At 71.7% G+C, this 56379-nt stretch carries 52 protein-coding genes (2 of these 52 only partly in view); 30 read left to right on the top strand and 22 right to left on the bottom strand.

The window, feature by feature from the left end; genetic code table 11:
• The 3 genes from AB0J57_RS10775 to AB0J57_RS10765 all read left to right on the top strand — a co-directional run.
• A protein-coding gene (locus AB0J57_RS10775) for an Imm52 family immunity protein (protein ID WP_366127691.1) crosses the window boundary here: on the top strand, nucleotides 1-655 show its 3' portion. 29 nt of this gene lie to the left of the window's left edge; the window shows 655 of its 684 coding nt (coding positions 30-684); the start codon falls outside the window, past its left edge; the stop codon is at nucleotides 653-655.
• Nucleotides 652-1176 (top strand): hypothetical protein, encoded by a 525-nt coding sequence (locus tag AB0J57_RS10770; protein WP_366127690.1) that lies wholly within the window; start codon nucleotides 652-654, stop codon nucleotides 1174-1176. Before AB0J57_RS10775 ends, AB0J57_RS10770 begins: the two co-directional genes overlap by 4 nt.
• Before the next feature lie 69 nt (nucleotides 1177-1245).
• Nucleotides 1246-2361: a hypothetical protein gene (locus AB0J57_RS10765; RefSeq protein WP_366127689.1), complete on the top strand. Its 1116-nt coding sequence runs from the start codon at nucleotides 1246-1248 to the stop codon at nucleotides 2359-2361.
• Here AB0J57_RS10765 and AB0J57_RS10760 read toward each other — a convergent pair.
• Entirely contained in the window at nucleotides 2333-2710 is a 378-nt protein-coding gene (locus AB0J57_RS10760; RefSeq protein WP_366127688.1) for a DUF192 domain-containing protein, read from the bottom strand. The genes AB0J57_RS10765 and AB0J57_RS10760 overlap by 29 nt on opposite strands.
• An 89-nt stretch (nucleotides 2711-2799) precedes the next feature.
• Between AB0J57_RS10760 and AB0J57_RS10755 the strand changes: the two genes are divergently transcribed.
• Genes AB0J57_RS10755 through AB0J57_RS10745 form a run of 3 tightly spaced genes read left to right on the top strand, consistent with a single transcriptional unit; the run spans nucleotide 2800 to nucleotide 5619 of the window.
• Nucleotides 2800-3588: an A24 family peptidase gene (locus AB0J57_RS10755; RefSeq protein ID WP_366127687.1), complete on the top strand. Its 789-nt coding sequence runs from the start codon at nucleotides 2800-2802 to the stop codon at nucleotides 3586-3588.
• 56 nt (nucleotides 3589-3644) lie between these two features.
• On the top strand, nucleotides 3645-4043 hold the full coding sequence (locus AB0J57_RS10750; RefSeq protein ID WP_366127686.1) for a cupin domain-containing protein: 399 nt from the start codon (nucleotides 3645-3647) through the stop codon (nucleotides 4041-4043).
• A 31-nt stretch (nucleotides 4044-4074) separates the two neighbouring features.
• Nucleotides 4075-5619: a DUF2079 domain-containing protein gene (locus AB0J57_RS10745; protein WP_366127685.1), complete on the top strand. Its 1545-nt coding sequence runs from the start codon at nucleotides 4075-4077 to the stop codon at nucleotides 5617-5619.
• Between the two features lie 379 nt (nucleotides 5620-5998).
• Here AB0J57_RS10745 and mgrA read toward each other — a convergent pair whose 3' ends face one another.
• Entirely contained in the window at nucleotides 5999-7036 is a 1038-nt protein-coding gene (gene mgrA, locus AB0J57_RS10740) for an L-glyceraldehyde 3-phosphate reductase (RefSeq protein WP_366127684.1), read from the bottom strand.
• Between the two features lie 158 nt (nucleotides 7037-7194).
• Between mgrA and AB0J57_RS10735 the strand changes: the two genes are divergently transcribed.
• The 5 genes from AB0J57_RS10735 (at nucleotide 7195) to AB0J57_RS10715 (ending at nucleotide 12857) form a co-directional block, all read left to right on the top strand.
• The gene (locus AB0J57_RS10735) at nucleotides 7195-7956 is read left to right on the top strand and encodes an isoprenyl transferase (protein WP_126883717.1); all 762 of its coding nucleotides are present in this window, start codon (nucleotides 7195-7197) and stop codon (nucleotides 7954-7956) included.
• A gap of 299 nt (nucleotides 7957-8255) precedes the next feature.
• Nucleotides 8256-9578 (top strand): PhoH family protein, encoded by a 1323-nt coding sequence (locus AB0J57_RS10730; protein ID WP_366127683.1) that lies wholly within the window; start codon nucleotides 8256-8258, stop codon nucleotides 9576-9578.
• Nucleotides 9579-9971: 393 nt separating this feature from the next.
• A complete protein-coding gene (locus AB0J57_RS10725; RefSeq protein WP_366127682.1) occupies nucleotides 9972-10688 on the top strand; it encodes a transglycosylase SLT domain-containing protein in 717 nt (238 codons plus the stop codon).
• Nucleotides 10689-10809: 121 nt separating this feature from the next.
• Nucleotides 10810-12120, top strand: coding sequence for an AI-2E family transporter (locus AB0J57_RS10720; protein ID WP_366127681.1), 1311 nt, complete (start codon nucleotides 10810-10812; stop codon nucleotides 12118-12120).
• Entirely contained in the window at nucleotides 12117-12857 is a 741-nt protein-coding gene (locus AB0J57_RS10715; RefSeq protein WP_366127680.1) for a hypothetical protein, read from the top strand. Before AB0J57_RS10720 ends, AB0J57_RS10715 begins: the two co-directional genes overlap by 4 nt.
• Before the next feature lie 68 nt (nucleotides 12858-12925).
• Here AB0J57_RS10715 and AB0J57_RS10710 read toward each other — a convergent pair whose 3' ends face one another.
• A complete protein-coding gene (locus tag AB0J57_RS10710) occupies nucleotides 12926-13459 on the bottom strand; it encodes an alkyl hydroperoxide reductase (protein ID WP_366127679.1) in 534 nt (177 codons plus the stop codon).
• Nucleotides 13460-13462: 3 nt separating this feature from the next.
• The gene (locus AB0J57_RS10705; RefSeq protein WP_366127678.1) at nucleotides 13463-14017 is read right to left on the bottom strand and encodes a peroxiredoxin; all 555 of its coding nucleotides are present in this window, start codon (nucleotides 14015-14017) and stop codon (nucleotides 13463-13465) included.
• A 131-nt stretch (nucleotides 14018-14148) separates the two neighbouring features.
• On the opposite strand from AB0J57_RS10705, the gene AB0J57_RS10700 reads away from it, so the two are divergent.
• Nucleotides 14149-15102, top strand: coding sequence for a hydrogen peroxide-inducible genes activator (locus tag AB0J57_RS10700; RefSeq protein WP_366127677.1), 954 nt, complete (start codon nucleotides 14149-14151; stop codon nucleotides 15100-15102).
• A 115-nt stretch (nucleotides 15103-15217) separates the two neighbouring features.
• Here the strand turns inward: AB0J57_RS10700 and AB0J57_RS10695 are convergent, their stop codons facing one another.
• From AB0J57_RS10695 to AB0J57_RS10675, 5 genes are all read right to left on the bottom strand, one after another.
• Nucleotides 15218-17539, bottom strand: a complete 2322-nt coding sequence (locus tag AB0J57_RS10695; protein WP_366127676.1) for an FtsX-like permease family protein — start codon at nucleotides 17537-17539, stop codon at nucleotides 15218-15220.
• Complete coding sequence (locus tag AB0J57_RS10690) at nucleotides 17536-18213, bottom strand: ABC transporter ATP-binding protein (RefSeq protein ID WP_366127675.1); 678 nt, start codon at nucleotides 18211-18213, stop codon at nucleotides 17536-17538. Before AB0J57_RS10690 ends, AB0J57_RS10695 begins: the two co-directional genes overlap by 4 nt.
• Nucleotides 18210-18743: a PadR family transcriptional regulator gene (locus AB0J57_RS10685; RefSeq protein WP_366127673.1), complete on the bottom strand. Its 534-nt coding sequence runs from the start codon at nucleotides 18741-18743 to the stop codon at nucleotides 18210-18212. Before AB0J57_RS10685 ends, AB0J57_RS10690 begins: the two co-directional genes overlap by 4 nt.
• 79 nt (nucleotides 18744-18822) lie before the next feature.
• Nucleotides 18823-19062 (bottom strand): hypothetical protein, encoded by a 240-nt coding sequence (locus AB0J57_RS10680; RefSeq protein WP_366127672.1) that lies wholly within the window; start codon nucleotides 19060-19062, stop codon nucleotides 18823-18825.
• Nucleotides 19059-20006 (bottom strand): SPFH domain-containing protein, encoded by a 948-nt coding sequence (locus AB0J57_RS10675; protein WP_366127671.1) that lies wholly within the window; start codon nucleotides 20004-20006, stop codon nucleotides 19059-19061. The genes AB0J57_RS10680 and AB0J57_RS10675 overlap by 4 nt, the downstream gene beginning before the upstream one ends.
• Nucleotides 20007-20228: 222 nt before the next feature.
• Here AB0J57_RS10675 and AB0J57_RS10670 point away from each other — a divergent pair, with 222 nt between their 5' ends.
• Complete coding sequence (locus AB0J57_RS10670; RefSeq protein ID WP_366127670.1) at nucleotides 20229-22514, top strand: transglycosylase domain-containing protein; 2286 nt, start codon at nucleotides 20229-20231, stop codon at nucleotides 22512-22514.
• A gap of 112 nt (nucleotides 22515-22626) precedes the next feature.
• Here the strand turns inward: AB0J57_RS10670 and AB0J57_RS10665 are convergent, their stop codons facing one another.
• From AB0J57_RS10665 to AB0J57_RS10655, 3 genes are all read right to left on the bottom strand, one after another.
• Nucleotides 22627-24978, bottom strand: coding sequence for a SpoIIE family protein phosphatase (locus AB0J57_RS10665; protein WP_366127669.1), 2352 nt, complete (start codon nucleotides 24976-24978; stop codon nucleotides 22627-22629).
• A gap of 234 nt (nucleotides 24979-25212) precedes the next feature.
• Nucleotides 25213-25902, bottom strand: a complete 690-nt coding sequence (locus tag AB0J57_RS10660; RefSeq protein WP_366127668.1) for a DUF402 domain-containing protein — start codon at nucleotides 25900-25902, stop codon at nucleotides 25213-25215.
• An 82-nt stretch (nucleotides 25903-25984) separates the two neighbouring features.
• On the bottom strand, nucleotides 25985-27415 hold the full coding sequence (locus AB0J57_RS10655; RefSeq protein ID WP_366127667.1) for a class II fumarate hydratase: 1431 nt from the start codon (nucleotides 27413-27415) through the stop codon (nucleotides 25985-25987).
• Between the two features lie 102 nt (nucleotides 27416-27517).
• On the opposite strand from AB0J57_RS10655, the gene AB0J57_RS10650 reads away from it, so the two are divergent.
• On the top strand, nucleotides 27518-29065 hold the full coding sequence (locus AB0J57_RS10650; protein ID WP_366127666.1) for a ricin-type beta-trefoil lectin domain protein: 1548 nt from the start codon (nucleotides 27518-27520) through the stop codon (nucleotides 29063-29065).
• Between the two features lie 63 nt (nucleotides 29066-29128).
• Here AB0J57_RS10650 and AB0J57_RS10645 read toward each other — a convergent pair whose 3' ends face one another.
• Entirely contained in the window at nucleotides 29129-30796 is a 1668-nt protein-coding gene (locus AB0J57_RS10645) for a fumarate hydratase (protein WP_366127665.1), read from the bottom strand.
• A 205-nt stretch (nucleotides 30797-31001) separates the two neighbouring features.
• On the opposite strand from AB0J57_RS10645, the gene AB0J57_RS10640 reads away from it, so the two are divergent.
• Nucleotides 31002-31667: a DUF1707 domain-containing protein gene (locus tag AB0J57_RS10640; RefSeq protein ID WP_366127664.1), complete on the top strand. Its 666-nt coding sequence runs from the start codon at nucleotides 31002-31004 to the stop codon at nucleotides 31665-31667.
• A 135-nt stretch (nucleotides 31668-31802) separates the two neighbouring features.
• Nucleotides 31803-32180, top strand: coding sequence for a WhiB family transcriptional regulator (locus tag AB0J57_RS10635; RefSeq protein WP_126883698.1), 378 nt, complete (start codon nucleotides 31803-31805; stop codon nucleotides 32178-32180).
• A gap of 308 nt (nucleotides 32181-32488) precedes the next feature.
• Here the strand turns inward: AB0J57_RS10635 and glpX are convergent, their stop codons facing one another.
• Complete coding sequence (gene glpX, locus AB0J57_RS10630; RefSeq protein WP_031078366.1) at nucleotides 32489-33520, bottom strand: class II fructose-bisphosphatase; 1032 nt, start codon at nucleotides 33518-33520, stop codon at nucleotides 32489-32491.
• Between the two features lie 136 nt (nucleotides 33521-33656).
• On the opposite strand from glpX, the gene AB0J57_RS10625 reads away from it, so the two are divergent.
• Nucleotides 33657-34175 (top strand): DUF4245 domain-containing protein, encoded by a 519-nt coding sequence (locus AB0J57_RS10625; RefSeq protein ID WP_366127828.1) that lies wholly within the window; start codon nucleotides 33657-33659, stop codon nucleotides 34173-34175.
• A 112-nt stretch (nucleotides 34176-34287) separates the two neighbouring features.
• On the opposite strand, the gene AB0J57_RS10620 is transcribed toward AB0J57_RS10625, so the two are convergent.
• The 4 genes from AB0J57_RS10620 to AB0J57_RS10605 form a co-directional block, all read right to left on the bottom strand.
• Nucleotides 34288-34878 carry a malonic semialdehyde reductase gene (locus tag AB0J57_RS10620; protein WP_366127663.1) on the bottom strand — a complete coding sequence of 197 codons (591 nt, stop codon included), beginning with the start codon at nucleotides 34876-34878 and terminating at the stop codon, nucleotides 34288-34290.
• A 123-nt stretch (nucleotides 34879-35001) separates the two neighbouring features.
• Nucleotides 35002-35238, bottom strand: coding sequence for an exodeoxyribonuclease VII small subunit (locus AB0J57_RS10615; RefSeq protein ID WP_366127662.1), 237 nt, complete (start codon nucleotides 35236-35238; stop codon nucleotides 35002-35004).
• A 10-nt stretch (nucleotides 35239-35248) separates the two neighbouring features.
• The gene (xseA, locus tag AB0J57_RS10610) at nucleotides 35249-36478 is read right to left on the bottom strand and encodes an exodeoxyribonuclease VII large subunit (protein ID WP_366127661.1); all 1230 of its coding nucleotides are present in this window, start codon (nucleotides 36476-36478) and stop codon (nucleotides 35249-35251) included.
• Between the two features lie 51 nt (nucleotides 36479-36529).
• On the bottom strand, nucleotides 36530-37903 hold the full coding sequence (locus AB0J57_RS10605; protein ID WP_366127660.1) for an APC family permease: 1374 nt from the start codon (nucleotides 37901-37903) through the stop codon (nucleotides 36530-36532).
• 64 nt (nucleotides 37904-37967) lie between these two features.
• Here AB0J57_RS10605 and AB0J57_RS10600 point away from each other — a divergent pair, with 64 nt between their 5' ends.
• The gene (locus AB0J57_RS10600) at nucleotides 37968-38966 is read left to right on the top strand and encodes a 4-hydroxy-3-methylbut-2-enyl diphosphate reductase (RefSeq protein WP_366127659.1); all 999 of its coding nucleotides are present in this window, start codon (nucleotides 37968-37970) and stop codon (nucleotides 38964-38966) included.
• A 44-nt stretch (nucleotides 38967-39010) separates the two neighbouring features.
• On the top strand, nucleotides 39011-39751 hold the full coding sequence (gene ppgK / locus AB0J57_RS10595; RefSeq protein WP_366127658.1) for a polyphosphate--glucose phosphotransferase: 741 nt from the start codon (nucleotides 39011-39013) through the stop codon (nucleotides 39749-39751).
• Between the two features lie 21 nt (nucleotides 39752-39772).
• On the opposite strand, the gene AB0J57_RS10590 is transcribed toward ppgK, so the two are convergent.
• Nucleotides 39773-40213, bottom strand: a complete 441-nt coding sequence (locus tag AB0J57_RS10590; RefSeq protein WP_366127827.1) for a DUF6542 domain-containing protein — start codon at nucleotides 40211-40213, stop codon at nucleotides 39773-39775.
• A 503-nt stretch (nucleotides 40214-40716) separates the two neighbouring features.
• Here AB0J57_RS10590 and ychF point away from each other — a divergent pair.
• Complete coding sequence (ychF, locus tag AB0J57_RS10585; RefSeq protein WP_366127657.1) at nucleotides 40717-41805, top strand: redox-regulated ATPase YchF; 1089 nt, start codon at nucleotides 40717-40719, stop codon at nucleotides 41803-41805.
• Nucleotides 41806-41918: 113 nt separating this feature from the next.
• Here the strand turns inward: ychF and AB0J57_RS10580 are convergent, their stop codons facing one another.
• A complete protein-coding gene (locus AB0J57_RS10580; RefSeq protein ID WP_366127656.1) occupies nucleotides 41919-43547 on the bottom strand; it encodes a PucR family transcriptional regulator in 1629 nt (542 codons plus the stop codon).
• A 258-nt stretch (nucleotides 43548-43805) separates the two neighbouring features.
• Between AB0J57_RS10580 and AB0J57_RS10575 the strand changes: the two genes are divergently transcribed.
• The 3 genes from AB0J57_RS10575 to AB0J57_RS10565 are packed head-to-tail and all read left to right on the top strand — an operon-like array spanning nucleotide 43806 to nucleotide 47649.
• On the top strand, nucleotides 43806-44699 hold the full coding sequence (locus AB0J57_RS10575) for a xanthine dehydrogenase family protein subunit M (RefSeq protein ID WP_366127655.1): 894 nt from the start codon (nucleotides 43806-43808) through the stop codon (nucleotides 44697-44699).
• A 2-nt stretch (nucleotides 44700-44701) separates the two neighbouring features.
• Nucleotides 44702-45259 (top strand): (2Fe-2S)-binding protein, encoded by a 558-nt coding sequence (locus AB0J57_RS10570; RefSeq protein ID WP_366127654.1) that lies wholly within the window; start codon nucleotides 44702-44704, stop codon nucleotides 45257-45259.
• Between the two features lie 2 nt (nucleotides 45260-45261).
• Nucleotides 45262-47649 (top strand): molybdopterin cofactor-binding domain-containing protein, encoded by a 2388-nt coding sequence (locus tag AB0J57_RS10565; RefSeq protein ID WP_366127653.1) that lies wholly within the window; start codon nucleotides 45262-45264, stop codon nucleotides 47647-47649.
• Nucleotides 47650-47832: 183 nt separating this feature from the next.
• Here AB0J57_RS10565 and AB0J57_RS10560 read toward each other — a convergent pair whose 3' ends face one another.
• Both AB0J57_RS10560 and AB0J57_RS10555 read right to left on the bottom strand, forming a co-directional pair.
• A complete protein-coding gene (locus AB0J57_RS10560; RefSeq protein WP_366127652.1) occupies nucleotides 47833-48081 on the bottom strand; it encodes an SCO4226 family nickel-binding protein in 249 nt (82 codons plus the stop codon).
• 70 nt (nucleotides 48082-48151) lie between these two features.
• A complete protein-coding gene (locus AB0J57_RS10555; protein WP_366127650.1) occupies nucleotides 48152-49267 on the bottom strand; it encodes a threonine synthase in 1116 nt (371 codons plus the stop codon).
• A gap of 180 nt (nucleotides 49268-49447) precedes the next feature.
• On the opposite strand from AB0J57_RS10555, the gene AB0J57_RS10550 reads away from it, so the two are divergent.
• The 7 genes from AB0J57_RS10550 to AB0J57_RS10520 form a co-directional block, all read left to right on the top strand.
• Nucleotides 49448-51025, top strand: coding sequence for a S8 family peptidase (locus AB0J57_RS10550; protein ID WP_366127649.1), 1578 nt, complete (start codon nucleotides 49448-49450; stop codon nucleotides 51023-51025).
• Nucleotides 51026-51222: 197 nt separating this feature from the next.
• Complete coding sequence (locus AB0J57_RS10545) at nucleotides 51223-52392, top strand: DUF4190 domain-containing protein (protein ID WP_366127648.1); 1170 nt, start codon at nucleotides 51223-51225, stop codon at nucleotides 52390-52392.
• Between the two features lie 143 nt (nucleotides 52393-52535).
• Nucleotides 52536-53288 carry a GntR family transcriptional regulator gene (locus AB0J57_RS10540; protein ID WP_366127647.1) on the top strand — a complete coding sequence of 251 codons (753 nt, stop codon included), beginning with the start codon at nucleotides 52536-52538 and terminating at the stop codon, nucleotides 53286-53288.
• Between the two features lie 264 nt (nucleotides 53289-53552).
• Nucleotides 53553-53732, top strand: coding sequence for an SPOR domain-containing protein (locus AB0J57_RS10535; protein ID WP_366127646.1), 180 nt, complete (start codon nucleotides 53553-53555; stop codon nucleotides 53730-53732).
• A gap of 44 nt (nucleotides 53733-53776) precedes the next feature.
• Nucleotides 53777-54190, top strand: a complete 414-nt coding sequence (locus tag AB0J57_RS10530; protein WP_366127645.1) for a (deoxy)nucleoside triphosphate pyrophosphohydrolase — start codon at nucleotides 53777-53779, stop codon at nucleotides 54188-54190.
• A 259-nt stretch (nucleotides 54191-54449) separates the two neighbouring features.
• Nucleotides 54450-54878 (top strand): ATP-binding protein, encoded by a 429-nt coding sequence (locus tag AB0J57_RS10525; RefSeq protein WP_366127644.1) that lies wholly within the window; start codon nucleotides 54450-54452, stop codon nucleotides 54876-54878.
• Between the two features lie 181 nt (nucleotides 54879-55059).
• Nucleotides 55060-56379 carry the 5' portion of a SpoIIE family protein phosphatase gene (locus AB0J57_RS10520; protein WP_366127826.1) on the top strand. The gene runs 1188 nt beyond the window's last position, so the window shows 1320 of its 2508 coding nt (coding positions 1-1320); it begins with the start codon at nucleotides 55060-55062; the stop codon falls past the right edge of the window.

Raw genomic sequence — 56379 nt, 5'->3', positions numbered from 1 at the left:
GCCCAGGCCCGAATCGGAACAGGAGCTGGCCGTCCGCTGGAGCACGTTCCTCACCCGGCTTCGGGAGATCGACCCGGCGGTCTTCGGCGCCTGGGTGCCGGTCGACGACGTACAGGACCCCGACGCCATCGCCGCGCACCTGCGCGAGAACAACGCGGGCGACGACTGGTCGGACCGCAAGGGGTACGCCATGGCGCTGGCGACGCCCACCGCGAGCCCGGTCAAGGTGGCCGTCAGCGGTACCGGGGGAGGGGTGTCCGATCACCTCGCCATGAGCGTGGTGGTGACCGTCACCGCCCCGGACGACGGCCCGTCCCTCCCGTACGCCGATGTCCTCCGCGCCCTCGCCGAGACGTGGGACGTCGACTGGGGCGAGGTGACGGAGACGGAGCTCCAGCTCGCCCTGGAGGACGACGGCCGCGAGCCCGGCCAGGCGTGCGTCGGCTGGGCGGGCTACCTGTCGGAGCGGCGCGCCGCGCTCATCGGCGACCAGGAGCTGCCCGGCAAGAGCGAGCCGACCGAGCAGGGCGGGCTGCTGCTGGACCTCTCCGATACGGAAAGCGGCATCGACGACCTCGTCGCCGTCAACCGCGCCCTCCGCGCCACCGGTGCCCTGGAGGCGCTGCCCCGCCCCATGGAGAGGGCCAAGCTGTGAAGGCCACGGGCACCCCGTTCGACGTCGGCCAGGCCGTCGCCGCCGTGGACGCCCTGCTCGCCGAACCACTCCCGGCGAGCGGCCCCACCCAGTGGGAGCCGTCCAAGGAGGAGGGCTGGAGCGGCAGCTATGGCGCCGGTTTCCGGTTGAAACTCCTGTGGGAGAGCCGTTTCTACTTCGGTGTCCCGGGCCCGGAGTGGGACGCCGCGCAGGCGGAGGCCGACGAGTACCTCACCGCCCTGACGCGCGCCTTGGAGGAGCGGTGGGGCCCGCACCGGGTGGTGAGCATGCGGGCGTTCCTCATGGGGGAGGTCGACGACGAGTCGGTGCTGCCGCTCTTCGCGGAGCTGCGCGCCTTCGACCTGTACGGCGAGCTGATGGTGTGGGGCCCGGTCGCGTCCCCGCGCGGCCCACGCTGGGCGGCGGTGAGCCTCTCCCAGTGCGACGAGGACGCACCGCACATGATGGTCGCGGGCGTCACCGACGTACCGATCGAGGAGGTCGACGAGCCCGGCGACTGACTGCCGGCGCCGGCTGCCGGCGCCGGCTGCCGGTGCCGGCTGTCAGTGGCGGCCGCGATAATCGAGCGCATGTCCCGGCTCCATGACCGCTCCGCCTCCGCCGCGCCCGCCCTGTGGGGCTACGCGGCGGTGCGCGCGGTGGGGCTGGTGGTCCTCGCGGTCGCCGCCGCCGTGGCCGGTGAGGACGCTCTGCACCGGCTGAATGGCCGCTGGGACTCCGTCTGGTACGTGCGGATCGCCGAGCACGGGTACGGCCACGAGGTCACGCTCCCCGATGGCAGCGTCCACTCCGACCTGGCGTTCTTCCCGCTGCTGCCCGCCCTGGAGCGGGGTCTGGCCGCCCTCCTGCCGGTCGACGCCGCGACCGCCGGGCTGGTCGTGTCGTGGGCGGCGTCGCTCGCCGCCGCGTGGGGGATATACGCGGTCGGGGCCCAGGTCGCCGGGCGGCGCGGCGGGGTGGTGCTGGCGGTGCTGTGGGGCGTGTACCCGACGGCGTTCGTGCAGTCGATGGCGTACACGGAGACGCTGTTCACCGCGCTCGCCGCCTGGTCGCTGTACGCGGTGCTGCGCGGCCGGTGGATCTGGGCGGGCGCGCTGTGCGTGGGCGCGGGGCTGACCCGGCCGTCGGCGGCGGCGCTCGTCGCGGCGCTCGGCATCACGGCGATCGTGACGGTGGTGAAGGAGCGCCGGGTGACCGCCCGGATGGCCGCCGGGGTGCTGCTCGCGCCGCTGGGCTGGCTCGGGTACGTCGTCTTCGTCGCCGTACGGGAGGGCAGCCCGACCGCGTACTTCGAGGTGCAGTCCGCGTGGGGTAACAGCATCGACGGGGGCGTGGCGCTGGCCCGGTTCGTGTGGGAGAACCTGACCGGTCCGGTGCCGCTCGCCGGGGTGGGGCTGTGCGCGGCGCTCGCGCTGGTCGGCTGGGTGGTGTGGCTGTGCGTCCGGCAGCGGCAGCCGTTGCCGGTGCTGGTGTACGGCATCGGGATCGTCGTCATCTCGTTGGTCGGCGCCGCTTACTTCGGCTCCCGGCCGCGCCTGATGATGCCCGCGTTCCCGCTGCTGCTCCCGGCGGCGGTGGCCCTGGCGCGGCTGCGGGACCGGACGGTGGTGATCGTGCTGGCGGGGCTGGCGCTGGCGTCGGGGGCGTACGGGGCGTTCACCCTGCTGGGGCCGGGTCCGCCGTGATGTCCAGGACGGCGCCCGGCCGGATGCCCCAGCGTTCCATCGCCCCGGCCTCGGCCTCCAGGACGTGGCGGGCGCGCGGGCGGGGAAGGCCGAGGCGGCCGGGCGCCATGGTGACCAGGTCGACGACCCGCAAGTCGCGGTCCAGGTACGCCACGTCGATGGCGAACCGCATCCGGAACGTGTGGACGCTGTTGCAGGGGCTGAGCAGCAGCGCGCCCGTGATGCCGTCCCGGCCCAGCAGACCGCGCCTCCGGGTGCCGTAGGAGGCGGCGAGCTCGACGGGGACGGTGCCGTCCCGCAGCCTCAACTGACCGGTGCCGTTGCGCCACTTCTTCCGCGGGGTCGCCATGGGCCCCGACCGTAGCGTGGGCCCGGCCGTGACGGCAGTGGGCCCGTGGGCCCATGACGGGGTGGCCGCCCCGCCCTAGGGTCGGGTGCGTGTACGCCACGCTGATCGCCGTCGCCGCCCTGTGGGGCGCCGTCACCGGCCTGCTCGTGCCGCGCCCGGCGTACCGCCTGTCCGTCGAGCCCGACGAGCCGTGGCGGGACGCCTGCCCCGCCGGCCATCCGTTCACGGGCCCCGCGCGCGGCTGGCTCGGCGCGCCGCGCTGCACGGCGTGCGCGGTGGCCGTACCGGTGGGGAGCGCCCGGCCGGCCACCACGGACACGGGTGCGCCCGACCGTACCGCCACCGTCCCGGTCGTCACCGCCCTCGTCTGCGCGGCGCTCGCCGCCGCGACCGGGCCCCGTCCCGAACTGGTGGTGTGGCTGCTCGCCGCGCCGGTCGCGGTGCTGCTCGCCCTGGTCGACCGGGCCGTGCACCGCCTTCCGGACCGGCTGACCCTCCCGCTCGCCGCCGGAACGGCCGCCCTGCTGGGCGTGGCCGCGCTGCTGCCCTGGCACGCCGGGTCGTGGCCGACCGCGCTGCTCGGCGGCCTCGCGCTGGGCACGGGCTACTTCGTGCTGTTCCTGGTGAATCCGAGCGGCATGGGCTTCGGCGACGTGAAGCTCGCCCTCGCGCTGGGCGTGGTCCTCGGCTGGTACGGCTGGGGCGTCCTGTTCGTGGGCGCGTTCGCCGGGTTCCTGTTCGGCGCGGTGTACGGGTTCGCGCTGGTGGCGCTGCGGCGCGCGAGCCGCAAGAGCGCGATCCCGTTCGGGCCGTTCATGATCGGCGGGGCGCTGGTGGGCGTGCTGCTGGGCGCGTTCGCGGCGGTCCCGGCCGCCTGACCGGCTGCGCACCCGCGTACAAGACACCGGGCGGGAAGCGGCGCAGTATCGGGTCCATGGATACGAAGCCGGTCAACCTCACCGAAGCCCTCGCCACCTTCGACGACGTCTACAGCCCCCGCATCGTGGCCCGCATGAACGACTACGACGTACGGATCGCCCACGCCGCCGGCGACCACGTCTGGCACGTCCACGCCGACACGGACGAGTTCTTCCTGGTCCTGGACGGGCGGTTCGACATCGCGCTGCGCGCCGCCGACGGCACCGAGCGGACGGTCGAGCTGCGGCGCGGCGACACCTTCGTCGTACCGAAGGGCACCGAGCACAAGCCGTCCGCGCCGAACGGGGCGTCGATTCTGATGTTCGAGCCGTCCGGCACGCTGTCGACGGGTGACCGCCATGAGGGGGAGATTCCGCACCACGTCGACAGCACCACGGGCCACGACCTGACCTGAGCCGCCCGCCCGCGTCCTAGCATGCGGCCACATGCGGACATCCCCTGACAATACGTCCCGACCCGGCCGTGAGGACCAGCAGGTCGCCATCCCCACGACCACCAGGGCCCCCGCCGGCACGGCGGGGGTACCCTCCCGCCTGCCCGCGGCCCTGCTCCCCTGGGGCTGGGCCGCGGCGCTGTTCGCGCTCTACGCGACCGTCGCCGTGCGCCGTCACCTCCTCCTCCGGACCACCGGCTACGACCTCGGCATCTTCGAGCAGGCGGTACGCGCCTACGCCGAACTCCGCGCCCCCGTCGTCCCGTTGCGCGGCGAGGGGTTCAACCTCCTCGGCGACCACTTCCACCCGCTCCTCGCCGCCCTGGCCCCGCTCTACCGGCTCTGGCCCTCCCCGCTGTGCCTGCTCGCCGCCCAGTCCGCGCTGCTCGCCCTCGCCGTCGTACCGCTCGCCCGCTGGGCGGCCCGTGCGCTCGGCCGCCGGGCGGCCCACGCCATCGCCGCCGCGTACGGGCTGAGCTGGGGCATCGCGTCGGCCGCCGCATTCGACTTCCACGAGGTCGCGCTCGCCGTACCGCTCCTCGCCTGCTGCCTGGAAGCCCTGGCCCGGCAGCGCTGGCGGCCGGCCGTCGCCTGGGCGGCGCCCCTGCTCCTGGTCAAGGAGGACCTGGGCCTCACCCTCGCCGCCGTCGGCGCCTACATCGCCTTCCGGGGCCCCCGCACACTGGGCCTCGTCACCGCCGCCGCCGGGCTCATCGGCTCGCTCGTCGAGGTCAAGCTGCTGATGCCCGCCTTCCATCCCGCCGGGGGGTACGCGCACGGCGGCAACCTCGCCGAGGGGTACGGCTCGCTGCTCAGCACCCTCGCCCACGCCCCGCTCGACGTGCTGCGCCCCGACATCAAGGCCATGACCCTGGTGCTGGTCTTCGCCCCGTCCGCACTGCTCGCGCTGCGCTCGCCGCTCTCGCTGATCGCCGTGCCGACGCTCGCCTGGCGGATGATGTCGGACAACGGCTTCCACTGGGGCACGGCGTTCCACTACAGCGCCGTGCTGATGCCGGTCGTCTTCGCCGGGCTGATCGACGCGCTGACCGTCTGGCGCCGCACCGACCACCCGCTCGCCGCCCGCCACGTCCGCGCCTCGCTCGCCACCGTCCTGGCCGTGACGGTGGTGATGCTGCCGTCCTTCCCGCTCGCCCAGCTCCTCCAGCGCGCCACCTGGCGCACCACCGAGCACGTCGAGGCGGCCCGCGCCCTGCTCGCGAGGATCCCGGACGGTGCGACCGTCGCCGCCTCCAACCGGCTGGTCCCGCAGCTCACTTCGCGCTGCACGGTCGTCGTCTTCCCGACGTTCCCGGTGGAGGGGAAGCTGTACGAGTACGACAGGAAGCGCCTCCCGCCGCCCACCGCCGAGTGGATCGTCCACGACCGGCGGGCCCCGGAGGCCTGGCCGTACAAGACGGGCCACTGGCCCTACCCCATCGAGCAGCAGGAGGCCGAGCTGGCCGCCGCGCAGAAGCGGCACGGCTACCGGAAGGTCGCCGCGCGCGACGGCATCACCCTGCTGCGCCGGTCATGACCGGCGTACCGACGATCGGGCATGAGCGAGCATGAGCGTTTCTGCGCAGTCCGCGGAGCCCGTCCCGGGCCGTCAACCCGGCGCCTTTGCGACAGGGTCCCCCTTGGGGAGGACGGGAAATCGGCTGAATCCCGTGCTCCCGGCGCCGTCCCGCATTTTCGGAGCGTAGTTGCGGCCTGTCGTGGCGCCCAGCACCACTTACGAAGGGTTATGGTGGAAACCCCCCCTCGGGCCGGTCCGTATCCCCCCCACGGACCGGCCCGTTTTTTCTCCCGCGTCAAGAGCGGCCCCTCGGCCGCCGCGAAACCGCCCGCCGGTCCCGGCCCCGCCCGATCCCGGCCCCGCCCGGCCACGGAGCCGCAGCCGTCAGCCGCAGACGTCAGCCGCGTGCCGCCCAGATGTTGGTGCCAGCGGTGTCGACCGCGTACGAGTCGATCTCCTTCAGCTCCTCGTCGGTCAGCGGCGCCCCGCCCAGCGCGGCGATGTTCTCCTCCAACTGCGTCACGCTCGACACGCCGATCAGCGCCGACGTCATCCGCTCGTCGCGCAGCACCCACGTCAGCGCGAGCTGCGCCAGCGACTGGCCGCGGCGGCGGGCGATCTCGTCGAGGCCCTGGAGCCGGCGGAGGACCTCCTCGGAGAGCAGGTTCGGGTCCAGGGACTTGCCCTGGGTGGCCCGCGAGCCCTCCGGGATGCCCTTGAGGTACTTGTTGGTGAGCAGGCCCTGGGCGAGCGGCGCGAAGGCGATGCAGCCCATGCCGGCCTCCTCCAGGGTGTCGAGGAGCGCGTCGTCCTCGGTCCAGCGGTTGATCATCGAGTACGAGGGCTGGTGGATCAGGGCCGGGACGCCCATCTCCCGCAGCAGCCCGGCGGCCTCGGCGGTCTGCTCGCTGCTGTAGGAGGAGACGCCGACGTACAGCGCCTTGCCCTGCTGGACGGCGGAGGCGAGGGCGCCCATCGTCTCCTCCAGCGGGGTGTCCTTGTCGAAGCGGTGCGAGTAGAAGATGTCGACGTAGTCGAGGCCCATCCGCTTCAGCGAGGCGTCGAGTGAGGACAGCAGGTACTTGCGGGAGCCCCACTCGCCGTACGGGCCGGGGTGCATGAGGTAGCCCGCTTTGGTGGAAATGACCAGCTCGTCCCGGTATCGGGCGAAGTCCTGGGCGAAGATCTTGCCGAAGTTCGACTCGGCGGACCCGGGCGGCGGTCCGTAGTTGTTCGCCAGGTCGAAGTGCGTCACGCCCAGGTCGAAGGCGCGGCGGAGGATCGCGCGCTGCGAGGCGAGCGTGCGGTCGTCGCCGAAGTTGTGCCAGAGGCCGAGCGAGATGGCGGGAAGCTTGAGCCCGCTGCGGCCGGTGCGGCGGTACTCCATGGAGCCGTAGCGGTCGTCGGCAGGGCGGTATGCGGGGGTATCAGTCACGCCTCTCTCCTTATCACGGACTTGTGACAGACCGGGTTGGGCCGCCGTGACCCCCGCGCAGTAATGTGGCGGCTTCGGGGACAGCCGCGGTGATGCCGGATTCGATCCCCCTGGGCCGACGCCGTGGCGGGCCCGTACGCAATCGAGAGGTGAGATCGGTGAACTTGCGCGACCTGGTGTACAGGCTCTACGCACGCCGGGTGGAGGGCCGCCTCGACCACGCCCAGGTGCCCAAGCACATCGGCGTCATCCTCGACGGCAACCGCCGCTGGGCGAAGGCGTCCGGCGGCACTCCCGAGCAGGGTCACAAGGCGGGCGCGAGCAAGATCCAGGAACTGCTGGGCTGGTGCGACGAGACGGACGTCGAGGTCGTCACGCTCTGGATGCTGTCCACCGACAACCTCAACCGGCCCGAGGAGCAGTTGGTGCCGCTCCTCGGCATCATCGAGAACGCGGTCCGCGACCTCGCCGCCGACGGCCGCTGGCGCGTCCACCACGTGGGCACCCTGGACCTGCTGCCCGCCCGTACGCAGGCGGTGCTGAAGGAGGCCGAGGAGGCCACCCGCGACCGCACCGGAATACTCGTGAACGTCGCCGTGGGCTACGGCGGCCGCCAGGAGATCGCGGACGCGGTCCGCTCGCTGCTGCTGGAGCACGCCGAGAAGGGCACGAGCTTCGAGGAGCTCGCCGAGATCGTGGACGTCGAGCACATCTCGGAGCACCTCTACACGCGCGGCCAGCCCGACCCCGACCTGGTGATCCGCACGAGCGGCGAGCAGCGCCTGTCGGGCTTCATGCTCTGGCAGAGCGCCCACTCGGAGTACTACTTCTGCGAGGTCCACTGGCCGGCCTTCCGGAAGGTCGACTTCCTCCGCGCGCTGCGTGACTACGCGGCCCGCCACCGCCGCTACGGCACCTGACGGAACGTTCCCCGAGGGACCACGGGGACCTGAGGGGGCCCGTCACCACCTGTTCACCGACGCGTCGTCATATGCCATGGCATGGCGCCGGGCGTTCGAGGGAATACCCCCTCCAGTGTGAGCGGCACGCCAGCCCGCTCACCCGGGAGGCCCTTTGCACCAGGACGACCGTGCAGGACGTGTACGGACGACGCGGAGGGCCGGAGCTCGGCCCGCGCATCGTGGCCAGAGCCCGGCCCCATCCCCCCGCGACGCCGTCGCAGTCGCACCCGACCTCACCTGAGGGGGTAGGTCCTTCCGTGGTGAACAGCACAAAGCGCCGCCTCAACGACAGGCGCACCTACGTTCTCGACACCAGCGTCCTGCTGGCCGATCCCGGCGCCATGGCCCGCTTCGAGGAGCACGAGGTCGTGCTCCCGATCGTGGTGGTCACGGAACTGGAGGCCAAGAGGCACCACCCGGAGCTCGGGTACTTCGCCCGGCAGGCCCTGCGCCTGCTGGACGACTTCCGGGTCCGGTACGGCCGCCTCGACGCCCCGCTCCCGATCGGGGAGTTCGGCGGGACCCTGCGCGTGGAGCTCAACCACTCGGATCCCGGCGTCCTCCCGGCCGGCTACCGCCTCGGCGACAACGACTCCCGGATCCTGGCCGTCGCGCGCAACCTCCAGGCCGAGGGGTACGACGTCACCGTCGTGTCCAAGGACCTTCCGCTGCGCATCAAGGCGTCGTCCGTCGGCCTCCTCGCCGAGGAGTACCGGGCGGAGCTCGCCATCACGGACTCCGGCTGGACCGGAATGTCCGAACTGACCCTCAGTGCCGAGCAGGTCGACCTGCTGTACGCCGAGGAGAAGCTGTACGTCCCCGAGGCCGCCGAGCTGCCCGTGCACACCGGCCTTGTCCTCCAGTCCGAGCGCGGCAAGGCGCTCGGCCGGGTCACCGCCGAGGGGAACGTACGCCTGGTCAGGGGCGACCGGGAGGCGTTCGGCATCCGGGGCCGCAGCGCCGAGCAGCGCATCGCGCTCGACCTGCTCCTGGACCCGGACGTCGGCATCGTCTCGATGGGCGGCCGGGCGGGCACCGGCAAGTCGGCGCTCGCGCTGTGTGCGGGGCTGGAGGCGGTCCTGGAGCGCCGGCAGCACCAGAAGGTGATGGTCTTCCGGCCGCTGTACGCGGTCGGCGGCCAGGACCTCGGCTATCTCCCCGGCACCGAGGCCGAGAAGATGAGCCCGTGGGCGCAGGCGGTCTTCGACACGCTGTCGGCGGTGGCGGGGCGCGAGGTCATCGAGGAGGTGCTGAGCCGGGGCATGCTGGAGGTGCTGCCGCTCACGCACATCCGGGGCCGTTCGCTGCACGACGCGTTCGTCATCGTGGACGAGGCCCAGTCCCTCGAACGCAACGTCCTGCTGACCGTGTTGTCCCGTATCGGGGCCAATTCCCGAGTCGTCCTGACCCACGACGTGGCCCAGCGCGACAACCTCCGGGTCGGCCGGTACGACGGAGTCGTCGCCGTGGTCGAGAAACTGAAGGGCCATCCGCTGTTCGCGCACGTCACCCTGACCCGCTCGGAGCGTTCGCAGATCGCCGCGCTCGTGACCGAAATGCTGGAGGACGGGCAGATTTAATCCGGTCTAATCCTGCAAATCCGACATGGAGTTGGCGCCGCCCGGCAAAGCGCGAGAGCTTAGCCGGGCGGCGTCATGCTGGGCGACGGAATGCGCAAAACTCCTGGGGCCACTGGGGTGTGAGCTTTCACACGCAACGAAGAATTGCCTTGCGGCATCGGCTTCGGGCAGAGTCTTGCTTCCGTCAGGCCCCGCATACGGCACCCCTGTCACCACGTGACACAACTCAAAAGCCGTTCGCCGTATGCCGCCCGCAGCACCACGCGGCTCTCCCGCAAGGGAGTTGCCCACCGGGCCCGTGTCCCCCGTGACCCAGCAGTGGGGGGACCAGCGTCAGGGGCAAGATTTTCGCCCGCGAGGTCACCTAAGCGGACGATGCTGGAAGGAAACCGTGTGAGCCGGATCTCGGTCCGGGGATTCGCGGTGGCTTCGGCCACTGCGGTCACCACTGTCGGCGCCGTCGTGGGCGTTGCCTCGGGCAACACCCAGCCCTCGAACGACAACTTCGAGGCGGCCGCCGCCAACACGACGCTCCTGGCCGACATCCCTGTCGGCGAGCAGGCCCAGGTACAGGTCTCGTCGCTGACGCAGCAGGCGGAGGCCCAGGCCGCCGCCGCCGACTCGGCCGCGCAGAAGTCCGCCGAGGAAGCCGCGCGCATCCAGGCCGCCAAGGACGCCGAGGCCAAGAAGGCCGCCGCCGACGCGGAGGCCGAGAAGGCCAAGAAGGCGGAGGAGGAGCGCAAGGAGCGCGAGGCCGCCGAGCGCGCCAGCCGCGACGAGGTCCGCAGCGCCTCCAGCTTCGCCACGCAGTCGTCCTACAGCGTCGCCGAGGTCCAGGCGATGGCCCGCCAGATGGTCCCGGGCGACCAGTTCCAGTGCTTCAGCAACATCGTGGACCACGAGTCGAGCTGGAACTACCGCGCGCAGAACCCGTCCTCCGGCGCGTACGGCCTGGTCCAGGCGCTCCCGGGGTCCAAGATGGCCTCCGCCGGTGCCGACTGGCAGACCAACCCGGCCACCCAGATCAAGTGGGGCCTCAACTACATGAACGAGCGCTACGGCAGCCCCTGCGGCGCGTGGAGCTTCTGGCAGGCCAACAACTGGTACTAGGCGGCCCCGCCTCCCGGCTCAACTTTCCGGAGCCCCTCACCGTCCTACGGTGAGGGGCTCCGTGCGTGTACCGTCGGGGCCGTAACTCCCGGGGGGAGTGGTGGGGGGAAGAGAGAAGATCATGTCGAAAGTGCCAGGGTGGCTCGGCAAACTCGGAGCCGGCCTGACCCGGATGGGCCAGCGGCTCGGCGAGCGCCGGGCCGAGGACGAGCCGGGCGAGGAGCCCGTGCCCGTACCGGACAGCGTGCCCCCGCCGCCCGCGTACGCCCCCGCCGTCGCCGCACGTCCCGATCCCGTGGCGGCCATCCCCTGGGGAATCCGCGTCGCGGCCGAGGCGGGCTGGCGGCTGCTGGTCCTCGCGGGCACCCTGTGGGTGCTGATGAAGGCCATCAGCGAAGTGCAGCTCGTGGTCCTCGCCTTCGTGGCCGCGCTGCTGATCACCGCCCTGCTCCAGCCCACCGTGGGCCGGCTGAGGAAGTGGGGCCTGCCGCGCGGGCTCGCCACCGCCGTCACCGCCATCACCGGCTTCGTCATCATGGGGCTGGTCGGCTGGTTCGTCGTCTGGCAGGTGATGGACAACCTCGGGGACATCTCCGACCGGGTCAGGGACGGCATCGACGAGCTGAAGCGCTGGCTGCTGGACAGCCCGTTCCACGTCACCGAGCAGCAGATCAACGACATCGCCAAGAACCTCAGCGACACGATCGGGACGAACACGGAGGAGATCACCTCCGCCGGTCTCCAGGGTGTGACGGTGATGGTGGAGATCCTCACCGGCATCCTGCTGACGATGTTCTCCACCCTCTTCCTGCTGTACGACGGCAGGAAGGTGTGGAACTGGTGGCTGAAGCTGGTCCCGGCCCAGGCCCGCCCCGGAGTCGCCGGTGCGGGCCCGCGCGCCTGGCGCACCCTGACCGCCTATGTGCGCGGCACGGTCGTCGTCGCGCTGATCGACGCCATCTTCATCGGCCTCGGCATCTACTTCCTCGACGTGCCGCTCGCCGTGCCGCTGGGTGTGTTCATCTTCCTGTTCTCCTTCATCCCGCTGGTCGGCGCGGTCGTCTCGGGCGCGCTGGCGGTCATCGTCGCCCTCGTCACGCAGGGCGTCTTCACCGCCCTGATGGTGCTGCTGGTGGTGCTCGCCGTGCAGCAGATCGAGGGACACGTGCTCCAGCCGTTCATCCTGGGGCGCGCGGTGCGGGTCCATCCGCTCGCGGTGGTCCTCGCGGTCGCGTCGGGCGGTCTGATCGCCGGGATCGGCGGCGCGGTGGTGGCGGTTCCGCTGGTCGCGGTCACCAACACGGTCGTCGGCTATCTGCGGGCGTACAGCCAGGAGCAGGCTCTGCGCACCACGCCGCCGCCGCACGGGGCGACGGCCCACGGCACGGCGCCGACGCCGCCGCCGGGCACCCCGCCGAAGGAGGGCGAGTGATATCCGAACCCGAACTCGTGGGCGGTGACGGGGAGGGGCCGATACCCCCGTCGCACGGTTCACCGCCGGGCCCGGTGCCGGTTCCCGCGCCGGCGGGCGAGCCCGGCACCATGGAGCAGCTCCCGGACGGTGAGCGGCGGGCGCGGCGGCCGTGGCTGTGGGCGCTCGGCGGTGCGCTGGTGGCGTCCGCGCTCTGGGCGGGCGGGCTGTACGCGTACCGGGCGATGGGTCCGGACCTGGGCGGTTACCGCGCGACCGAGGACCTGTGCGGTGAGGCGCAACTGACCGCCCTGAGCCTGGCGTACGGCAAACGGAACGGCGGACCGGCGGAGGGCCCGCACAGCAAGCACGAGGCGCTGGACCGGGCGGAGTGCTCGGTGACGTTCGGCACCGGCGAGCCGTCCTACGGCGCCGACTTCACCTACGTACTGCACAAGAAGACGGACCCGGGGCCGGAGTTCGAGCCCCTGGAGATCTCCGACATCTACAGCGACTACGACTGGCAGCCCGTCGCGGGGCTGGGGGAGCGGGCGTTCTACTCCGAGGACGCGGAAGGTTTCGCCGCGTTGAAGGTGCTGGACGGGCAGGCGGTGCTGACGCTCTTCGTCACCGTCCAGATGGACTACGACCCGGATTCGGGTGAGGCGCCGCCGGAGCCCGACAGCTCGGCCCTGTCCGGCGTCAAGGACCTCATGGTCGAGGACATGAGGTCGCTGATGGCCGAGCTCAAGAGCTGAGGGACGACGAAAGGGGCCCACCGGCACGGATGGCGGTGGGCCCCTTCGTACGCCTTACGCGTGGATGATCACTCGGCGAGGACGGCCTCGGCGTCGAGCGTCGCCCCGACCGCCTGGATCACCGAGGCGATCTTGAACGCCTCCTGGATCGTCTCGCGGTCCACGCCGGCCTTGCGCAGCACCTGCTCGTGCGAGTCGAGGCACATGCCGCAGCCGTTGATCGCGGAGACGGCGAGCGACCACAGCTCGAAGTCGACCTTCTCCACGCCCGGGTTGCCGATGACGTTCATCCGCAGACCGGCGCGCATCGTGCCGTACTCCGGGTCGGAGAGCAGGTGACGCGTGCGGTAGAAGACGTTGTTCATCGCCATGATGGCGGCGGCGGACTTGGCCGCCTGGTACGCCTCGGGCGAGAGGTTCGCCTTGGCCTCCGGCTCCAGCTCACGCAGGACCTTGGGCGAGCGCGAGGCGATCGCGCAGGCCAGGACCGTGCCCCAGAGCTGCTGCTGGGGAAGCTCGCTGTTGCCGATGACCGAACCGAGGTTCAGCTTCAGGTCCTTGGCGTAGTCCGGTATGGCGGACTTCAGCTCGTCGAGGGCCATGGGTCACTCACCGGCCAGCAGCTTGACCGGGTCCAGGGTGTCCTCGCCCTTGGTCCAGTTGCACGGGCACAGCTCGTCGGTCTGCAGGGCGTCCAGCACCCGCAGGACCTCCTTGGGGTTACGGCCGACGGAGCCGGCGGTCACCATGCAGAACTGGATCTCGTTGTTCGGGTCGACGATGAAGACGGCGCGCTGCGCGAAGCCGTCCTCGCCCTCGACGCCGCAGTCGCGCATCAGCTCGTGCTTCGAGTCCGCGAGCATCGGGAAGGGCAGGTCACGCAGGTCGGCGTGGTCCTTGCGCCAGGCGTGGTGCACGAACTCGGAGTCGCCGGAGACGCCGAGGATCTGGGCGTCGCGGTCCGCGAACTCGTCGTTCAGCTTGCCGAAGGCGGCGATCTCGGTGGGGCAGACGAAGGTGAAGTCCTTCGGCCAGAAGAACACCACGCGCCACTTGCCCTCGTAGGACTTGTGGTCGATCTGCGCGAACTCCTTGCCGCTCTCCAGCGACACACAGGCGGTCAGGTCGTACGTGGGGAACTGGTCACCGACAGTGAGCACACGCTCTCCTTGCAACTGGGAAGTCCCTTTTGGGGCCTTCCGAGGGGGTTGGACGGAGCCCCAGCATGGCACGGCGTGCATTGATCAGTGAAATAGCTAGACTGGGTCGGGTTGATCGAAGGTGGTTATCAGTGGTGTCCGTATATAAGGGCAAGCAGCCCAGTCTCGCCCAGCTCAGAGCGTTCGCGGCGGTGGCCGAGCACCTGCACTTCCGGGACGCGGCCGCCGCGATCGGAATGAGCCAGCCCGCCCTTTCGGGCGCGGTTTCGGCACTCGAAGAGGCACTCGGTGTCCAACTGCTGGAGCGTACGACACGCAAGGTGCTCCTCTCGCCGGCCGGTGAGCGGCTGGCGGCGCGGGCGAAGGCCGTACTGGACGCGGTGGCCGAGCTGATGGAGGAGGCGGAGGCGGCGCACGCGCCGTTCACCGGCGTGCTGCGGCTCGGCGTGATCCCGACCGTGGCGCCCTACCTGCTGCCGACCGTCCTGCGCCTGGTCCACGAGCGGTACCCCGAGCTGGACCTCCAGGTCCACGAGGAGCAGACCTCGTCCCTGCTGGAGGGGCTGGCCGCCGGACGGCTGGACCTGCTGCTGCTCGCCGTCCCGCTGGGCGTGCCGGGCGTCACCGAACTGCCCCTGTTCGACGAGGACTTCGTGCTCGTCACGCCCGAGGACCACTGGCTGGGCGGCCGTACCGACATCCCGCGCGACGCGCTGCGCGAGCTGCGGCTGCTGCTCCTGGACGAGGGTCACTGCCTGCGCGACCAGGCGCTCGACATCTGTCGCGAGGCGGGGCGCGAGGACGGCGCCGCGGTCACCACCACCGCGGCCGGCCTGTCCACGCTGGTCCAGCTCGTCGCGGGCGGCCTCGGGGTGACCCTGCTGCCGCGCACCGCCGTCACGGTCGAGACCGGGCGCAACGCCCGCCTGGTGACGGGCTGGTTCGCCGACCCGGCCCCCTCCCGGCGCATCGCGCTCGCCATGCGCACCGGCGCGGCGCGCCAGGCCGAGTTCGAGGAGCTCGCCCACTCCCTGCGCGAGGCCATGACCGCCCTCCCGGTCCGGGTCATCGGACCGGAAGGCTGAGCCGCGAAGGGCCCGGGCGCGGCGGTCACGCGAGGGGCGGTGCTCGCGCGGGCCGCGGTGCTTACGCGGGGCGCGGCGCTCACCCGGGGCGTGGTGCTCACGCGGGGCACGGCGCTCACTCCGTACGCAGGCCGTCCGGGCGCATCAGGCGCCACAGGGCCGGCAGGCTCAGCAGCGTCACGCCCAGGACCAGCGCCGCGCCGACCCCGGTGACCGGCCAGAACACCCACCAGTCCGACACGCTCTTGCCGATCATCCGTAGCAGCAGCGTGCCGAGGCCCAGCCCGCCGGCGACCGCCAGGGCCATGCCCAGCACGACCGGTACGGCGGTCTGCCACAGCACCGACCAGGCCAGTGTCGAGCGGCGCGTACCGAAGGCCACCAGCGCCGACAACAGCCGCTTGCGGTCCCGCAGTTGCTCCACCATCGACACCAGCAGCGAGACGGCGACCAGCGCCATGGTGAGCGTCGCGGCGGCGAACACACCGCGGCGGACACTGGTGAACTGCTGGTCCCTCTCCATGTTCTGAATCGTGTCCACCCGCATGAGCGGGCTGAACCGGGCGGCGGCGTTACGGGCGTGCTCGGCGGCGTCCGGCACGGCCGGGTCCAGGACGGCCCAGGCGGTGAGGACGGGGTTGTCGAGCTTCGCGGCGTCGATCGCCGACGGGGTGGCGTAGACGCCGAACGACGTCCACCCCATCGGGTCCCGCCGCGCCTCCACGGTGCGGGCGTCGGCGGGGATGCGCCACAGCAGCGGCGGCGCGTCCTCGTCGCGCAGGTTGACCAGGGCGCCGGGCCGGGCCGTCTCGGCCAGGTAGGCGTCGTCGGGGCCGTCCCCGCCGTGCGTGCGCGCGATGAACACGTCGCCGTCCGCGCACGAGGGCAGCCGGCCCAGCTCGCGCAGCGAAGGGCAGTCGGCGACCGTGATGGCGGTGCTCGGGACGAAACTCTCACCCGCGCGGCGCGGCCCCGGCCGCTGCACGGAGGCGCTCAGCGTCGCGCTCACCCCGGTGACGCCCTTCGCCGCCGACATCTCGCGGATCAGCTCGCGCGGCCCGTCCGGACCGGTGGCGTCGGCCCGCAGGCTGAGCTGGGCACGCGCCTCGTCCATGTTCGTGGGCCGCATGAAGTCGCTCTGTATGGCCCCGAACAGCATCTGGAGCGCGATCGCCCCGGCGGCCGCCACCACGATGCCGCTGACCGCCCTCGCCGCCGTACCGCTGCTCAACTGGAGCCTGCGCACGGCGAGCTGCCACGGCAGCGGGCCGCCTCGCAGCCGCCGCACCAGCGTCTCGGTCAGCCACGGAAGCAGCGTCGTCACACCGGTCAGGGTGAGCAGCGCGCCCGCCGCGACCGGTGCGGCGTCCAGGGTGGTCTCCGCCAGGGCGACCGGTCCGGCCGTCAGGAGCACCGCGATCCCGGCGGCGACCAGCAGCAGCCGCCACCACACCCGGCGCCGGCGGGGCGCCGTCCCACGGGCCACGCCCAGCGGCTCGATCGCCACGCCGCGCAGCGCCAGCAGCGTCACCACCACGGCGCACAGCGGCACCAGCACCGCCACCAGCACGGCCAGCGCGGGTACGGGCGTGACGTCGGCCGGGAAGGCGTTCACGTCCCACACCGTCACCCGGCCCGCGAACTGCCGCCCCAGGGCGAAGAGTCCGGCACCGACCAGGAGCCCCAGCAGCGCGCCGGCCAGCGACTCGCCGGCGGCGATCCGGCGCGTCATGGCGATGTCCGCGCCGACGAGCCGCAGCGCGGCCAGCCTGCGGTCGCGCTGCTCGCCGCCGAAGCGGGCGGCGGTGGCGACGAAGACGAGCACCGGCAGCAGCAGCACCACGCACGCGACCACGATCAGCAGCAGGAGGAAGGCGCTGGAGGGCCGGTCGACCCCGACGTTGTGGCCGAAGCCTTCGGCGCGGCCGTCGGCGGCCGTGTCGGTGAGGCCCGGGCTGTGGGCGTAGTAGACCAGTTCGGCGGGGCCGACCAGGCCGGCGTCACCGATCCGGCCGGTGACCTGGTACGGCAGGCGCCCCTTCAGCAGCGCGCCCTCGGGCGAGGCGAGCAGGCGGCCGAGGGCCGGCGAGACCACCATCCCGCCCGGCTCCGGTACCTCGGCCACCCCGGGAGGAGCCGGGGCGTGCGTGCCGTCGGGCCGCAGGAGCATGCCGCGCACGGGCTTGTCGTGGAAGAGCGTGGAGGTGGCCGCGTACAGGAAGGAACGGTCGGAGCGGGGCGCGTCGGACTCGCCGGCCGTGAGGTCGCGGCTCTGGTGACGGGTGTCGCGCCCGTCGAGGACGCTCGGCACGGACGCGGCGAGCAGCAGCAGCGCCACGCCGGCGCCCACGCCGAGGGCGGTCAGCAGCGTGCGCACCCAGCCGGAGCGGCCGCCGGTGACGGCGAACCGGGCACCGAGGAGCAGGTCGCGGATCATATGGCGCCCATCAGGCCGCGCACCCGCCCGTCCCGTACGACGACCTCGCGGTCCGAGTAGGCGGCGACGCGGGCTTCGTGGGTGACCAGGACCACCGCGGCTCCGGTGTCCCGGGCGGCGTCGCCGAGCAGCCGCATCACGCGCTCGCCGTTGAGCGAGTCCAGGGCGCCGGTCGGCTCGTCGGCGAAGATCACGCGAGGCGCGGTGACCAGCGCCCGGGCCACGGCGACGCGCTGCGCCTGGCCGCCGGAGATCTCGCCGGGGCGCTTCTCGCCGGCGCCGTCCGCCTCCAGGCGCTCCAGCCACTCGCGCGCCTTGCGCTCGGCCGGCTTGCGGCGCTCGCCGCCCAGGCGCAGCGGCAGGGCGACGTTCTCGACACAGGTCAGCTCCGGGACGAGCTGCCCGAACTGGAAGACGAACCCGAAGTCGCCCCGGCGCAGCGCGCTGCGCCCGGCGTCGGACATGGCGGTCAGCTCACGGCCGTCGTACGTGATGGTCCCGGCGTCCGGCCGGACGATGCCCGCCAGGCAGTGCAGCAGGGTCGACTTGCCGGACCCGGAGGGGCCCATGACGGCGACGACCTCGCCGGGGCGGATGCCGAACTCGACGTCCACCAGCGCCGGGGTCGGCCCGTACGCCTTGGTGACCCCCGTGGCGTGCAGCAGGGTGGTCACCGGGCGGTCCCCCCGACGGCCTCGGCGAGCTGGCCGAGCCGGGCGGCGGTCAGCTCCAGCCAGCGGAGGTCGGCCTCCAGGTGGAACAGGGCGTGGTCGCAGATGAGCTGGTCGGCGAGGTCGCCGTCCTGCTTGCGCCGGGTCAGCTCGCGCATCAGCCGCAGGTGCTCGGCGCGCTGCGTGTCGAGCAGCTCGGCGGCGCTGCGCCCGGTGAGCAGGGCGAGGACGACCTTGGTGTAGAGGGTCGACTGGAGGTACGGCTCGGGCTTCTCGGCCTGGGTGAGCCACCGCTCGACGTCGGTGACGCCCGCCTCGGTGATCGCGTACCGCTTCCGCTCGGGCCCCTCGCCGGGCTCGATGCCCTCGACCTCGACGAGCCCGTTCTTCAGCAGCCGGGACATGGTCGAGTAGACCTGCCCGTAGTGCAGCGGGCGGTCGTGCCCGAACTTCTCGTCGAAGGCCCGCTTGAGGTCGTAACCGTGCCGGGGGCCGGACTCCAGGAGCCCGAGGAGGGTGTGACCGATGGACATGGGGGCGACTATACATCGCACGTATACATGCGATGTATACCGGTTGGCCGGCCCCGCCCCGTGCCCCCTGGCGAGGCGGTCAGTCCCCCGACGGGGGTGCGGGCGGTGGCGTCTTGGGCGGCCGGCCGCGGCGGGGGAGGGGGCCCGGGGCCGGCGGGAGGCGGCCCGCGTCGGAGAGGGCCTTGCGCAGCAGGAACTCGATCTGGGAGTTCGCGCTGCGCAGCTCGTCCGCCGCCCAGCGGGCCAGCGCCTCGTACACCGCCGGGTCCAGGCGCAGCAGCACCTGCTTGCGCCGGCGGGGTTCAGGAGGTGGCGTCACTGGTACAGCGTGCCCGTGTTCAGCACGGGCTGGGCCGCCCGGTCGCCGCACAGCACGACCATCAGGTTGGAGACCATGGCCGCCTTCCGCTCCGGGTCGAGCTCAACGATGTCCCGCTCCTCCAGCCGGTCCAGCGCCGCCTCGACCATGCCCACCGCGCCCTCCACGATCTGCCGCCGCGCCGCCACGACCGCGCCCGCCTGCTGGCGCTGGAGCATCGCGGAGGCGATCTCCGGAGCGTACGCGAGGTGCGTGAACCGCGACTCGATGATGCGGACGCCCGCCGCCTCCACGCGCGCGTGCAGCTCGGCGGCCAGCTTCTCGGTGATCTCCTCGGCGTTGCCGCGCAGCGACAGCTCGTCCTCGTCGTGCGCGTCGTAGGGGTACTCGATCGCGATGTGCCGCACCGCCGCCTCCGTCTGCGTGGAGACGAACACCCGGAAGTCGTCGACCTCGAACATCGCCTGGGCGGTGTCCTCGACCCGCCACACCACCACCGCGGCGAGCTCGATCGGGTTGCCGTACGCGTCGTTGACCTTCAGCACCGGCGTCTCGTGGTTGCGCACCCGCGTGGAGATCTTCACGCGCGAGGTGAGCGGGTTGACCCAGCGCAGCCCGTCCGTACGGACCGTGCCCCGGTACCGCCCGAAGAGTTGCACCACCCGCGCCTCGCCCGGCGCCACCATGTTCAGCCCGCACATCGCGAGGAAGGAGGCGATCCCCAGCAGTACGCCGGCCAGGATCAGCGTCACCTTCGCGCCCGCCGAGCCGGTGGCCGCGCCCGCCACCACCAGGCAGACGCCTGCCGCCAGTCCGGCGAGGCCGAGCAGGAGTGCCAGTCCGCCGCCGATGCTGTGCGCGGCGAACTCCCGTACGCGCGGCTCGGGCATCTGTGGGAGGTCCTCGCCCAGGCCGGCCACCGTGCCGCGTTCCGTTGTGGTCATGATCGTCCCCGTTTCGTCGTCCGGAAGCCGTCCGGTCGGTCTAGCAAAGTGATATCACTTTATCGCGCCTCGCAACCCTCCGCACCCCTCAGGAGTCGGTTCCCTTGAGACGGGTGCTCATTGTCACGTCCGGAAAAGACCGGATCCGTTGGGCTTTGTCGCCACCCGTGGTGTTAGTTTGCTGAGCTGATTCGCAGATGAGCAGAGCGGAGCGACGGAGCGATGGGTCGAGCGGAAGCGCGACGGGCGCGGGAACGCGGAGCGCGCGGGGCGAAGACCGAAGGCGCGGGCATACGCCGCTTCTTCACCTGGAAGAAACTGCTGGGCACCTTCTTCGGGCTCTGTCTGCTCGCGATGGGCGCGTTCTACGTCGTGTACCTGCTCGTCCCGGTGCCCACCGCCAACATCCAGGCGACGATGCAGAGCAACGTCTACAAGTACGGCAACGGCAAGATCCTCGCCCGCACCGGTGAGATCAACCGCGAGATCGTCGGCCTGGACAAGATCCCCGACGACGTGGAGAAGGCGTTCGTCGCGGCCGAGAACAAGAGCTTCTACCAGGACTCCGGCGTCGACTTCATGGGCACCGCCCGCGGTGTGTTCAACACCCTCAGCGGCAAGGGCAAGCAGGGCGGCTCGACCATCACCCAGCAGTACGTCAAGAACTACTACCTGGACCAGGACCAGACGGTCACCCGCAAGCTCAAGGAGCTGGTGATCTCCCTCAAGGTCGACCAGCGCATGAAGAAGCCGGACATCCTCGCCGGCTACCTGAACACCAGCTACTACGGCCGCGGCGCCTACGGCATCCAGGCCGCCGCCCAGGCCTACTACGGCGTCGACGCCGAGAAGCTGACCGTCTCCCAGGGCGCCTACCTCGCCGCCCTCCTCCAGGCCCCCAGCCAGTACGACTGGACCTTCGCCGGCCCCACCAGCCGCAAACTGGTGACCGACCGCTGGAACTACGTGCTGAACAACATGGTCGAGGAGGGCTGGCTCAGCCGGTCCGAGCGCGCCCAGCAGAAGTTCCAGGTGCCGCAGAAGCCCAAGGCCGCACCCGGCATGGAGGGCCAGACCGGCTACCTCGTCGCGGCCGCCAAGCAGGAGCTGATCAGCCAGGGCATCAGCGAGGAGGACATCGACGCCGGCGGCTGGACCATCACGCTCAACATCGACGAGAAGCGGCAGAAGCAGCTCGTCAAGGCGGTCAAGAAGCAGTTGGAGGACCACCTCGACCGCAAGGGCAACAAGGTCGACGCGACCGTCCAGGCCGGCGCCACCTCCGTCGACCCCAAGACGGGCCACGTGGTGGCGCTGTACGGCGGCGTCGGTGCCACCGAGCACTGGATGTCCAACGCCACCCGCCGCGACTACCAGCCCGCCTCGACCTTCAAGCCCCTCGTCTTCGCCTCCGCCCTGGAGAACGGCGCCAAGACGCAGGACGGCAATGAGATCGGCCTCAACACCATCTACGACGGCGACAGCCGCCGCCCCGTCGAGGGCAGCGACACGCCCTTCGCCCCGCAGAACGAGGACGACCGCAGCTACGGCCCCGTCACCGTGCAGAAGGCGATGAACAAGTCCATCAACTCGGTCTTCGCGCAGATGATCGTGGACGCCGGACCGGACAAGGTGAAGAAGACGGCGCTCGCCCTCGGCATGAAGGACGGCGACGCCTTCGTCGAGCAGCCCGCGATGTCGCTCGGCACGATGGGCGCCTCGACGTGGGACATGGCCGGGGTGTACGCGACCCTCGACAACCACGGCAAGAAGGTCACCCCGACGATCGTGAAGTCCGCCGAGCACAAGGACCGCACCTTCGAGCACACCGAGCCCGCCATCGGTGAGCGGGTCATCGAGCGGGAGACCGCCGACACCGTCACCGCCGCCCTGACCGGCGTCGTGAAGAACGGTTCCGGCTTCGAGGCGAACACCTCCGCGTACCAGGCGGCCGGCAAGACGGGCACCTCGGAGAACAACAAGTCGGCCTGGTTCGCCGGGTACACGCCCGAACTGGCCACCGTCGTCGCCCTCTTCGGCGAGGACGCCGACAAGGGCAAGCAGGTCACCCTCACCGGCACCGCCAACTCCGGCCGCGCCAACGGCGGCGGCTTCCCCGCCCGCATCTGGGCCGACTACACGCTGGGCGCCCTCGACGGCGGCTCCGACGCCCGGTTCGACCTGGACCTCGCCGAGACGGCCCTGCCCGAGCCGGACCCGACGACGACGCCCACGGAGGAGCCGACGGAGACCGAGTCGCCCACCGAGGAGCCGACCGGGACCAAGTCGCCCACCGAGGACCCGACCCCGACCCGTACGCCGACCGCGCCCACGCGTACGCCGACGATCCCGACCCCGACGCAGACCCCGACGGACGACCCGACCGAAGGCGAGACCGGTGGCAACAGCGGCGGCAGCATCGGTGGCGGCGACGGCGGCGACCCGACCGGCGACCCGGGCGACGGCGAATCCGGCGGCTCCGGCGACCTGAAACCGCCCAAGCCGTGACGTGAGACGACGACGGTGGCCGGGTCCCTTGCCCAAGGGACCCGGCCACCGTCATGCCCGGCACGGGTTACGTCATGCCGGGGCGTCGTGCCGGTACGCCGTGCCCGGCGCCTCAGATGCGCGTCGGCAGCTCGAACCAGACCACCTTGCCGGTCGACAGCCGCGTCGCGCCCCACCGCCGGGCCAGCCGGTTCACCAGGAACAGGCCGCGCCCGCCCTCGTCGGTGTCCCGGGCCCGGCGCTGGCGCGGCAGTTGGGGCGAGTCGTCACCGACCTCGCAGCGCAGCACGTCCGTGCGCAACAGGCGCAGCGTCACCGGGCGCTCCGCGTACCGCACGGCATTGGTGACCACCTCGCTGACCAGCAGCTCCACGCTGTCCGACAGGTCCTCCAGGTCCCAGCGGGCCAGCGCCCGCCGGGCCAGGCGCCGGGCCCGGCCGGGGGCCTGCTCCTCCGGCTCCAGGAACCAGTAGGCGACATCGCTCGGCGCGATCCCGTCGAAGCGGGCGGCGAGCAGCGCGATGTCGTCGTCCCGGTCGCCCGGGCCGAGCATGTCGAGCACGTCGTCGCAGAGCGCCTCCAGCGGCGGCGAGTGGTCGGGGCCGGTCAACTGGGCCGTCGCCGCCAGCCGCTCGCGCAACTGCTCTATCCCGGTCCACACGTCACGCAGCCGGGACTCGACGAGCCCGTCGGTGTACAGCAGCAGGGTCGCCCCGGCGGGGGCGTCCAGCTCGACCGCCTCGAAGTCCACGCCGCCCACGCCGATGGGCGCGCCCGGCGGGACGCGCAGCACCTCGGCCCGGCCGCCCAGGTGGAGCAGTATCGGCGGCGGGTGGCCGGCGTTGGCGATGGTGATGCGGTGCGCGACCGGGTCGTACACCGCGTACAGGCAGGTCGCCATGCGGTTCTCGCCGAGCCGCTGGGCCTGCTCGTCGAGGTGGTGCAGCACCTCCTGCGGCGGCAGGTCGAGCCCGGCGAGGGTCTGCGCGGTGGTGCGCAGTTGGCCCATGATCGCGGCGGACGTCATGGAGTGGCCCATCACGTCGCCCACCACCAGCGCGACCCGGCTGCCGGGCAGCGGGATCGCGTCGTACCAGTCGCCGCCGACCCGGGCAGTCTCGGCCGCCGGGAGGTAGCGCGAGGCCAGTTTCACGCCGGTCGGCTGCGGCAGGTTCTCGGGCAGCATGGTGCGCTGGAGCTCGTCGGCGATGTAGGCCTCGCGCCCGTACAGCACGGCCTTGTCGATGCCGAGCGCCGTGTGCGTGGCCAACTGCGCCGCCACCAGCAGGTCGTTCGGCTCGAACGGCGGGCGGTCGGGGCGGCGCAGGAACACGGCCGCGCCGATGACCCGGCGCCGGCCGCGCAGCGGGGCCAGGATCGCCCGGTGCCCGGACGGTACGGAGCGCCCGTCGCCGAGCAGTTCGGGCAGCGCGGCGCGGGCGGCCGCCGAGTCGCCGAAGACGGGGCGTACGCCACGGAGGACCTCGGCGAGGGCGCCGCCGGCCTGGACCTCGCACAGCTCGGCAGCCGGGCCGAGGTCGAGGTCGGTGTCCGGGTCCGCCGCCGACAGGCCGAGCTCGGAGTCGTCCTCGGTTAAACGCAGCCGGTCCGTACGGCGCAGCCGCAGGACGAACGGGTCGACGGGCCGCTCGTCGCCGACCGGGAGCGGGTCGCGGAGGTAGACGAGGATCGCGTCGGAGAACGTCGGCACGGTGGCCCGGCACAGGCCCAGCACGATCTCGTCCAGGTCGATGCCGCGGGCGATCCGCCGCGTGGCGGCGCCCACGAACCGCAGCCGGTCGCCCTCGTGCCGCGCGGCGGCCGGCTCCCGGCCCGGGGCGGACCCGGCCTGGGCGGGCAGCCCGTCCAACGGCCCGGCCACCCCGGCGGGCGAGCCGCCCTGCCCGGTACCGGTACCGGTACTGGCTCCGGCGCCCGTACCGGCTCCGGCTCCGCTCGTGTGCGCGTCAGGACCGGTCCCGTGCCCCGGGGCGCCGCCGGCGTGGCCGCCCGGCCCGCCCGTAAAACCGGACGGTCCGGCCCCGTCACCCGACGGCCCGCCCGCGTGGGCCGCCGCCCCGGCCCCGTGTCCGCCCGCGCGACCGGACGCCCCGGCGCCGCGCCCGGACGGCGCGTGTCCGGACGGCGCGTGACCGGGTGCCGAGTAGCCGGGCGCCCCGTGTCCCGACGGTCCGTGGCCGGGCGCCGCGTGCCCGGACGGACCGTGTCCCGCTTGCCCGGTGCCGCGGCCCGACGGTCCGCGTCCCGGGCCGCCGGGTGCGGCGGCCGCCGGGGACGGCGGGGAGGACGAGGCCGAGGCGGCACCCGCGCGGGACGCGGGCGCGGGCGCAGGAGCGGGCGGCGCGGCGGGGGACGGGGGCGTCTCCTGCCGCGGCCGGGTGCGTTCCTGCGGCCGGGCAGCCAGCGGCTGTCGGCCTTCGTGGGAGGTGGGATGCTCCGTCACGCGTGAGATTCCGTCCGTCCGGGCCGGTAGTGCGATGCGATCGCTCTGTCAGGCGCTATACCCGCTCTGAGGGCGGCGTCGACAAGGGGTGACGGATCCGGGCACGGATCAGGCACGGCTCCACCCCCTCATGGATGACTTACGGTCAGTTCCTGGTCTCTACTCAGTCGTTCCTGCTCCGCCAACGTGCGGAGGACGATCCTACGTTTGCACCCCAGGGGCGCATCAAGGGTCTCACGGAGCCGTGTGCGCCGGGGTGCGATCCCAGTCCGCGGGCAATTCCGGAACCGTCCACTCCGGGTTCGGCCGCCAGTTCTCCCAGCCGTCCGCGAAGGGCGTACCCCAGGCGCGGATCACCTCGACCGCCGCCCGGCCCGCCTCCCGTACCCGACGCGCCTGGGCCGGGCCCATCAGGCCGCTGCGCTGCGCCTGCGCGAACTCGTCCTCGTCGCGCCACAGCCAACTGCGATCGGGGTACACCGAGATGTCCAGGAAGTGATCCTCGGAGTCCACGCCGTCCGCCCATCGGGTGCGCGGCTCCTCCAGGTTGACGTACCAGCTCCGGAACCTCCACCCGCGCTCCCAGAACAGCCACACCGACCACGGCTCGTCCGGCCGGGCCAGCTTCAGCACGCCCGTCCCCTCCCACCGCGCCCGCGCGGTGGTGCGTGGCGCGGTGTACCGGGTGGCGAGCGGCTCCTCGTGGACGGGGCTGCCGTCGGCGAGCACCGGCTTGACGCACTCGGTGCCCGGCGCCATCCACACGGCGAGCAGGTCGTCGGTGTCCTGGACGACGGTCACGGGCCGGCAGATGTGGATGTGGCCGCCGCCGTTGTCGCGGTAGCGCCACAGGATGCGTGCGCCCGGCGCCCAGCGCGCACCACCCGGGCGCGCTCCTCTCCCCGTCGTCGTCTCGGCTGTCATGCGCAGATCTTAGGGGCGCGCCCTCGGCCCCGCCGCGACGCAGATCACGGGCGGCGGGGGCGGCGACGTAGGAAACTCCAGGTCACGGGCGGGTCATACGCAGTACGTCGAGGGCCTCGTCGAGCTGCTGGAGCGTCAGGTCACCCCGCTCCACGTACCCCGATTCGATGACGACCTCGCGGATCGTCTTCCGCTCGGCGAGGGACTTCTTGGCGACCTTCGCCGCCTCCTCGTAGCCGATGTACTTGTTGAGGGGGGTCACGACGGACGGGGAGGACTCGGCGTACTCGCGGGCCCGCTCCACGTTGGCGGTGATGCCGTCGACGGTACGGTCCGCCAGCAGCCGCGCGGCATTGGCCAGGAGCCGGATGGACTCCAGCAGGTTCTTGGCGATGACCGGGAGCATGACGTTCAGCTCGAAGTTCCCGGCGGCGCCCGCGGCCGCGACCGTGGCGTCGTTCCCGGTCACCTGGGCGGCGACCATCAGGACCGCCTCCGGGATCACCGGGTTGACCTTGCCGGGCATGATCGACGAGCCGGGCTGGAGGTCGGGGAGGTTGATCTCGGCCAGACCGGTGCGGGGCCCGGACGCCATCCACCGGAGGTCGTTGGAGATCTTGGTGAGCGAGACCGCGATCGTACGGAGCTGTCCGGACGTCTCGACGAGCCCGTCGCGTGCGCCCTGGGCCTCGAAGTGGTCGCGGGCCTCGGTCAGCGGCAGCCCGGTGGTGCGGGCGACCTCGGCGATGACGGCGGCGGAGAAGCCGGGCGGGGTGTTGATGCCGGTGCCGACCGCCGTGCCGCCCAGTGGCAGTTCGGCGAGGCGCGGCAGCGAGCCCCGCAGCCGTTCGACGCCGTACCGGACCTGCGCGGCGTAGCCGCCGAACTCCTGGCCGAGAGTCACTGGTGTCGCGTCCATCAGATGCGTACGACCGGACTTGACGACGTCCGCGAATTCGGCCGATTTCCGCCCCAGCGCGGCGGCCAGGTGCTCCAGGGCCGGGATGAGGTCATGGGTGACGGCGGCCGTGGCGGCGATGTGGATGGAGGAGGGGAAGACGTCGTTGGACGACTGGGACGCGTTGACGTGGTCGTTGGGGTGGACCGCCAACGGGCGGCGCTCGCCGGGCCGCTCGCCGACCGGCTCGCCGAGGCGCTCGCCGGCGAGGGTGGCCAGCACCTCGTTCATGTTCATGTTGGAGGACGTGCCGGAGCCGGTCTGGAAGACGTCGACCGGGAAGTGCTCGTCCCAGCGGCCCTCCGCCACCTCGGCGGCCGCCTCCTGGATGGCGCCGGCGATGTCCTTGTCCAGGACGCCCAGCTCCGCGTTGACCTTGGCGGCGGCGGCCTTGATCCGGGCCAGGGCCTCGATGTGGGCGCGCTCAAGGCGCTGCCCCGAGACGGGGAAGTTCTCCACCGCCCGCTGGGTCTGGGCCCGCCACTTGGCGTGGGCCGGGACGCGCACCTCTCCCATGGAGTCGTGCTCGATCCGGTAGTCCGGCTCATCCGTCATGTCAACCTCCCGCAAAAGTTGAGCACTTGTCTTGTTCTGCGTATTCCCAAGCTCAGTACCGGCCAGTAAAAACCGTGGGTAACCCCACTTCCAGGAGGCGCAATGACGCGCACCAGAACCAGAGCCAGGTTCGGACTCCGATGTACGGTCGCCGTGGCCGCCGCCCTCGCGGCCGCCCTCGGCGGGACGACGGCGGCCGGCGCGGCGGACACCGCGGCCGGCACCGCCGACGCGCCCCGTACCACCGCATCCGTACCACTGTCGCCCGAGCTGGAGGCGATCCGCGCCGCCGAGGCCACCAAGCTGTACGGTTCTCCCGCCGAACGGCCGCTCGCCGACCGCAAGACCGGCCTGATATCGCTGGGCGACAGCGAGATCTCCGGCGAGGGCGTCGGCACGTACGAGCCCCCGACCAACGGCCCCGACAACTGGTGCCACCGCTCGCCCGAGGCCGCCATCCACCGCACCGGCATCCCCGCCGACGTCACCTACAACGTCTCCTGCTCCGGCGCCGCCACGCCGAACATCCGCATCGGCGGCAGCAAGCAGTACGCCGACGAGCTCGTCCAGAGCGACAACCTCGCCATCAAGGCCCGCAACACCCGCATCAAGATGGTGCTGCTGGTGGCCGGCGCCAACGACGACCTCCAGTTCGGCCCCGTGATGACCGACTGCGTCACCCGCTACCTCACCCTCCAGGGCCCCTGCGAGCCCAAGTACGCCCCCGGCTGGCAGGCACGGGTCGACGGCCTCGTCCCCAAGGTCGAGCAGACCATCCGCGACCTGCGCACCGTGATGCGCGACGCCGGGTACGCCGACGGCGACTACAAGCTCGTCGTCATGGGCTACCCGAGCCCCATCGGCCCCGACTTCCACGACAACCCGAACTTCCCCGGCAAACTGGCCTGCGGCGGCCTCGGCTACGACTCCGACACCGTCTGGGGCCGCAACACCGCCGTACCCGCCTTCGAACGCGGTATGCGGCGCGCGGCGGCGAACACCGGAGCCGTGTACCTCGACAACTCGCGGCTCTTCCACGGGCACGAGGTCTGCATGGAGGACACCTGGGCGCGCGGCCTCTACATCGACCTGTCCAAGCCCGGCATGCCGGACGAGAACTCCGTCCGGCAGTCCTTCCACCCCAACGCGGCCGGGCACGCCGCCTTCGCCTCCTGCCTGACCCAGCTCTACAACGCGGGCGTACGCGAGGCCGGTTGCGCCGACCCGGCGTCGACGGGCAAGGCGGTGCTGCTCCCGGGGGCGTGGGACGACAAGTTCAGGCCACTGCGCAACGAGGCCACCGGCACGTGCGTGGACGTCACCGGCGCGGTCACCCGCAACGGCACGGCGGTCGGCGGCTGGGACTGCCACACGGGACGGAACCAGGACTGGTGGTACGACCCGGCGCGCGGCTCCCTCCACACGGCGCTGACCCACGACCGGTGCCTGGACGTCCCGGGCGCCGCCTACCAGGCGGGCAAGGCCCTGGTCCTGTGGAACTGCTCGGGCGTGGCCAACCAGAAGTTCGTCCGCCAGGGCACCACGCTCCGCCCGGCGGCGGCGACGTCCCTGTGCCTCACGCTGGGCGCGGCGAAGGACCCGCTGCGGCTCCAGGCGTGTGACGGCACGGCGAAGCAGCGGTTCGCGTAGCACCCGATACGCGCATGGGCCCGGCCACCGGGAGGGCGGCCGGGCCCGTAGGGCACCGTGTGGTTACGCCAGGCCGGGGCCGCGCACCGGGATCGACGTGAACGTCGGCGCCGGGGCCGGGTCCTGGAAGAAGTCGTTGCCCTTGTCGTCCACCACGATGAACGCCGGGAAGTCCTCGACCTCGATCTTCCAGACCGCCTCCATGCCGAGTTCCTCGTACTCGACGACCTCGACCTTCTTGATGCAGTCCTGCGCGAGGCGGGCGGCCGGGCCGCCGATCGAGCCCAGGTAGAAGCCGCCGTGCGCGTTGCAGGCGTCGGTGACCTGCTTGGAGCGGTTGCCCTTGGCCAGCATGACCTTGGAGCCGCCCGCCGCCTGGAACTGCTCGACGTACGAGTCCATGCGCCCGGCCGTCGTCGGGCCGAAGGAACCGGAGGCGTAGCCCTCGGGGGTCTTGGCCGGACCCGCGTAGTAGACCGGGTGGTCCTTCAGGTACTGCGGCATCTCCTCGCCCGCGTCCAGCCGCTCCTTGATCTTGGCGTGCGCGATGTCGCGCGCCACGACCAGCGGGCCGGTCAGCGACAGCCGGGTCTTGACCGGGTACTTGGTCAGCTCGGCGAGGATGTCGTCCATCGGCTGGTTGAGGTCGATCTTGACGACGTCGCCTTCCTCCGCGAGGTGCTCGTCCGTCGTGTCCGGCAGGAAGCGCGCCGGGTCGGTCTCGAGCTGCTCCAGGAAGACGCCCTCGGCAGTGATCTTCGCGACGGCCTGGCGGTCGGCCGAGCACGACACGGCGATCGCGACCGGGCAGGACGCGCCGTGCCGGGGCAGGCGGACCACGCGGACGTCGTGGCAGAAGTACTTGCCGCCGAACTGCGCGCCGATGCCGATCTTCTGCGTCAGCTCGAAGACCTTCTCCTCCAGCTCCTTGTCCCGGAAGCCGTGGCCGAGGACCGAGCCCTCGTCCGGCAGCTCGTCCAGGTAGTGCGCGGAGGCGTACTTCGCGGTCTTGAGCGCGTACTCGGCGCTCGTGCCGCCGACGACGATCGCGAGGTGGTACGGCGGGCACGCGGCCGTACCGAGGGAGCGGATCTTCTCCTCCAGGAACTTCATCATGGAGGCCTCGTTGAGGACCGCCTTGGTCTCCTGGTAGAGGAACGACTTGTTGGCCGAGCCGCCGCCCTTGGCCATGAAGAGGAACTTGTACGCGCCGCCGTCGGTCGCGTACAGCTCGATCTGGGCGGGGAGGTTGGAGCCGGTGTTCTTCTCCTCCCACATGGTGAGCGGAGCCATCTGCGAATAGCGCAGGTTGAGGTTCTTGTACGCGTCGTAGATGCCGCGCGACAGGGCCTTCTCGTCCTCACCTTCGGTGAGGACGTTCTGGCCGCGCTTGCCCATGACGATCGCCGTGCCGGTGTCCTGGCACATGGGCAGCACGCCGGCCGCCGCGATGTTGGCGTTCTTGAGGAGGTCGAGCGCGACGAACTTGTCGTTGCTCGACGCCTCCGGGTCGTCGATGATCTTGCGGAGCTGCGCGAGGTGCGCGGGGCGGAGGTAGTGCTGGATGTCGTGGATCGCCTCTTCGGCGAGCTTGCGCAGCGCCTCCGGCTCGACCTTGAGGAACGTACGGCCGTCGGCCTCGAAGGTGGAGACACCCTCGGCGGTCACCAGGCGGTAGGGCGTGGTGTCCTCTCCCAGCGGGAGCAGATCGGAGTACGCAAACTCTGGCATTACGGCCATTCCTCACTCGGCAGACAGCAGCGCGGCCTCCATTGGCAGCGCGCCCACAAGCGTAGAACGCCCGGAGCCGCCCGAACCTGTGAGGTAAGGCTCAGTCGCCGGCACCGATTGCGCCGGTTCGTCGTCTCGCGCCGTCTCGCCTCGCCTCGCCCCTGCCCCTAGTCGCGATGTATCGCGTTTCGCTAGGCTGGCTTCCGTGGACCTCGAAAAGCAGCCCCAGAAGCCGGCCGTGCCCGCCGAACCGCCCGCCATCCGGGCCTCGGACGCCGACCGGGACCGGATCGCGGACATCCTCCGGGACGCCCTGGCCGAGGGCCGGATCGACGCGGAGGAGCACGGGGAACGCGTCGAAGCCGCCTACCGTGCCAAGACGCTCGGCGAGCTCGAACCCCTCGTCCGGGACCTGCCCGCCGCCCGCCCCGACCGGGAGCCGGCGCGGCAGCCGCACGCCTACGAGCCGGAGGACCCCGCCGTCCCGGACGACAGGCTGATCGCCGTCTTCTCCAGCGCCACGAGGAAGGGCCGCTGGCGCGTCGGGCGGCGGACCCACGCCTTCTCGGTCTTCGGCAGCGTCGAGATCGACCTCACCGAGGCGATCTTCACGCAGCGGCTGACCACGATCAACGCCACCTCGGTCTTCGGCAACGTCGAAATCCGCGTCCCCGAGAACATCACGCTGCGCGGCGGCGGCTCCGGCATCCTCGGCAACTTCGAGGTGACCACCCTGGAGGCCACCGACCCCGAGGCCCCGGTCGTCGTGATCAACGGATTCGCGGTCCTCGGCAACGTCGAGGCACGGCCGAAACGCGGCAAGCGGATCGCCGACCTCCACGGCAAACTCCGCAAGCACATGGGTGGTTGACGGGCCGCGGCCGGTTTCTCCTGGTCATGATTCCGCGGTGCGGAACGGAGTGCCACGCAGTGCATAGGCCCGCGCACAGCGGGTAGGGCTTGCTGCATCGTCTCTCGCTCGCGAAGCCGTCGTCAGGAGTAGACCGTGCTGCAACTGCCGCATCAGCCCCTCCAGGTCGCCGCCGCCGTCCCCTCCCAGAGCGTTCCGGCGCGGGAGGACCAGGCCGGTCCGTGGCACACGGAGGCGGTGTGCCGCCGGGACGAAGCAGGCTTGTTCTTCGCCCCGTCCAAGGAGCCCACGGCCGCCCGGCTGGCGCGCGAGGAGGCCGCGAAGCGGGTCTGCGCCCGCTGCCCGGTCATGGTCGAGTGCCGGGAGCACGCGCTGCTCCAGCCCGAGCCGTACGGCGTGTGGGGCGGCCTGACGGCGGCCGAGCGGCGCGTCGTCCTGGCCCGGCGGAGGCGGCGCGAGGTGGAGCTGAAGAAGGCGGCCTCCACGGGCCCACGCATCGCCGCCGCCGGCTGACTCCGGCGCCGGCCGGCCCGTCGCGGGCTGATCCGCCGCTGGGTGACCCCGGGTGCCGACGGGTCCCGTAGCCGGCTCGTCCCGCTGGCGGCCGGCTTCGCCGCTCGCCGGGCCCGTCGCCGGCTGATTCGCCGTCCGCGTCACGCCCCGGTCGGCCCCGGTCGCCGAGCGCGCGCGGGGCGCGAGCGTGTGGGCCGCAGGGCGCGCGGGGCGCGAGGCTTTGGCCCCCGGGCGTGCGGGGAGGGGCGCTCCCACCGCACATGGGGGCGCCCCTCTTCGTATCCCTGCCCGGTTTCCCCTTCGCCGGGCTACTTCGCGCGGTCGAAGTCGATCTGGCTGTACGCGCGCAGCTTCGACAGCCGGTGCGTCGAGTCGATCTGCCGGATCGTGCCCGACTTCGAGCGCATGACCAGCGACGAGGTCGTCGCCGTCTCGGCGCGGTAGCGCACGCCGCGCAGCAGCTCGCCGTCCGTGATGCCGGTCGCGACGAAGAAGACGTTGTCACCGCTGACCAGGTCGTTCGTGGACAGGACCCGGTCCAGGTCGTGGCCCGCGTCGATGGCGCGCTGCCGCTCCTCGTCGTCCTTGGGCCACAGCTTGCCCTGGATGACACCGCCCAGGCACTTGATCGCGCAGGCGCTGATGATGCCCTCGGGCGTACCGCCGATGCCCATCAGCAGGTCCACGCCGGTGCCCTCGCGCACCGCCATGATCGAACCGGCCACGTCGCCGTCCGAGATGAACTTGATGCGCGCGCCCGTCTCGCGGATCTCCTTGACGATGCCCTCGTGGCGCGGGCGGTCCAGGATGACGACGGTGACGTCCTCGGGCGAGGAGTGCTTCGCCTTGGCGACCCGGCGGATGTTCACGGACACCGGGGCGTTGATGTCGACGTAGTCGGCGGCCTCCGGGCCGGTGACCAGCTTGTCCATGTAGAAGACGGCGGACGGGTCGAACATCGTGCCGCGGTCGGCCGCCGCCAGCACGGCGATCGCGTTGGGCATGCCCTTGGCGGTGAGCGTGGTGCCGTCGATCGGGTCCACGGCGATGTCGCACTCGGCGCCGGTGCCGTCGCCGACCCGCTCGCCGTTGAACAGCATCGGGGCCTCGTCCTTCTCGCCCTCGCCGATCACGACGACACCGTTCATCGACACGGTGGAGACGAGGGTCCGCATGGCCCGTACCGCCGCGCCGTCGGCGCCGTTCTTGTCGCCACGGCCGACCCAGCGGCCGGCGGCCATGGCGGCGGCCTCGGTCACCCGGACCAGCTCGAGGGCCAGGTTGCGGTCGGGAGCCTCGGGTGACACCTCGAGCTCGGACGGCAGATGATTGTCGGTCATCGGAACGCACCTTTCTGTACGGCGACGGCCGCAAGTGAAGAGGGTGCTGCGACTCTATCGGTAGGTCGACATATTGAGCAGAGGGGCCCACGTATGAGCAGGCCAGGCTGATGCGACCATAGGGGGCGTGGCAGGTATGCGTGGCAAGCAGACAGTGCGCGGGATGTTCCAGTCGATGGCGGTCATCTGCGCTGCGGCGGGCGTGATCTATCTCTTCGTCCCGCACGACGACAAGGCGGACCCGATCAAGCCGGTCGACTACCGGGTCGAGCTGGTGACGGCGCAGCGGGCGGCGCCGTACCCGGTCCTGGCGCCGGAGGGCCTCGCCAAGGACTGGACGCCGACCTCGGTCGCGTACGACCGCGAGGACGGCGACGCCTGGCACCTGGGCTTCCTGACCCCGGACCGGCAGTACGTGGCGGTGGAGCAGTCGACGACGGCCCCGGAGAAGTACATCGCCGAGGTGACCCACGAGGCCCGGGACACTGGCCGGACGCACCAGGTGGCGGGCCGGACCTGGCAGCGCTGGGAGGGCCCGAAGTACGACGCGCTGGTGCTGCGCGAGAAGGGCGTCACCACGGTCGTGACCGGTACGGCGACGCAGGAGCAGCTCGCGCGGATGGCGATGGCGCTCCAGCCGGCGAAGAAGGCCTGACAACCGGACGTCGGCCGCGCGCAACGGCGACGGCCCCGGGCACCAGGGGGGATGGTGCTCGGGGCCGTCGGTCTGTGGACCCGGTCTTTGGGCCGTCGTCGATCAGGCGGCGTCAGACGGTGGTGACGACCTCGTCGTAGGGGAGGCGCGGGCTGCGCGGGAACCAGGCGTCGTCGCCCGGCTTGCCGATGTTGACGATCATCAGCGGGGTGTGGTCGTCGTTGAGGAATTCCTTCTGCACGCCCGCGAAGTCGAAGCCCGTCATGGGACCGGCGGCCAGGCCGGCGGCGCGGACACCCACGATGAAGTACGCGGCCTGGAGCGCGGCGTTCAGACCGGCGGCCCGCTCGCGGACCGGGCGCTCGGCGAAGAACACGTCCTTGGCCTGCGGGAAGTGCGGGAACAGGGCCGGGAGCTCCTCGTGGAACTCGTTGTCGGCGGCGAGGATCGCGACCAGCGGCGCCGACGCGGTCTTGGCGCGGTTGCCCTCCGCCATGTGCGGGATCAGGCGCTCGCGGGCCTCCTCGGAGCGGACGAGGACGATGCGCAGCGGCGACTGGTTGAACGCCGTCGGCCCGTACTTGACCAGGTCGTAGATCGCCTGGACCTGCTCCTCGGTCACCGGCTCGTCGGAGAAGGTGTTCGCGGTGCGGGCCTCACGGAAGAGGAGGTCCTGGGCGGCGGGGTCAAGAGCGAGGGACATGCTGCGGGCCTTTCGAGCGTGCAAAGGATCAAGCGGTGACTCCACCGTACGCCCGAGATAGGTTAAGTTTCAACTAAACGAGGCCCGTGCGGCCCGTGAGACCCCTCACAGGGGAACGCGCGGTCAGTCCTCCCGCTCGGCCGGGGCCCCGGCCTCCTGCTCGGCCAGCGCCGCGTCCAGGCGGGCGCGGGCGCCCTCCAGCCAGCGGCGGCACACCTTCGCCAGCTCCTCGCCCCGCTCCCACAGGGCCAGCGACTCCTCCAGCGTCGTGCCGCCCGCCTCCAGCTTGCGCACGACCTCGATCAGCTCGTCGCGCGCCTGCTCGTACCCGATCGCCGTTTCCGTCGTGTTGGCTGCCATGCGCACCACCCTACGGGCGGGGTACGACAACGTCGGAGGCCACGCGCACATGGAAGTCGCCCTCCGCGACCCGGGCCCGCAGCTCCTCGTCCGGCGAGACCTCGGCCGGTGACCGGACCACCGCCCCGTCCGCGCGTTGCAGCACCGCGTACCCGCGCTCCAGCGTCGCCGCCGGCGAGAGCGACACCACGCGCGCGTGGGTGTGGGCCAGCTCCGAGTCGGCCCGGTCCAGGCAGTGGCCCAGCACCCGGCGGCTGCGCGCCAGCAGGGCGTCCACCTCCGCCTCCCGCTCCTCGACCATCCGCTGCGGGTGCTCCATGACCGGCCGGGCCAGCGCGTGTGCCAGGCCCCGCTCCTCGCGGTCGATCAGCCCCTGCACCGTACGCAGCGCCCGGTCGCGCAGCGCCTGCACCCGGTCCAGCTCCTCGCCCACGTCCGGGACGACCTTCTTGGCGGCGTCCGTCGGCGTGGACGCCCGCAGGTCCGCCACCAGGTCCAGCAGCGGCGTGTCCGGTTCGTGGCCGATCGCGGACACCACCGGCGTACGGCACTCGGCGACCGCCCGGACGAGCTGCTCGTCGGAGAACGGCAGCAGGTCCTCCACGCTGCCGCCACCGCGCGCGACGATGATCACGTCCACGTCCGGCAGCTCGTCCAGCTCCTTGACCGCCTGCACCACCTGCGGCACGGCATGGACGCCCTGCACCGCCACGTTGCGCACCTCGAACCGGACGGCAGGCCAGCGGCGCCGGGCGACCTCCAGCACGTCGCGCTCGGCCGCCGACGCCCGGCCGCACACCAGGCCGATGAGCTGCGGCAGGAAGGGCACCGGCTTCTTGCGGTCGAGCGCGAACAGCCCCTCCGCGCCCAGGGACCGCTTCAGCATCTCCAGCCGGGCGAGCAGCTCGCCGATCCCGACCGGCTTTATCTCCGCCGCCCGCAGCGACAACTGCCCGCGCGGCGCGTACCACTCCGGCTTGGCGTGCACCACGACCCGGGCGCCCTCGGACACGACGTCCGCGACCGCGTCGAAGACCTGCCGGTAGCAGGTGACGCTCACTGAGATGTCGTACGACGGGTCGCGCAGCGTCATGAACACCACCCCGGCACCCGGCCGCCGCGAGAGCTGGGTGATCTGCCCCTCGACCCAGACGGCACCGAGCCGGTCGATCCAGCCCCCGATGAGCCGCGACACCTCACCGACGGGCAGGGGAGCTTCGGCAGACGTATTGAGACCCATGCAGGCGAGCGTACGCGCCCCCTACGACAACACCCCCGCCCCTGCCGTGCCTCATCGAGCCGCGTCCACCCCGTCCCTCCGCCCCCACTGCACCGCGAGCACCACCAGGCCCACCGCCAGCCACAGTGAGCCCACCACCAGGGCCGAGGTGGCCGCCTCCACGATGACGGCGATCAGGATCACCGCGCCCACCACCGGCAGGACCACGTGCCGCAGCCAGTGCGGCGGCGCCCCCGTCCCCGCCCTCCGTACCGCGAACCACCCCACCACGCTCGCGTGCAGCAGCACGAACGCCGTCAGCGCCCCGATGTCCACCACCGACACCAGGTGGTCCATCCCGTCGTCGCGCCGCGCCGCCCACACGGCCGCCACCATCGTGACCGCCGCGGCCAGCAGCAGCGCCACGCGCGGCACGCCCGCGTCCGTACGCGACAGCACGCGCGGCAGCCGCCGGTCGCGGGCCATCGCGAACAGCAGCCGCCCGGCCGCCGCCTGGCCCGCCAGCGCAGCGAACGCCGCGCCGATCGCCTTGCTCGTCGCCACCAGGTCGTGCAGCCAGGCCCCGACCGAGGCGTTCACGGCGTCGTAGAACGCCGAACCCTGCCGCGCCGGCTCCGCCGCCAGCTCCGCCGACGACACCGGCTCCAGCAGTGCCACCAGATACGTCTGCGCCACGAACAGCACCCCCGCCAGCGCCAGGCAGAACAGCACCGCCCGCGCGACCTTCGCCGAGCCCCCCGTCACCTCCTCCGCGAACGACGCGATCGCGTCGAAGCCCAGGTACGACAGCACCGCCACGGACACCGCGCCCAGCACCGCGCCCAGGGAGAAGCCCACGTCCCCGGTCAGCGGCGACAGCCAGCCGCGCTGCGCCCCGTCCCGTACCAGCACCACGACCGCCGACACCACGAACACCAGCAGCACGACGATCTCCATCGCCAGCACCGCGAACCCGACCCGCGCGGCCGCCCGCACGCCCCACAGGTTGAGCAGCGTGGTGACCACCACCGCGAGCGCCGTCCACACCCACCGGTTCACGGCCGGCACCAGCGCCTCCATGGCGATGCCCGCGAAGAGGTACGCCACGGCCGGGATCAGCAGGTAGTCGAGCATCGCCATCCACCCGGCGATGAACCCCGGCCCTTCCCCCAGCCCCTTGCGCGCGTACGCGAAGACCGACCCCGCCTGCGGGGCCACCCGGACCATCTGGGCGTAACTGAAAGCGGTGAACGCCATCGCCACCGTCGCCACCACGTAGACCAGCGCGACGGCACCGTGCGACCGGGCGTCCAGGGTCCCGAAGATGCCGACGGGCGCCATGGGGGCGATGAAGAGCAGCCCGTACACGACGAGGTCCCGGAAGCCGAGCTCCCGCCGCAGCGCTGTGTGCTCGTCCGTCTTCCGCGTACTGGTGGTGCCGGCCATGCCCCCCAGTCTCAGCCACCTGGCGGATCTTCCCCCGCTCATACACGCCCTTACGATGGGGGACATGACTGCTACGCCTGCCAGCCCGTCGTCCGACAAGCGCGTCCTCCTCGCCGCTCCGCGTGGCTACTGCGCGGGCGTGGACCGTGCCGTGATCGCCGTGGAGAAGGCTCTGGAGCAGTACGGCTCGCCGATCTACGTCCGGCACGAGATCGTGCACAACAAGTACGTCGTGCAGACCCTGGAGAAGAAGGGCGCCATCTTCGTCGACGAGACGGCGGAGGTCCCCGAGGGGTCGATCGTGATGTTCTCCGCGCACGGCGTGGCGCCGACCGTCCACCAGGAGGCCGCCGAGCGCAAGCTCGCGACGATCGACGCGACCTGCCCCCTGGTCACCAAGGTCCACAAGGAGGCGGTCCGGTTCGCCAACGAGGACTTCGACATCCTCCTGATCGGCCACGAGGGCCACGAGGAGGTCATCGGCACCTCCGGCGAGGCCCCGGACCACATCACGCTGGTCGACGGCCCGGACGACGTCGAGAACGTCACCGTGCGGGACGAGAGCAAGGTCGTCTGGCTGTCCCAGACCACCCTCTCGGTCGACGAGACCATGGAGACGGTCGACAAGCTGAAGGAGAAGTTCCCCAAGCTGATCTCCCCGCCGAGCGACGACATCTGCTACGCCACGCAGAACCGCCAGACGGCCGTCAAGCAGATGGGCGCCGAGGCGGACCTGGTCATCGTCGTCGGCTCGAAGAACTCCTCCAACTCCGTCCGGCTCGTCGAGGTCGCCCTCGGCGCGGGCGCGAAGGACGCCCACCTGGTGGACTTCGCCGACGAGATCGACGAGGCGTGGCTGGACGGCGTCTCCACGGTCGGCGTCACCTCCGGCGCCTCCGTCCCCGAGGTGCTCGTCGAGGGCGTCCTGGAGTGGCTGGCGCAGCGCGGTTTCGAGGACGTGGAGATCGTGAAGGCCGCCGAGGAGTCGATCACCTTCTCGCTGCCCAAGGAGCTGCGCCGGGACCTGCGCGCCGAGGCCGCCGCTCTCCACAAGAAGCAGTGAACAAGTAGCGGTAACTGTCAGCGGCTCGCCGTAACGTTGAGTCCATGAACGTCTTCGGAGTGGACATCGGCGGGTCGGGGATCAAGGGCGCTCCCGTGGACCTGGAGCGCGGAGATCTGGCCGAGCCCCGCCACAAGGTACTGACACCGCAGCCCGCGACACCCGACGGTGTCGCGGGCTGCGTCGCCGAGGTCGTCGGACATTTCGGCTGGTCGGGCCCCATCGGCGTCACCTTCCCCGGTGTCGTCACGGGCTCCGTCATCCGTACGGCGGCGAACGTCGACAAGAGCTGGGTCGGCGTCGACGCGGCCGCGCTGCTCGGCGACCGGCTGCGCGGGATGCCGATCACCGTCCTCAATGACGCCGACGCGGCCGGGATCGCGGAGATGACGTTCGGCGCGGGGCGCGGCCGCAAGGGCACGGTGATCGTGCTGACCTTCGGCACCGGGATCGGCAGCGCGGTCTTCACCGACGGCAGGCTGGTGCCCAATACGGAGCTGGGGCATCTGGAGCTGGACGGCCACGAGGCCGAGAAGCGGGCGTCGACGAAGGTCAAGGACGACAAGGACCTGAGCTGGGAGGACTGGGCGCACCGGGTGAAGAAGTACCTGGCCCATGTCGAGATGCTGTTCTCGCCGGAGCTCTTCATCGTCGGCGGCGGCGTCAGCCGCAAGGCGGAGAAGTTCCTGCCGCTGATCAAGGGCATCCGCGCCGAGATCGTCCCGGCGGAGCTCCAGAACAACGCGGGCATCGTGGGCGCGGCGATGGCCGCCGCGGCCCGCTGACACCGCTTCCCGGGCGGTACGTCAGCGCTGGGTGGCGCGGGCGGCGGCGGCCGCCGCGGTCCGCTGCCGCCGGCCCATCTGCCGCACCTTCCGTACGGAGGTGATGAGGCCGGCCACCAGCGTGCCGCCGTACAGCCAGCCGGCCTGTACGGCGAGCGCGGTCACCACGGCCATGGTCCGGCCGCCGAAGCCGCCGGTGCCCCCGGCGATCGGTACGACGCCGACGGCGAACGCGATGGGCACGCTGATCGGCGCGGTGACCAGATCGGCGGCGCGCACCCACAGCGCGGTCAGGGCACTGATGGGCAGGAAGAGGAGCCCGTACACCAGCGGGGAGCCGTCGAACAGCAGCCAGTCGAGGCAGCCGAGCAGGAACATCGACCCGGACGCGAAGAGCCCGGCGCCGAGGCCGGTCAGCCGGGGGCCGGGCAGTCGGCGCAGCGCGAGCACCACGGGCGGCACCGCCCGCCGCCCCGGCCTGCCTCCCGGCCGCCTGGGCCCGCCACCGGGCTTGCCCCCGGGCCCGCCACCGCCGGGACCGCCCGGGCCGCCGGACCCGCCACCACCGGTGGGCCGGCCACCGCCGACGGGCACGGCCTTGCCGCCCGCTCTGGCGGGTGGCCGCGCCGGACGTGTCCCGACGGGGCGGACGCCCGCACCGTCGATGAGCGCGCCCTGCGGCAGGGCGGCCGGGGCCGCCGGGGGCGCCGCCGGGGGCGCCGACGCGGCCGGGCCCGCGGGGGACTGCGCCCGCTGCCGGCGCTGAGGGGGACTGTTCCTGTGCTGCTCCACCTGGACAACGTAGGTCGGGAGGGGCCGGGAATCCGGCATGAGACACGCGCTTTGGACGACCTTGGCCGAGAGTTCGCCCCGTGGCCGTCCCCCGGCTGCCGTCGCTGCCCGCTCCGCCGCGCCCGTAAACTGGGGGGTCGGCCCACCATCCTCACTTCTAGGAAGTCGCCAACGTGTCGCTCACGATCGGAATCGTCGGCCTGCCGAATGTCGGCAAGTCGACCCTGTTCAACGCCCTGACCAAGAACGACGTGCTGGCGGCCAACTACCCGTTCGCCACCATCGAGCCCAACGTCGGCGTCGTCGGCGTCCCCGACGCCCGGCTCGCCAAGCTGGCGGAGATCTTCAACTCGCAGCGCGTCCTGCCGGCCACGGTCGACTTCGTCGACATCGCGGGCATCGTGCGCGGCGCGAGCGAGGGCGAGGGCCTGGGCAACAAGTTCCTGGCGAACATCCGCGAGTCGGACGCGATCTGCCAGGTCATCCGCGCCTTCAAGGACGAGAACGTCGTCCACGTCGACGGCAAGGTCTCGCCCAAGGACGACATCGAGACGATCAACACCGAGCTGATCCTCGCCGACCTCCAGACCATCGAGAAGGTCCTGCCGCGCCTCCAGAAGGAGTCCCGGATCAAGAAGGACGTCGCCCCCAAGGTGGCGGCGGTCGAGGCGGCCAAGGAGATCCTGGAGAAGGGCGACACCCTCTTCTCGCAGGGCATCGTCCAGGGCAGCGACAAGGCAGAGCTCCTCCACGACCTGCACCTGCTCACCACCAAGCCGTTCCTCTACGTCTTCAACGTCGACGAGGACGAGCTGATGGACGACGCCTTCAAGGACGAGCAGCGCGCCCTGGTCGCCCCGGCCGAGGCGATCTTCCTCAACGCCAAGCTGGAGGCCGACCTCGCCGAGCTCGACGAGGAGGACGCCATGGAGCTCCTCCAGTCCGTCGGCGCCGAGGAACCCGGCCTCGCCACCCTCGCCCGCGTCGGCTTCGACACCCTGGGCCTCCAGACCTACCTGACGGCCGGTCCCAAGGAGGCCCGCGCCTGGACCATCAAGAAGGGCGCGACGGCCCCCGAGGCGGCCGGTGTCATCCACACCGACTTCCAGAAGGGCTTCATCAAGGCCGAGGTCATCCACTTCGCGGACCTGATCGCCGCCGGCTCGGTCGCCGACGCCCGCGCCGCAGGCAAGGCCCGCATGGAGGGCAAGGACTACGTGATGCAGGACGGCGACGTGGTGGAGTTCCGCTTCAACGTCTGACCCGTCTGGCGAAAGGCCGTCTGACCTGCGGTGGAGCGGGTCAGGCGGCCTTTTGCGGTCCGCAGACGCCTTGTTGACGGCGGCCGGCCTGTCCCGGCAGCCGGCACCTCGGTTCAGCCGGCTCTCAGGGCCGCGAGGAAGTCGAGTCGGGTTTCGAGTCGGGCCAGGTCGCGGCCGGTGAGGTGTTCGATGCGGGTGATGCGGTGGCGGAGGGAGTTGACGTGGAGGTGGAGGCGGGCGGCGCACTTGGTCCAGGAGGCGTCGCAGTCGAGGAAGGCCTCAAGGGTGGGGAGCAGGTCGGTTCGGTGGCGGCTGTCGTGGTCGCGTAGGGGGCCGAGGAGGCGGGCGGCGAAGGCGTGCCGGGTCGCGGCCGGGATGAGGGGGAGCAGCGACAGGATGTGCGAGGTGAGGTCGTCGGGGCCGCGCACGGTCACGCGGTCCGGGCCGTCGTGGGCGAGCCGCAGCGCGGTGCGGGCGTCGTCGAGCGCTCGGCGGGCGTTCCCGGGGGCGTCCACGGGGGAGCTGAGGCCGATGGAGACGCTGTCCGCCGGGCCGAGCCAGCGCGCGAGTACCGCGGAGAGTCTCTGCTGGAGGGCGGCGTGGTCGAGGGTCGGTCCGGGCTCGGGCACGAGTACGAAGAGCACGGCATGGTCGTCGTCGTCGACGGTGGCGGCGATGTCGTCCGGCGATACCGGTACCGGGCCGTCCGGCTGGATCAGGGCCTCTTCCAGGAGTACGCGCAGGGCCGGTGCGGGGATGGGGCCGCTGCCGGGCCGCTCTCCCTTGGCGACCACGAACTGGCAGCGCTGCCACGTGTAGCACTCGCTGACGAGGGCCTGCGCGGTGCTGCTCAGCCGGATGGGGATCTCGTCGGCCGGGACGCGGCTGTACAGCAGGTCGAGGAGTCGGCGGGCAAGGTCGTTGAGCGCCGCCTTCCCCGCCTCGTGGGCGGATCGCGCGTCGGCGACCAGTTCGGCGATCCGGTCGAGGAGTTCCACATCCGTCGCTGGCAGGTCCGACGTGTCGGCCGCCACGACGAGCAGCCAGTCACCCAGCTCGGCGGCCTCCCCCGCCGTGGCGTCGCCTACCGGCACGAGAGAGTAGAGCCGCTCGCCGATCGTGACCCGGTGGGGAGCCGCCTCACGCGCGCGGCGCGCGGCGAGGTACCGCGCGGACAGTGCCACCGCCGTCCTGGCACGCAGCGGAGGGTGTGACCCCGCGACCTGACGTCCCGTCGCGGACAGGACGCGCACGTCGAGGCCGAGGCTGTTGCGCAGGAGCTCCAGTACGGAGTCCGGGCCGCCCTGGTCGGTGAGGAGCCGTCGATGGCGTTCGACCACGGCGGCGAGGCTGCCGACATCCTGGCGGTGCAGACGGCGCAGTACGTGGTCGGTGATCGCGGTGAACGAGGTCTCCGGCCGTACGGCGATGAGCGGGAGGCCGTGGCGGCGGCAGGCGCGTACGAGGTCGTCCGGGACGCGCCCGTGTTCGACCTCGCCGGCGGCGAGGGCCGTGACGCCCGCTCGGTCGAGGACGCGTACGAACGACTCGGCGTCTCCGTCCTCCCGCCACCAGGCAAGCCCGGTCAGGACGAGTTCGCCGCCGGTGAGGAAGCGGCCGGGGTCGGCCAGGTCGATGGTCGGGACAGCACGAATGGCTCGATCCATCACGCCGTCGCCGGCGTCCGGGCCCACGAGCAGCAGCCCCAGCTCGTCGACGTCCAAGAGTTCGCGTAGCCGCATGATCGCCACTGTCTCACGCGGCGCTGCTGTGCGGAACATGAATCGTCGCAGTTCACCGGCGTGAGGCGGTGGGAAAGCACGGTCGTCCACAGGTGACGGAGAAGCCGGTTTCGAGCGATCGGTGACTGCCTCGTCCCCTTGATCGCGCTGTCTACTTCTGCGCGTGCGGCCGACAGCGACTTCGGGCAGGCCCCTGACTCGAAACGAACGCACTCCCACTCCCCACGAAGAACCCGACACGAACGAGGAGCGCCGCTCATGGAATTTCTTCGCCCCGCCGACTGGGCGGAGGCGCTCGCCGCCAAGGCGGAGCACCCCACGGCAGTACCGATCGCGGGTGGCACCGATGTCATGGTCGAGATCAACTTCGACCACCGGCGGCCCGAGTACCTGCTGGACCTGAACCGCATCGAGCTGCTCGGCGAGTGGGAGGTCGGCGAGGAGAACGTCCGGCTGGGCGCCTCCGTCCCGTACACCCGGATCATGGAGCACCTGCGGGCCGAGCTGCCCGGTCTGGCGCTCGCCTCGCACACCGTGGCCTCGCCGCAGATCCGCAACCGCGGCGGTGTCGGCGGCAACCTGGGCGCGGCGTCCCCGGCCGGCGACGCGCACCCCGCCCTCCTGGCGGCCGGTGCCGAGGTGGAGGTGGAGTCCGTGCGCGGCTCCCGCTTCATCCCGATCGACGAGTTCTACACCGGCGTCAAGCGCAACGCGCTGGCCGCCGACGAACTCATCAAGGCCGTCCACATCAAGAAGGCCGACGGGCCGCAGCAGTACGCCAAGGTGGGCACGCGGAACGCCATGGTGATCGCCGTGTGCGCCTTCGGCATCGCGCTGCACCCGGAGACCCGCACCGTGCGGACCGGCATCGGCTCGGCGGCCCCGACCCCGATCCGGGCGAAGGCCGCAGAGGAGTTCCTCAACGCCGCGCTCGAAGAGGGCGGTTTCTGGGACAACGGCAAGATCATCACCCCGTCGATCGCCAAGCGGTTCGCGGAGCTCTGCTCCGGCGCCGCCAACCCGATCGACGACGTTCGCGGCACCGCGAGCTACCGCCGCCACGCCGTGGGCATCATGGCCCGCCGCACGCTCGGCTGGACCTGGGAGCAGTACCGCGGCGGCAAGGGCCGTGGCGCGGAAGGAGCTGCGTAACCATGCGCGTGAATTTCACGGTCAACGGACGTCCGCAGGAAGCCGACGACGTCTGGGAGGGCGAGTCCCTCCTCTACGTTCTGCGTGAGCGCCTGGGCCTGCCCGGTTCGAAGAACGCCTGCGAGCAGGGCGAGTGCGGCTCCTGCACCGTGCGCCTCGACGGCGTCCCGGTGTGTTCGTGCCTCGTGGCCGCCGGCCAGGCCGAGGGCCGCGAGGTCGTCACGGTCGAGGGCCTCGCCGAATACGCCGAGCAGCGTGCCGCGCACGGGGGTCGCGGCACCGGCTCGGACACCGGTGACGGCGCCGAACTGAGCCCCATCCAGCAGGCGTTCATCGACGCCGGCGCCGTCCAGTGCGGCTTCTGCACCCCGGGTCTCCTGGTCGCCGCCGACGAGCTCATCGAGCGCCACAGCGAGCCGTCCGACGCGGACATCCGTGAGGCGCTCTCCGGCAACCTCTGCCGCTGCACCGGTTACGAGAAGATCCTGGACGCGGTCCGCCTGGCCGCGGCGCGCCGGGAACGTCAGGAACGTCAGGGACTTCAGGAAGGCGCGGTCTGATCATGGCTGGCACCACCACGGGTATCCCCACCAACGTCACCCAGCGCTCCCGGACCAGGGGCGGCATCGGCGAGTCGACGCTGCGCCCCGACGGCACCCTGAAGGTCACCGGCGAGTTCGCCTACTCCTCGGACATGTGGCACGAGGACATGCTGTGGGGCCAGATCCTGCGCTCCACCGTCGCCCACGCCGAGATCGTCTCCATCGACACCTCCGAGGCCCTCGCCCAGGCCGGCGTGTACGCGGTGATGACGTACGACGACCTGCCGGCCCCGATGAAGTACTACGGCATGGAGTTCCAGGACACTCCCGTCCTGGCCCACGGCAAGGTCCGGCACCACGGTGAGCCGGTCGCCCTCGTGGCCGCCGACCACCCGGAGACCGCCCGCCGCGCGGCCGCGAAGATCAAGGTCGAGTACAGGGACCTCCCCCTCGTCACCGACGAGGCCTCCGCGCTCGCCCCCGACGCGCCGCTGTTGCACCCGGGCCGCGACGACCACCACGCCGGTCACGTCCCGCACCCGAACATCGTGCACCGCCAGCCGATCGTCCGCGGCGACGTGGAGGAGGCCCGCAAGCGGGCCGATGTGATCGTCGAGGGCGAGTACACCTTCGGCATGCAGGACCAGGCCTTCCTCGGCCCGGAGTCCGGCCTGGCCGTGCCCGCCGAGGACGGCGCTGTCGACCTGTACGTCGCGACCCAGTGGCTGCACTCGGACCTCCGCCAGATCGCCCCTGTCCTCGGCCTGCCCGAGGAGAAAGTCCGCATGACGCTCTCCGGCGTCGGCGGCGCGTTCGGCGGCCGCGAGGACATCTCGATGCAGATCCTCGCCTCTCTGCTCGCGCTGCGCACGGGCAAGCCGGTGAAGATGGTCTACAACCGCTATGAGTCCTTCTTCGGGCACGTCCACCGGCACCCGGCGAAGCTGTACTACGAGCACGGCGCCACCAAGGACGGCAAGCTCACGCACATGAAGTGCCGGATCGTGCTGGACGGCGGCGCCTACGCGTCGTCCACGGCCTCGGTCGTCGGCAACGCCGCGTCCCTGTCGGCCGGCCCGTACGTCATCGACGACGTCGACATCGAGGCGATCGGCCTCTACACGAACAACCCGCCCTGCGGCGCCATGCGCGGCTTCGGCGCGGTCCAGGCGTGCTTCGCGTACGAGGCCCAGATGGACAAGCTCGCGGCGCGACTGGGCATGGACCCGGTGGAGTTCCGCCAGCTCAACGCCATGGAGCAGGGCACCCTGATGCCGACCGGCCAGCCGGTCGACTCGCCCGCCCCGGTCGCCGAGCTGCTGCGCCGCGTCAAGGCCCGTCCCCTGCCGCCCGAGCGCCAGTGGGAGACCACCGAGGGCGCCGACGTCCGTGCGCTGCCCGGCGGTCTGTCCAACACCACCCACGGCGAGGGCGTCGTCCGGGGTGTCGGCTACGCGGTCGGCATCAAGAACGTGGGCTTCTCCGAGGGCTTCGACGACTACTCCACCGCCAAGGTGCGCATCGAGGTCATCAACGGTGAGGCTGTCGCCACGGTGCACACGGCCGCGGCGGAGGTCGGGCAGGGCGGCGTCACCATCCACGCGCAGATCGCCCGCACCGAGCTCGGCGTGCAGCAGGTCACCATCCACCCCGCCGACACCCAGGTGGGCTCGGCCGGTTCCACCTCCGCGGCCCGCCAGACGTATATGACGGGCGGCGCCATCAAGAACTCCTGCGAACTCGTACGCGAGAAGGTGCTGGAGATCGGCCGGCGCAAGTTCGGTGGGTACCACCCCGAGTGGGCCACGGCCGAGCTGGTCCTGGAGGGCGGCAAGGTCGTCACCGACGGCGGCGAGGTCCTCGCCACGATCGTGGATGTCCTGGGGGACGAAGCCGTGGAGGTCGAGGAGGAGTGGCGGCACCGTCCCACCGAGGCCTTCGACCTGCGCACCGGCCAGGGCAACGGCCACGTCCAGTACTCGTTCGCCGCGCACCGCGCGGTGGTGGAGGTGGACACCGAGCTGGGCCTGGTCAAGGTCATCGAGCTGGCCTGCGCCCAGGACGTCGGCAAGGCCCTCAACCCGCTGTCCGTCGTCGGCCAGATCCAGGGCGGCACCACCCAGGGCCTGGGCGTGGCGGTCATGGAGGAGATCATCGTCGACCCGAAGACCGCGAAGGTGAAGAACCCCTCCTTCACGGACTACCTGATCCCCACCATCCTCGACACCCCGACCATCCCGGTCGACTACCTGGAGCTGGCGGACCCGAACGCGCCGTACGGCGTGCGCGGCATAGGAGAGGCCCCGACCCTGTCGTCCACCCCGGCCGTCCTCGCGGCGATCCGGAACGCGACGGGCCTGGAGCTCAACAAGACGCCGGTACGCCCCGAGCACCTCACCGGGGTCTGACCGGTACCTGAAATCCTGGGGGCCGGGCTCCGGTGAGTCCGGCCCCCTCGTGCGTTCGCCACCAGGACGCGCACCACCAGGACGCGCACCACCAGGACGCGCACCGCCACCGCGACGCACACCATCGCGACACACCGTCACAGCGTGCCGTCAGAGCGTGATCCGACCGTGGTCGGACCGTGGTCAGACCGTGAGCGGCACCTCGTGGATCTCGTCGGCGGCGTGGCCCGTGCGTTCGTGGATGCGCTGCACGGCGTCGGCCGAGGGCGCCGTGGACAGGCAGTACACCGTGCCCGACTCGGGGTCGGCCCAGGCCCGCTCGAAGTGGACCCCTTCTTCCTTCTCTATGGCGAGGTCCGCCTGATGGGCCTCATGCAGTTGGTCGGACGTGATGCCCTTCATTCCTCGGTGGACGTCCATGTACGTGCCCATGGCTTCCGCTCCTCCGGCTGTTCGGTTCGGGCCCCTCTTCCATGCTGCACCCATGGGCGCCCGGCGGCACTCAGGCCGTGGCCAGGCCCGTCTTCGCGCCCGCGCCGCACAGCGGCACCACGGCGCCGCCCTCCCGCGGTGCGGCCGTGATCGCCGCCCAGCAGGCGACGCCCGTCGACTCGACGAACAGCCCGCGAGCGGCCAAGTCGAGCTGGGCGGACCGGATCTGGTCCTCCGTCACCGTGAGGAAGGTGCCGCCGGAGTCGCGTACCGCCCGGAGGATCTGGCGGGCGCGCGGGGGGTACGGGATGGCGATGCCCTCCGCGAGGGTGGGCGCCATGGCTGCCGGGGCCGGTACGTCGTCGGCGCCCGCCCGGAACGCCTCCGCCAGCGGCGCCACCGCCTCCGCCTGCACGGCCACCAGGGCGGGGCGCGACGGGATGAGGCCGTGCGCGTACAGCTCGGCGGTGGCGAGGGCGGCGCCCAGGAGCAGGGTGCCGTTGCCGACGGGGACGACGAGCGTGTCGGGCAGCCGCCCGCCCAGGTCCTCCCACAGTTCGTACACATACGTCTTCGTACCGTGCAGGAAGAACGGGTTGAACACGTGCGAGGCGTAGAAGGTGCCCGGCTCGTCGGCGGCCTCCCGGGCGGCCCGCGCGGTGGCCTCCCGGTCGCCCGGGACGACCGTGAGCCGTGCCCCGTGCGCGCGGATCTGCTCCAGCTTCTTGGGGGAGGTGCCCTCGGGGACGTACACCGTGCAGTTCAAGCCGGCGCGGGCGCAGTACGCGGCGACGGCCGTGCCCGCGTTGCCGCTGCTGTCGGCGATCACCCGGCGCGGCGCGAGGCGGCGGGCGAGCTCGGCGAGCATGACGGCGCCGCGGTCCTTGAACGACAGGGTGGGCATCAGGAAGTCGAGCTTGGCCGAGACCGTGTCCGTGAGGCGGACGAGCGGGGTGCGGCCCTCGCCGAGCGAGCAGTACGGGTCGGAGAGCGGCAGCGCCTCCTCGTACCGCCACAGCGAACCGACCCGGGCGGCGAGCGGGGCCGGGGGGACGGGCGCGGCCGTGAAATCCAGGTCCCAGGGGCCCCGGCATTCGGGGCAGCACCAGGTCAGTGACGAAACGGATGATCGGACACCGCATCGGGGACATACGTAGGCCGTCGTGATCGTCATGACGGCCAGCATGTCACTTGTATGGCGGGCGTGTTACCGGAGCGTCAGGACCCTTGTGGGATTCCTATGGATCGGTCAATCTTTCGCTCGACAGGCGCATTTCCACGACGCCGCGTACCCGGCGGTGCTGTTTGTCATGCACCTGTCGTAAACCCCCACAGCAACGCACCACCAATGAGGAGGACCCCTCACATGTCAGTGATGCGTACCCCGCGGCGAAGACTGGCCGCAGCCGGCGCCACCGTCGTCGCCGCCCTCGCGCTCGGCACCCTCTCCGCCCTCCCGGCCACCGCGGCCGCGGCCGCCCCGGAAGGCGTGATCGAGAACGCCGGAGCCCCCGGCGCCATCGCGGGCAGCTACATCGTCACCCTCGACGAGTCGGCCGCCGACGCCGAGTCCAAGGCGGGCAAGGCGGTCGCCGCCCGCTACGGCGCGAAGATCGAGAGGACGTACACCTCGGCCCTCAACGGCTACGCCGTCGAACTCTCCGAGGCCCAGGCGAAGAAGCTCGCCGCCGACCCGGCCGTCGACTCCGTCGTACAGAACCGCGTCTTCAGCATCAACGGCACCCAGCCGTCGCCGCCGTCCTGGGGCCTGGACCGGATCGATCAGCGCGCCCTGCCGCTCAACCAGAGCTACACCTACCCCGAGCCGGCGGGTGACGGCGTCACCGCGTACATCATCGACACCGGCGTACGCATCACGCACAGCGACTTCGGCGGGCGGGCCTCCTACGGCTACGACGCCATCGACAACGACAACACGGCACAGGACGGCCACGGTCACGGCACGCACGTCGCCGGCACCGTCGCCGGGTCCTCCTACGGTGTGGCCAAGAAGGCCAAGATCGTCGGCGTCCGCGTGCTCAACAACTCCGGCTCCGGCACCACCGCGCAGGTCGTCGCGGGCATCGACTGGGTGACCCGGAACGCCGTCAAGCCGGCCGTGGCCAACATGAGCCTCGGCGGTGGCGCCGACTCCGCCCTCGACACCGCCGTACGCAACTCCATAGCCTCCGGCGTCACGTACGCCATCGCGGCGGGCAACGACAACCGCGACGCCTCCGGCTACTCCCCGGCCCGCGTCACCGAGGCCATCACGGTCGGTTCGACCACCAGCTCGGACGCGCGCTCCAGCTTCTCCAACTACGGCAGCGTGCTGGACCTGTTCGCGCCCGGCTCCTCCATCACGTCCGCGTGGAACACCAACGACACGGCCACGAGCACCATTTCCGGTACGTCGATGGCGACCCCGCACGTCGCGGGCGCCGCGGCCCTCTACCTGGCGAACAACCGCACGGCCACCCCGTCACAGGTCGCCACCGCCCTCACCTCCGCCGCCACCAGCGGCGTGGTGGGCAACCCGGGCACCGGCTCCCCGAACCGCCTGCTGTACGTGGGTGACGGCGGCACGACGCCGCCGCCCGGCAAGCGCTTCGAGAACACCGCCGACTACTCGATCAACGACAACTCCACCGTCGAGTCGCCGATCACCGTCAGCGGCGTCGCGGGTAACGCCCCGTCAGCTCTCCAGGTTCCTGTGAACATCGTTCACACGTACATCGGTGACCTCCAGGTGCAGCTCATCGCGCCCGACGGGACGGCGTACACGCTCAAGGGCTACGGCACGGGCGGCAGTTCCGACAACATCAACACCACGTACACGGTCAACGCCTCCTCCGAGGTCGCGAACGGCACGTGGAAGCTGCGCGTGAGTGACAACGCGCGCTACGACACCGGCAAGATCGACTCCTGGGCCCTCCAGTTCTGAGGCGCTCGCACGGGTGAGGGAGGGGTGGTCGCCGTCATGGCGGCTGCCCCTCCGTTTTGCTGCCCCTCCGTTTTTTGGCAATTGACCGTGTTGTTCCGTTCGTCGCCCGCATTCCGCCTCCTGCCGCCGACCGCGTACGATGCGCCAGCCGCGCGCGCGTTTCGATTCGTCCCGCCCCGACAGGAGCACCGAGAACCGTGGAACCGTCCTCCCAGGGCACCCCCCAGGGCGGCCCGCAGGGAACCCCTCAGGGGGCTCCCCAGGGCACCCCCCAGGGCTGGCCCCCGCCCCAGCAGCCGCACACCCCGGCGCCCCCGCCGTTCTACGGCATGCCCGGAGTGCCGCAGCCCTCGGCGAACGTCAACGGGCTCGCCATCGCCGCCCTCGTCACCGGCATCGTGTGCCTGCTGCCGCCGCTCGGCATGATCCTGGGCGGGATCGCGCTCGGGCGGATCAGGAAGCGGGGCGAGCGCGGCAAGGGGCTGGCGATCACCGGCATGATCCTGTCCCTCGTCAGCACGCTGCTGGTGGTGGCCGGGCTGACCACCGGGACGTTCCGCGACGTGTACGACGGCATGCGGGACGCGGCGGACGAGGTGTCGCGCACGCGCTCGACGTTCGACCTGCGCAAGGGGCAGTGCTTCAACAGCCCGGGCGGCGCCATCGAGGCGGAGGCCGCCAACGTCACGATCGTCGACTGCGCCAAGCCGCACGACGGTGAGATAACCGGCACCTTCAAGATCACCGAGTTCGACAAGTGGCCCGGCGACAAGCCGATCGAGCCGGTCGCCGAGAAGCGCTGCGACGTGCTGAACACGGCGTACGCGCTGGACACCTGGGCCGTCCCGGACACCGCGTGGATGTACTACTACCAGCCGAGCAAGGAGAGCTGGGCGATCGGCGACCGCTCGGTGACCTGCGCCTTCGCCGCCGAGAAGGGCAAGCTCACGGGTTCGGTGCGCAGTGACGAGACGACCCTCGACGCGCACCAGCTCGCCTACCTGAAGCCGGTCAACCGGATCGACGCGGCCCTCCTGGAGGAGCCCGAGGCGGACGTCGAGGAGGACCAGGAGGCCAATGTCGCGTGGGCCCGGAAGGTGTCGTCGACCCTGAGCGGGACCATCGCCGAGCTGAAGGCGCACCAGTGGCCGGCGGCCGCGGACGAGCCGGTGGCGGACCTGGTGAAGGAGCTGGAGTCGGCCCGGAAGCACTGGGCGAAGATGGCGGCCGCCACGGGCCCGGACACCTTCTGGGAGCACTACGACCCCGCGTACGACGGCCTGCCCGCCGACATGGGCGCGAAGGCGCGGGGCGCCCTGAAGCTGGACGTCACGCCGCCGCCGATGGAGGGCGGCGGCACCTCCTGACCGGCGCGTCCCGAGTCCGTACCCACCTTGACCTGGTGCTCAAACGGCGGTCATCACATCGGGTGAAACTTTGGCCCATGCTTGCGATGTGCAACCTACGGTTGCCAGGCTGTTGCTGTCTGTCAACCTGATGGGAGTGGCCAGTGACCTTCGGTGAGCAGCCCGCCTATCTGCGCGTTGCGAGCGATCTCCGGGAAAAGATCGTGAACGGCTCGCTCCCGCCCCACACCCGGCTCCCCTCGCAGGCCCGCATCCGGGAGGAGTACGGGGTCTCCGACACCGTCGCGCTGGAGGCCCGCAAGGTGCTGATGGCCGAGGGGCTCGTCGAGGGCCGGTCGGGGTCCGGGACGTACGTCAGGGAGCGGCCCGTGCCCCGCCGGATCGCCCGGTCCGGCTACGGGCTGACGGCCGGCGCCAATCCCTTCCGGCAGGAGCAGGCGGCCGAGGGGGCGCGCGGCACCTGGGAGTCCAGCAGCGAGCAGGAGCCGGCGAGCGCCGCGATCGCCGAGCGGCTAGGCATCGAGCCCGGCGAGCGGGTGATGCGCACGCGGTACGTCTTCCGGGACGCGGGGGAGCCGATGATGCTCTCCACCTCCTGGGAGCCGCTCGCCGTCACCGGGCGTACGCCGGTCATGCTGCCCGAGGAGGGGCCGCTGGGCGGTTGCGGGGTCGTCGAGCGGATGGCCGCGATCGACATCGTCGTGGACAACATGGTGGAGGAGGTCGGCGCCCGGCCGGGGCTGGCGGAGGAGCTGCTGACGCTCGGGGGCGTGCCCGGTCATGTGGTGATGGTGGTGGAGCGGACGTACTACGCGTCGGGGCGGGCGGTCGAGACGGCCGACGTGGTCGTGCCGGCCGACCGCTACCGCATCGCCTACCACCTGCCGGTCCGGTGACCCGGAGCCGGTTGACGGTCATTTGTTGACGGCTCATCGTCGACGGCCAGTCGTTGACGGGCAATCAGATCCACGCGGTCCCGCGCAAGGGGGCGCACCCGGCCGGGTGCGCCCCCTTTCCGCACCGGTTTGCTGGCCGGATGCGTACCTCTTTGTAAAAACACGTATCCGCTCCGTAAAGGTCAGGCGTAAGCTCAGGCATATGCGGAGTGCGGTTTCGTGGGGATGCTTAGAAGCGTGCAGGCCGGCGGAGGGTGAGACGTGATGAGTGAGAGCGGCGCGGTCCTTCCCTGGCTGGTGATCCGGCAGGACGACAACGGCAACCACTACCGGGTGGGCAGGTACGCGACCAGGGACGAGGCGCAGAAGATCGCCGACAGTCTCGATACGCGCGGGCACAAGCAGCTCTACTGGGTGGAGCACGTGGGTCAGCCCGCGAGCTGACCGTGGACGAGGGCGCCGGACCGCCACGCGTTACGCTCCGGCGCATGACAGATCGTGTGGTGGTGGCCGGGGCCGTCCTCGACGCGGGGCGGCTGCTGGCCGCACGCCGTAGCGCCCCTCCGGAGCTCGCCGGCCGCTGGGAGCTGCCCGGCGGCAAGCTGGAGCCGGGCGAGACCGCGCAGCAGGCGCTCGTGCGCGAGCTGCGCGAAGAGCTGGGCGTGGAGACGGAGCCGGGTGAACGGGTCCCCGGCGAATGGCCGCTGGCGCCCGGTTACGTACTCCAGGTGTGGACCGCCCGGCTGGTGTCCGGTGAGCCGCGCCCGTTGGAGGATCACGACGAGCTGCGCTGGCTGTTCCGCCACGAACTGGACACTGTCGACTGGCTGGATCAGGACCGTCCCGCCGTGGCCGAGGTGGCGCGCCGCCTGCCCACCGGAACGGCCACCGGCTCCGCCTGACGCCGGGTCCGGGTGGTCCCACCGGCGCGCCCCCATCCCGTCGCCGTCGCCCTGCACCGGCCGCACGGCCCTCCCGTACATGCACGCCCCCGCCCCCGCCCCCGTCCCGGCGTCCGGCCGTGATCGGAGGAGCGCGCGGTCGCGGTGTACGCCGTTCGTGCCACGATGCGCCCACCACGGCGATAGCCCGCCCCAAATATCGGGTATGTGCTGATTAACCCACCGAAATTGGACGTGGGTCTGCTGCCGGGTCTGGGAAGTGGTCGGCGTGATCGACACCGAGGGCGACTGCGCCGAGTGGACCTTTCCGGCTGAGCTCGACGCCGTACGCGCCGCCCGCCACGCGGTCCGCGACACGCTGCGCGCATGGCGGCTCGACCCGGCGATCGGCGATGTGACGGTGTTGCTGGTGAGCGAGCTGGTGACCAATTCCCTGCGGTACGCCTCCGGTCCCATCGGCGTCCGGCTGATCCGGCTCAACCCCGACGAGGAGGCCTTTCCGGCGCACCCGGCGCTGCTCGTCGAAGTCTCCGATCCGCTTCCGGATCCGCCCCTGGAACGGGTCGCGGGACCGGACGACGAAGGCGGGCGGGGGCTGCAACTGGTCGCTTGCTCCGCCCGCCGCTGGGGGACTCGAAAGGGCAGGTCGGGCAAGACGGTGTGGTTCGAGCTGGCCCTGCCTGGTTAGAAGAGTGAAGGGACAACGATCACCTTCGGGCTCGGCTCAAAACGAACGAGACCACCCTGTGATCGTGAACGTCGTGCCGCCGGGGGCCGTAGTGCTGAATACTGCGGGGATGGCCGGTCCGGTGCGGTGAGCTGGAGGGGACGGTCGCGTGAGCGAGATACCTGAGACGGCGAACAGCGTCATGTGGCAGAGCAGTCCGCCTGGCTCGATCTATGACTACATCAGAGTCGCCTCCTTCTCGATCGGCCCCGACGGGCTGGTCGACCAGTGGAGCCTGCGCGCCACCGACCTGTTCGGCATCACCGCCGAGGAGGTCAGGGGGAAGGACCCGGTCGAGGCGTTCATGCCGGCGGAGCTGCGGCCGCGCGGCCACCGCAAGGTGTCCGAGATCCTCGACGGCAAGGAGTGGACGGGCCTGGTCCCCTTCCGGATGCCGGGGGAGCGGCGGGCGCGCGGCATCGCCGAGGTCTATGTGATGCCGAGTGAGACCGAACATGGCGAGAAGGCGGCGCTGTGCATCGTCGTCGACGTCCGCGCTCTGCGGCGGATCGAGACGGATCTTGCCGCCTCGCAGGCCATTTTCGGCCAATCGCCCTTCGGCTTCCTGTTGTTCGGTACGGACCTGACGGTCAAGCGCGCCAACCAGCGCTTCGCGACCGTCTTCGGCGGCTCCGCCGACGACCACCGCGGCCGCACCGTCCACGACTACCTCTCCCGCGCCGAGGCCGAGCGGATGACCGCCGCCCTGCGGCGCGTGCTGGAGACCGGCGAATCCGTCACCGACCTCCAGATCACCGGCGCGGTGCCGGGCAGCGCCGAGCGCCGCCACTGGTCCATCAACCTCTACCGGGTGCACAGCGGCTCGGGCCGCCCCGTCGGCGTCGCCGGGCTCGGCACCGACGTCACCCGCCGCCAGATCGCCGCCCGCGAGGCCGCCAGCGCCCGCCGCAACCTGGCCCTCCTCAACGAGGCCGGCGCCCGCATCGGCAACTCCCTCGACCTGGAGACCACCGCCCGCGAACTCCTCGACGTCGCCGTACCCGGCTTCTGCGACCTCGCCTCGGTCGACCTCTACCAAGGGCTGCTCAGCGGCGACGAGGCACCACCGGGACGGGCCGACGGCGCCAGCGCCGAACTGCGCCGGGTCGCCTTCGCCAGCGCCGTCTCCGACACCCCCCTCGTGAACCCCGGCTCCGCGCCCGGGTGCTGCGAGACCGCATCCATCGACGTCGGAGCCGTCCACCGCTACCCGTTCAACTCACCTTGCGCCGGCGCCCTGCGCACCGGCCGGCTGCACGAAATGCCCGGTGTCGACGGCAGCCTCGTACAGTCCACCCTCGTCGTGCCGATGGTCGCGCACGACACCGTCGTCGGACTCGCGCAGTTCTCCCGCACCAAGGGCAGCGAGCCCTTCGGCGAACGGGACCGGGCGCTCGCCGTCGAGCTGGCCGCCCGCGCGGCCGTCTGCATCGACAACGCCCGCCTCTACCGCCGCGAGCAC

This window comes from Streptomyces sp. NPDC049837 (assembly GCF_040674455.1).
GTDB lineage: Bacteria > Actinomycetota > Actinomycetes > Streptomycetales > Streptomycetaceae > Streptomyces.
Note: the sequence above shows the minus strand (reverse complement) of the source record. Positions and strands in the feature narration are given on the sequence as shown.

Excerpts from the sequence above, each read along its gene's own strand:
- AB0J57_RS10765 (WP_366127689.1), top strand. The coding sequence starts at position 1,246 with ATGTCCCGGCTCCATGACCGCTCCGCCTCCGCCGCGCCCGCCCTGTGG.
- AB0J57_RS10760 (WP_366127688.1), bottom strand. The coding sequence starts at position 2,710 with ATGGCGACCCCGCGGAAGAAGTGGCGCAACGGCACCGGTCAGTTGAGG.
- AB0J57_RS10750 (WP_366127686.1), top strand. The coding sequence starts at position 3,645 with ATGGATACGAAGCCGGTCAACCTCACCGAAGCCCTCGCCACCTTCGAC.
- AB0J57_RS10745 (WP_366127685.1), top strand. The coding sequence starts at position 4,075 with ATGCGGACATCCCCTGACAATACGTCCCGACCCGGCCGTGAGGACCAG.
- AB0J57_RS10720 (WP_366127681.1), top strand. The coding sequence starts at position 10,810 with ATGTCGAAAGTGCCAGGGTGGCTCGGCAAACTCGGAGCCGGCCTGACC.
- AB0J57_RS10710 (WP_366127679.1), bottom strand. The coding sequence starts at position 13,459 with ATGGCCCTCGACGAGCTGAAGTCCGCCATACCGGACTACGCCAAGGAC.
- AB0J57_RS10695 (WP_366127676.1), bottom strand. The coding sequence starts at position 17,539 with ATGATCCGCGACCTGCTCCTCGGTGCCCGGTTCGCCGTCACCGGCGGC.
- AB0J57_RS10685 (WP_366127673.1), bottom strand. The coding sequence starts at position 18,743 with ATGTCCATCGGTCACACCCTCCTCGGGCTCCTGGAGTCCGGCCCCCGG.
- AB0J57_RS10675 (WP_366127671.1), bottom strand. The coding sequence starts at position 20,006 with ATGACCACAACGGAACGCGGCACGGTGGCCGGCCTGGGCGAGGACCTC.
- AB0J57_RS10670 (WP_366127670.1), top strand. The coding sequence starts at position 20,229 with ATGGGTCGAGCGGAAGCGCGACGGGCGCGGGAACGCGGAGCGCGCGGG.
- AB0J57_RS10660 (WP_366127668.1), bottom strand. The coding sequence starts at position 25,902 with ATGACAGCCGAGACGACGACGGGGAGAGGAGCGCGCCCGGGTGGTGCG.
- AB0J57_RS10655 (WP_366127667.1), bottom strand. The coding sequence starts at position 27,415 with ATGACGGATGAGCCGGACTACCGGATCGAGCACGACTCCATGGGAGAG.
- AB0J57_RS10650 (WP_366127666.1), top strand. The coding sequence starts at position 27,518 with ATGACGCGCACCAGAACCAGAGCCAGGTTCGGACTCCGATGTACGGTC.
- AB0J57_RS10645 (WP_366127665.1), bottom strand. The coding sequence starts at position 30,796 with ATGCCAGAGTTTGCGTACTCCGATCTGCTCCCGCTGGGAGAGGACACC.
- glpX (WP_031078366.1), bottom strand. The coding sequence starts at position 33,520 with ATGACCGACAATCATCTGCCGTCCGAGCTCGAGGTGTCACCCGAGGCT.
- AB0J57_RS10625 (WP_366127828.1), top strand. The coding sequence starts at position 33,657 with ATGCGTGGCAAGCAGACAGTGCGCGGGATGTTCCAGTCGATGGCGGTC.
- AB0J57_RS10620 (WP_366127663.1), bottom strand. The coding sequence starts at position 34,878 with ATGTCCCTCGCTCTTGACCCCGCCGCCCAGGACCTCCTCTTCCGTGAG.
- AB0J57_RS10615 (WP_366127662.1), bottom strand. The coding sequence starts at position 35,238 with ATGGCAGCCAACACGACGGAAACGGCGATCGGGTACGAGCAGGCGCGC.
- xseA (WP_366127661.1), bottom strand. The coding sequence starts at position 36,478 with ATGGGTCTCAATACGTCTGCCGAAGCTCCCCTGCCCGTCGGTGAGGTG.
- AB0J57_RS10605 (WP_366127660.1), bottom strand. The coding sequence starts at position 37,903 with ATGGCCGGCACCACCAGTACGCGGAAGACGGACGAGCACACAGCGCTG.
- AB0J57_RS10600 (WP_366127659.1), top strand. The coding sequence starts at position 37,968 with ATGACTGCTACGCCTGCCAGCCCGTCGTCCGACAAGCGCGTCCTCCTC.
- ppgK (WP_366127658.1), top strand. The coding sequence starts at position 39,011 with ATGAACGTCTTCGGAGTGGACATCGGCGGGTCGGGGATCAAGGGCGCT.
- AB0J57_RS10580 (WP_366127656.1), bottom strand. The coding sequence starts at position 43,547 with ATGCGGCTACGCGAACTCTTGGACGTCGACGAGCTGGGGCTGCTGCTC.
- AB0J57_RS10575 (WP_366127655.1), top strand. The coding sequence starts at position 43,806 with ATGGAATTTCTTCGCCCCGCCGACTGGGCGGAGGCGCTCGCCGCCAAG.
- AB0J57_RS10570 (WP_366127654.1), top strand. The coding sequence starts at position 44,702 with ATGCGCGTGAATTTCACGGTCAACGGACGTCCGCAGGAAGCCGACGAC.
- AB0J57_RS10565 (WP_366127653.1), top strand. The coding sequence starts at position 45,262 with ATGGCTGGCACCACCACGGGTATCCCCACCAACGTCACCCAGCGCTCC.
- AB0J57_RS10560 (WP_366127652.1), bottom strand. The coding sequence starts at position 48,081 with ATGGGCACGTACATGGACGTCCACCGAGGAATGAAGGGCATCACGTCC.
- AB0J57_RS10555 (WP_366127650.1), bottom strand. The coding sequence starts at position 49,267 with ATGCTGGCCGTCATGACGATCACGACGGCCTACGTATGTCCCCGATGC.
- AB0J57_RS10550 (WP_366127649.1), top strand. The coding sequence starts at position 49,448 with ATGTCAGTGATGCGTACCCCGCGGCGAAGACTGGCCGCAGCCGGCGCC.
- AB0J57_RS10535 (WP_366127646.1), top strand. The coding sequence starts at position 53,553 with ATGAGTGAGAGCGGCGCGGTCCTTCCCTGGCTGGTGATCCGGCAGGAC.
- AB0J57_RS10530 (WP_366127645.1), top strand. The coding sequence starts at position 53,777 with ATGACAGATCGTGTGGTGGTGGCCGGGGCCGTCCTCGACGCGGGGCGG.